Source organism: Olleya sp. UBA1516 (genome assembly GCF_002323495.1).
Taxonomy (GTDB): Bacteria; Bacteroidota; Bacteroidia; order Flavobacteriales; family Flavobacteriaceae; genus Olleya.
Window position 1 is genome coordinate 1 of record NZ_DCQO01000014.1, and the last position, 53,337, is coordinate 53,337.

Annotated in this window: 48 protein-coding genes and 1 tRNA gene; 10 read left to right on the forward strand and 39 right to left on the reverse strand. The window is 32.1% G+C overall.

Going from position 1 to position 53,337, the window contains the following annotated elements:
• Positions 1–5 precede the first annotated feature (5 nt).
• A tRNA-Asn gene (locus tag B2989_RS08640) sits at positions 6–79 on the forward strand.
• A gap of 177 nt (positions 80–256) precedes the next feature.
• On the opposite strand, the gene B2989_RS08645 is transcribed toward B2989_RS08640, so the two are convergent.
• The 11 genes from B2989_RS08645 to B2989_RS08695 all read right to left on the reverse strand — a co-directional run bounded on the left by B2989_RS08645 (position 257) and on the right by B2989_RS08695 (position 20,542).
• Positions 257–2,113 carry a family 43 glycosylhydrolase gene (locus B2989_RS08645; protein ID WP_292947361.1) on the reverse strand — a complete coding sequence of 619 codons (1,857 nt, stop codon included), beginning with the start codon at positions 2,111–2,113 and terminating at the stop codon, positions 257–259.
• A 20-nt stretch (positions 2,114–2,133) separates the two neighbouring features.
• Positions 2,134–4,242 (reverse strand): glycoside hydrolase family 97 protein, encoded by a 2,109-nt coding sequence (locus B2989_RS08650; RefSeq protein ID WP_292947365.1) that lies wholly within the window; start codon positions 4,240–4,242, stop codon positions 2,134–2,136.
• Between the two features lie 8 nt (positions 4,243–4,250).
• Positions 4,251–6,566 (reverse strand): beta-glucosidase BglX, encoded by a 2,316-nt coding sequence (bglX, locus tag B2989_RS08655; protein WP_292947368.1) that lies wholly within the window; start codon positions 6,564–6,566, stop codon positions 4,251–4,253.
• Positions 6,559–7,350, reverse strand: a complete 792-nt coding sequence (locus B2989_RS08660) for a prolyl oligopeptidase family serine peptidase (RefSeq protein WP_292947371.1) — start codon at positions 7,348–7,350, stop codon at positions 6,559–6,561. The genes bglX and B2989_RS08660 overlap by 8 nt, the downstream gene beginning before the upstream one ends.
• Positions 7,351–7,361: 11 nt before the next feature.
• The gene (locus tag B2989_RS08665) at positions 7,362–8,723 is read right to left on the reverse strand and encodes a glucoamylase family protein (RefSeq protein WP_292947374.1); all 1,362 of its coding nucleotides are present in this window, start codon (positions 8,721–8,723) and stop codon (positions 7,362–7,364) included.
• A gap of 2 nt (positions 8,724–8,725) precedes the next feature.
• Complete coding sequence (locus B2989_RS08670) at positions 8,726–10,093, reverse strand: glucoamylase family protein (protein WP_292947376.1); 1,368 nt, start codon at positions 10,091–10,093, stop codon at positions 8,726–8,728.
• Between the two features lie 98 nt (positions 10,094–10,191).
• A complete protein-coding gene (locus B2989_RS08675) occupies positions 10,192–11,901 on the reverse strand; it encodes a LamG domain-containing protein (protein WP_292947379.1) in 1,710 nt (569 codons plus the stop codon).
• Positions 11,902–11,919: 18 nt separating this feature from the next.
• The gene (locus B2989_RS08680; RefSeq protein ID WP_292947382.1) at positions 11,920–13,452 is read right to left on the reverse strand and encodes a RagB/SusD family nutrient uptake outer membrane protein; all 1,533 of its coding nucleotides are present in this window, start codon (positions 13,450–13,452) and stop codon (positions 11,920–11,922) included.
• Between the two features lie 11 nt (positions 13,453–13,463).
• The gene (locus B2989_RS08685; protein ID WP_292947385.1) at positions 13,464–16,499 is read right to left on the reverse strand and encodes a SusC/RagA family TonB-linked outer membrane protein; all 3,036 of its coding nucleotides are present in this window, start codon (positions 16,497–16,499) and stop codon (positions 13,464–13,466) included.
• Positions 16,500–16,721: 222 nt separating this feature from the next.
• Positions 16,722–19,496: a helix-turn-helix and ligand-binding sensor domain-containing protein gene (locus B2989_RS08690; protein ID WP_292947388.1), complete on the reverse strand. Its 2,775-nt coding sequence runs from the start codon at positions 19,494–19,496 to the stop codon at positions 16,722–16,724.
• Between the two features lie 98 nt (positions 19,497–19,594).
• Entirely contained in the window at positions 19,595–20,542 is a 948-nt protein-coding gene (locus B2989_RS08695; protein WP_292947391.1) for an NAD-dependent epimerase/dehydratase family protein, read from the reverse strand.
• A 161-nt stretch (positions 20,543–20,703) separates the two neighbouring features.
• Here B2989_RS08695 and B2989_RS08700 point away from each other — a divergent pair, with 161 nt between their 5' ends.
• From B2989_RS08700 to B2989_RS08715, 4 genes are all read left to right on the forward strand, one after another.
• Entirely contained in the window at positions 20,704–21,237 is a 534-nt protein-coding gene (locus B2989_RS08700; protein WP_292947394.1) for a hypothetical protein, read from the forward strand.
• A 1-nt stretch (position 21,238) separates the two neighbouring features.
• On the forward strand, positions 21,239–21,757 hold the full coding sequence (locus B2989_RS08705) for a nuclear transport factor 2 family protein (protein WP_292947397.1): 519 nt from the start codon (positions 21,239–21,241) through the stop codon (positions 21,755–21,757).
• Between the two features lie 95 nt (positions 21,758–21,852).
• Positions 21,853–25,314, forward strand: coding sequence for a T9SS type A sorting domain-containing protein (locus B2989_RS08710; protein ID WP_292947400.1), 3,462 nt, complete (start codon positions 21,853–21,855; stop codon positions 25,312–25,314).
• A gap of 103 nt (positions 25,315–25,417) precedes the next feature.
• Positions 25,418–27,514, forward strand: a complete 2,097-nt coding sequence (locus B2989_RS08715) for a M13 family metallopeptidase (protein ID WP_414692225.1) — start codon at positions 25,418–25,420, stop codon at positions 27,512–27,514.
• A gap of 66 nt (positions 27,515–27,580) precedes the next feature.
• On the opposite strand, the gene B2989_RS08720 is transcribed toward B2989_RS08715, so the two are convergent.
• The gene (locus B2989_RS08720; protein WP_145004491.1) at positions 27,581–28,273 is read right to left on the reverse strand and encodes a tetratricopeptide repeat protein; all 693 of its coding nucleotides are present in this window, start codon (positions 28,271–28,273) and stop codon (positions 27,581–27,583) included.
• Positions 28,274–28,476: 203 nt separating this feature from the next.
• Here B2989_RS08720 and B2989_RS08725 point away from each other — a divergent pair, with 203 nt between their 5' ends.
• Positions 28,477–28,941: a CBS domain-containing protein gene (locus B2989_RS08725; protein ID WP_145004488.1), complete on the forward strand. Its 465-nt coding sequence runs from the start codon at positions 28,477–28,479 to the stop codon at positions 28,939–28,941.
• 11 nt (positions 28,942–28,952) lie between these two features.
• On the opposite strand, the gene B2989_RS08730 is transcribed toward B2989_RS08725, so the two are convergent.
• Together B2989_RS08730 and B2989_RS08735 are read right to left on the reverse strand one after the other, a co-directional pair.
• Positions 28,953–29,300 carry a hypothetical protein gene (locus B2989_RS08730; RefSeq protein WP_292947414.1) on the reverse strand — a complete coding sequence of 116 codons (348 nt, stop codon included), beginning with the start codon at positions 29,298–29,300 and terminating at the stop codon, positions 28,953–28,955.
• A gap of 3 nt (positions 29,301–29,303) precedes the next feature.
• On the reverse strand, positions 29,304–29,834 hold the full coding sequence (locus tag B2989_RS08735; RefSeq protein WP_292947417.1) for a GNAT family N-acetyltransferase: 531 nt from the start codon (positions 29,832–29,834) through the stop codon (positions 29,304–29,306).
• Between the two features lie 230 nt (positions 29,835–30,064).
• On the opposite strand from B2989_RS08735, the gene B2989_RS08740 reads away from it, so the two are divergent.
• Positions 30,065–30,397 carry a single-stranded DNA-binding protein gene (locus B2989_RS08740; RefSeq protein WP_145004476.1) on the forward strand — a complete coding sequence of 111 codons (333 nt, stop codon included), beginning with the start codon at positions 30,065–30,067 and terminating at the stop codon, positions 30,395–30,397.
• 60 nt (positions 30,398–30,457) lie between these two features.
• Here the strand turns inward: B2989_RS08740 and B2989_RS08745 are convergent, their stop codons facing one another.
• The 12 genes from B2989_RS08745 to B2989_RS08800 form a co-directional block, all read right to left on the reverse strand.
• Complete coding sequence (locus B2989_RS08745) at positions 30,458–31,624, reverse strand: DUF748 domain-containing protein (RefSeq protein WP_292947422.1); 1,167 nt, start codon at positions 31,622–31,624, stop codon at positions 30,458–30,460.
• Between the two features lie 69 nt (positions 31,625–31,693).
• The gene (locus B2989_RS08750) at positions 31,694–31,834 is read right to left on the reverse strand and encodes a hypothetical protein (protein ID WP_186439219.1); all 141 of its coding nucleotides are present in this window, start codon (positions 31,832–31,834) and stop codon (positions 31,694–31,696) included.
• A gap of 11 nt (positions 31,835–31,845) precedes the next feature.
• A complete protein-coding gene (locus B2989_RS08755) occupies positions 31,846–32,058 on the reverse strand; it encodes a hypothetical protein (protein WP_145004470.1) in 213 nt (70 codons plus the stop codon).
• A gap of 37 nt (positions 32,059–32,095) precedes the next feature.
• Positions 32,096–32,554: a ferritin-like domain-containing protein gene (locus B2989_RS08760; protein ID WP_292947428.1), complete on the reverse strand. Its 459-nt coding sequence runs from the start codon at positions 32,552–32,554 to the stop codon at positions 32,096–32,098.
• A gap of 34 nt (positions 32,555–32,588) precedes the next feature.
• A complete protein-coding gene (locus B2989_RS08765; RefSeq protein ID WP_292947431.1) occupies positions 32,589–33,059 on the reverse strand; it encodes an outer membrane protein in 471 nt (156 codons plus the stop codon).
• A 51-nt stretch (positions 33,060–33,110) separates the two neighbouring features.
• Positions 33,111–33,263, reverse strand: a complete 153-nt coding sequence (locus B2989_RS08770; RefSeq protein WP_292947434.1) for a lmo0937 family membrane protein — start codon at positions 33,261–33,263, stop codon at positions 33,111–33,113.
• A 20-nt stretch (positions 33,264–33,283) separates the two neighbouring features.
• The gene (locus B2989_RS08775) at positions 33,284–33,745 is read right to left on the reverse strand and encodes a hypothetical protein (protein ID WP_292947437.1); all 462 of its coding nucleotides are present in this window, start codon (positions 33,743–33,745) and stop codon (positions 33,284–33,286) included.
• A gap of 11 nt (positions 33,746–33,756) precedes the next feature.
• Positions 33,757–34,335 carry a hypothetical protein gene (locus tag B2989_RS08780; protein ID WP_292947440.1) on the reverse strand — a complete coding sequence of 193 codons (579 nt, stop codon included), beginning with the start codon at positions 34,333–34,335 and terminating at the stop codon, positions 33,757–33,759.
• 259 nt (positions 34,336–34,594) lie between these two features.
• A complete protein-coding gene (locus tag B2989_RS08785; RefSeq protein WP_292947443.1) occupies positions 34,595–36,379 on the reverse strand; it encodes a CHASE3 domain-containing protein in 1,785 nt (594 codons plus the stop codon).
• 3 nt (positions 36,380–36,382) lie between these two features.
• The gene (locus B2989_RS08790; RefSeq protein WP_292947446.1) at positions 36,383–36,829 is read right to left on the reverse strand and encodes a response regulator; all 447 of its coding nucleotides are present in this window, start codon (positions 36,827–36,829) and stop codon (positions 36,383–36,385) included.
• A gap of 1 nt (position 36,830) precedes the next feature.
• Positions 36,831–37,400, reverse strand: a complete 570-nt coding sequence (locus B2989_RS08795) for a helix-turn-helix domain-containing protein (protein WP_292947449.1) — start codon at positions 37,398–37,400, stop codon at positions 36,831–36,833.
• A gap of 58 nt (positions 37,401–37,458) precedes the next feature.
• Positions 37,459–37,797, reverse strand: a complete 339-nt coding sequence (locus tag B2989_RS08800) for a hypothetical protein (protein ID WP_292947452.1) — start codon at positions 37,795–37,797, stop codon at positions 37,459–37,461.
• Positions 37,798–38,049: 252 nt separating this feature from the next.
• Between B2989_RS08800 and B2989_RS08805 the strand changes: the two genes are divergently transcribed.
• Positions 38,050–39,219 (forward strand): DUF3095 domain-containing protein, encoded by a 1,170-nt coding sequence (locus B2989_RS08805; protein WP_292947455.1) that lies wholly within the window; start codon positions 38,050–38,052, stop codon positions 39,217–39,219.
• Here B2989_RS08805 and B2989_RS08810 read toward each other — a convergent pair.
• Positions 39,212–39,670: a hypothetical protein gene (locus tag B2989_RS08810; RefSeq protein WP_292947458.1), complete on the reverse strand. Its 459-nt coding sequence runs from the start codon at positions 39,668–39,670 to the stop codon at positions 39,212–39,214. The two genes, B2989_RS08805 and B2989_RS08810, sit on opposite strands and share 8 nt — an antisense overlap.
• 81 nt (positions 39,671–39,751) lie before the next feature.
• Positions 39,752–40,717, reverse strand: coding sequence for an endonuclease (locus B2989_RS08815; RefSeq protein ID WP_292947461.1), 966 nt, complete (start codon positions 40,715–40,717; stop codon positions 39,752–39,754).
• A gap of 77 nt (positions 40,718–40,794) precedes the next feature.
• Between B2989_RS08815 and hflX the strand changes: the two genes are divergently transcribed.
• Together hflX and B2989_RS08825 are read left to right on the forward strand one after the other, a co-directional pair.
• Positions 40,795–42,024 carry a GTPase HflX gene (gene hflX / locus B2989_RS08820; RefSeq protein WP_292947464.1) on the forward strand — a complete coding sequence of 410 codons (1,230 nt, stop codon included), beginning with the start codon at positions 40,795–40,797 and terminating at the stop codon, positions 42,022–42,024.
• A gap of 321 nt (positions 42,025–42,345) precedes the next feature.
• Positions 42,346–44,607 carry a penicillin-binding protein 1A gene (locus tag B2989_RS08825; RefSeq protein WP_292947467.1) on the forward strand — a complete coding sequence of 754 codons (2,262 nt, stop codon included), beginning with the start codon at positions 42,346–42,348 and terminating at the stop codon, positions 44,605–44,607.
• An 11-nt stretch (positions 44,608–44,618) separates the two neighbouring features.
• Here B2989_RS08825 and B2989_RS08830 read toward each other — a convergent pair whose 3' ends face one another.
• From B2989_RS08830 to B2989_RS08880, 11 genes are all read right to left on the reverse strand, one after another.
• Positions 44,619–45,116 (reverse strand): DUF6265 family protein, encoded by a 498-nt coding sequence (locus B2989_RS08830; RefSeq protein WP_292947470.1) that lies wholly within the window; start codon positions 45,114–45,116, stop codon positions 44,619–44,621.
• 82 nt (positions 45,117–45,198) lie between these two features.
• On the reverse strand, positions 45,199–46,143 hold the full coding sequence (locus tag B2989_RS08835) for a DUF3078 domain-containing protein (RefSeq protein ID WP_145004429.1): 945 nt from the start codon (positions 46,141–46,143) through the stop codon (positions 45,199–45,201).
• Positions 46,144–46,259: 116 nt separating this feature from the next.
• Entirely contained in the window at positions 46,260–46,763 is a 504-nt protein-coding gene (locus B2989_RS08840; protein WP_292947475.1) for a DUF2480 family protein, read from the reverse strand.
• A gap of 18 nt (positions 46,764–46,781) precedes the next feature.
• The gene (locus B2989_RS08845; RefSeq protein WP_292947478.1) at positions 46,782–48,617 is read right to left on the reverse strand and encodes an ABC transporter ATP-binding protein; all 1,836 of its coding nucleotides are present in this window, start codon (positions 48,615–48,617) and stop codon (positions 46,782–46,784) included.
• Positions 48,618–48,629: 12 nt separating this feature from the next.
• Positions 48,630–48,956 carry an SUF system Fe-S cluster assembly protein gene (locus tag B2989_RS08850; protein ID WP_145004420.1) on the reverse strand — a complete coding sequence of 109 codons (327 nt, stop codon included), beginning with the start codon at positions 48,954–48,956 and terminating at the stop codon, positions 48,630–48,632.
• Between the two features lie 2 nt (positions 48,957–48,958).
• Entirely contained in the window at positions 48,959–49,384 is a 426-nt protein-coding gene (locus tag B2989_RS08855) for a SufE family protein (protein WP_145004417.1), read from the reverse strand.
• Positions 49,385–49,472: 88 nt separating this feature from the next.
• Complete coding sequence (locus B2989_RS08860; RefSeq protein ID WP_292947482.1) at positions 49,473–50,288, reverse strand: META domain-containing protein; 816 nt, start codon at positions 50,286–50,288, stop codon at positions 49,473–49,475.
• Between the two features lie 81 nt (positions 50,289–50,369).
• Complete coding sequence (locus B2989_RS08865; RefSeq protein ID WP_292947485.1) at positions 50,370–51,425, reverse strand: zinc metalloprotease; 1,056 nt, start codon at positions 51,423–51,425, stop codon at positions 50,370–50,372.
• A gap of 150 nt (positions 51,426–51,575) precedes the next feature.
• Complete coding sequence (locus B2989_RS08870) at positions 51,576–52,790, reverse strand: aminotransferase class V-fold PLP-dependent enzyme (RefSeq protein ID WP_292947488.1); 1,215 nt, start codon at positions 52,788–52,790, stop codon at positions 51,576–51,578.
• 13 nt (positions 52,791–52,803) lie between these two features.
• Entirely contained in the window at positions 52,804–53,118 is a 315-nt protein-coding gene (locus B2989_RS08875) for a hypothetical protein (RefSeq protein WP_292947491.1), read from the reverse strand.
• A gap of 5 nt (positions 53,119–53,123) precedes the next feature.
• The coding region (locus B2989_RS08880; protein ID WP_292947494.1) for a SufD family Fe-S cluster assembly protein at positions 53,124–53,337 on the reverse strand (214 nt) is incomplete at its 5' end.

A 53,337-nucleotide genomic window follows, 5' to 3' on the forward strand; every position in this document is an offset into this window, starting at 1 on the left:
AACACTCCTCCTTAGCTCAGTTGGTTAGAGCATCTGACTGTTAATCAGAGGGTCCTTAGTTCGAGCCTAAGAGGAGGAGCAAGTTATAAATCCGATACAGAAATGTATCGGATTTTTTTTGTTTATAGTGTTGATTTAGATTACTCTAGCACTATTGATTAAAGCTAATTAATAGAAGTGTTTAGAACGCTAAAGTAGAAGACATAAAAAAAGCCACTATAATTAGTGGCTTTTTTAACTATTTTTAAATGATAAACTATTCTGTAAATAAGATTTCACTTTTAGCCGAAATTCCATTTTCATTAAAAGCTTCTACTTGATAATAATAACTTTGGTCTGTTGTTAACGCTCTTAATTCATAATTAGGCGAGTCGTACATTAATGCAGAAAGGTTTAATTTATCTTTCGAGATTCCCCAATAAATAACATAACCAGTTGCGTTGTCTACCTTGTCCCAAGTTAAATTGGTGTTTCTGCGATCCGCTTGTCTTTCTACCTTAAAATTAGCTGGTGTTTGCGGTACAGCTTCAAAACCATTTCCAAAAACTCTAAATTCAGAGATTGATAAATAATTATTGCTACAGTAGACATGATTATATCTGACATACCTTGCATTCATAGGTTTGTTTAGTTCAATGTAACCATGAGGCATGTCACGAGTGTTTTTAGAGTAGTCTGAGATGGTTTGCCATGATTTACCATCAATTGACCCTTCAATAACAAATTGCTGTCTTAAATCGTCTGGTCTTCCATATATGTCGCTATTAAAATCTTGAAAATTTATTTGAATGGCTTTAATGCTCATTTTCTTTTCTAAATCAACTTGTACGTAAATAGAATCGTCATTGACCTCAGATACCCAATAAGACCTTATTTCTTCATCATTAATTTTAGAAATATCAAATTCTCTAATCTGACCTAACATATAACCACTATCACTTTCATCCACAACATTTATCTCTTTTGTCACTAATCCAGAATTGGTGGTTACTGGTTTATTGTAAGACAATAGCATCCAACCTGTAAAACGCTCTTTATGCTTGTCAACCTTTGTGTCAGGTAAAAAGTGTGGATAATCACCATAAGCAGTATTAACATACATTTGACCATTGTCTTCAAAACCTGCAGGATACATACCTATTCTGCGTTCAAATTTATAGTTGACAGAAATTGCCATAGTTGCATAATGCCAATACTGACCATTGTTATCCTTTACTGTGCTTCCGTGTCCAGAACCTTTTAAAAAACCACCTGGTTTATAAGATATTGGATTATAAGGTGCATACTCAAAAGGACCAAACGGACTTTTACTAGTTCTTACACCATCTGCATAAACATTCCATTGTGTACCAGGTGCACCATATTCTAGATAATAGGTATCATTATGTTTTACCATCCAAGGACCTTCTAAATAAGGCTCGATGTCTGATTTGTGGTCTTGTCCAAAACGTTCCCAACCATATTTATCAGGATGCAAATTAAATAAATCTTGTTGCTCTCCTTTTGGGACGTAATAGTTATCAGCATCAAGTTCAACCACACGAATTGGATAAAGGTTAGAGGACTCTTCGTATAAATAGACTTTACCATCGTCGTCCACAAACAAATCAGGATCTTGAATGCCTCCAGGCGGATTTAAAACCGCATATTTAGTTTTCCAATCGCCTAATTCTGGATTATCAGTTTCTATAATTGGACCTCTTCCAGAAGGATCTCCATAGACTATTATTTTACCGTCTTTTACAGCTGCTGCAGGAGCATTGCTACCTTTAAAATACCAGTTTTGAGGTGTTATAAAAGTCCAATTACTCATATCGTCACTCATCCAATACCCATGAGAGCGTGTGACAAACATGTAATACTTGCCTTTAAAATTTACTAAAGCAGGATCTGCACCAGAACGGTAAGACACTTTATTTTCTGCTCTGTAATGGGACATGTATGAATAATCTATGTCTACTGGATTACAATAGGTTTTGTAATCTCTTTTATTACCATTACTTGCGTTTGATGACTCTGTTGTTTGATTGTCTTTTTCTAATTTACAAGAAAAAATTACTGTTGCTATTAGTAAAAGCGAAAGGCTTCTTGTAATTATATTTGTTTTTTGCATAAATCGTTGTCTTATATGTATTAATCTATCAATTCAAAGCTAATTGCAGCTCCTCCACCAGGAGCCAGCTTTAACTTTAAGTCAGATTTGCTAGTGACTTCTTTAGTTATAATTTGATAGCTTTTAGGATTGTCTTTCCAATCTGCATCTTTACCGTCTAGATACAGGGTTGCTTTGTACTTTTTTCCGGCAGTTAAAAAATCTAAAGAGATACTTGTTTTTCTAGGGTCTTTATTAGTTATAGCGCCTAAAAACCAACGCTCTGTGTTTTTATCTTTTCGGACTACTGTTAGATATTCCCCTGGTTCTGCTTCTAAGTAAATAGAGTTTTGCCAATCCAATGGTACATCAACTATAAACTGAAATGCGTCAAGGTATTTTTGATAATTTTCAGGTAAGTCTGCTGCCATCTGTAAAGGCGAATACATAGTAACGTATAAGGCTAGTTGCTTTGCTATAGTGGTATGTACTTGTTCTGTTTTAGTGCTATCGTAAGCATTCATTTTAATTTCAAATATGCCAGGCGTGTAATCCATTGGTCCACCAAGTAAACGTGTAAAAGGTAAAATGGTTTCGTGATCTGGTGGATTACCATTACTCCATGCGTTAAATTCATTTCCTCTAGCAGCTTCGGCAGCAATATAATTGGGATAGGTCCTGCTGTATCCAGTAGGTCTAACACTTTCGTGGGAATTAATCATAATTTTAAAATCTGCAGCACGTTGTGCGACAAAATTAAAGTGATTAACCATTGTTTGTCCATCATGAAACTCGCCACGCGGAATTATTTTTCCAACATATCCTGTTTTAACTGCAGGATAACCATACGTTTGCATTAACGAGAATGCACGATCTAAGTAGCGTTCGTAATTTGCAACAGATCCAGAGGTTTCGTTATGCATTATCATTTTGACGCCTTTAGACTTAGCGTATTTTGAAATTGCTTCAATATCAAAATCAGGATATGGTGTTGTAAAATCAAAAACATCCTCTTTCCATTTGCCATACCAATCTTCCCAACCAGTATTCCAACCTTCTACTAAAACGCCATCAAAACCATATTTAGCAGCAAAATCAATATATTTTTTAGTGTTTTCTGTGGTGGCACCATGTTTTCCGGATGGAATCATTTCGCCAAAAGCAGTACCAGCATTTTGTGCATTTTGACTTCCAGCATAATCCCAAGTGGATAATCCTACGTGCATTTCCCACCAAATCCCAATATACTTCATAGGTTTAATCCAAGAGGTATCTTCAATTTTGTTAGGTTCGTTTAAATTTAATATCATTTTAGAACTTACAATTTCTCTAGCATCATCACTAACCATTAGTGTTCTCCATGGTGATACAGAAGGTGTTCTTAAATAGGCTTTGTCTCCTAATGCATTTGGGACTAGGTTAGAAGTAAATTGAAAATTATTTACATCAACATCCAAGTGCATTATTGGATAATTAACAACAGCTGCTTCAAAAATATTTATATATAAGCCATCACTAGATTTAAGCATTAATGGAGATTGTACACGATATTGACTAGTAATAGATTTTAATCCAACACCATTGTTTAAGTCTATTTTTGAATTATCAATGTCTGATATTTTAGTTTTATTATAGGCATATTCTTGACTATCATAATCTCCAGGAATCCAAAATGCTTCATGATTATTAGTTAGATTAAACTGTGTATTCTCGTTAGAAACAGTAAAATAATTTACAGTGTTGTCCAACGGAAACTCATATCTAAAAGCAACACCTTCATCATAAATTTTAAAAACAATATTTAGCTTATTATTGGTCTCTTTTTGGTTTAAATAAATTCTGGTTTGATTGTACGTATTTAAAATTGAGGATTGCTCTCCTAAAACCGGTTGCCAAGATTCAGAAAAAGAAAGGTTTTCAGTATTAACGACCTCAAAGTCATGTGTTAAATCCACTGCATCTTTAATGGATAAACCCATTGTGCTAGGTAAAACAACAGCTTTGTTTTTGTAAAAGACTTGATACGTAGGTTGGCCTTTTTTGTTAATATCAAAAGTTACTTTAATATTTTTTGAAGGCGAAAACATATTTTGAGCATGTAATCCAGTAAAGATTAAGCATATTAATAGAGTAACTATCGTTTTTTTCATTAATGAAATTATTTAGTTAATTTAAAAGAAGTCTTTAAGGATGCATCCGAATTTGTACCAACAAAAATCTCAAAGTCTCCAGGTTCTGCCACGAAGTCTAAATCGTAATTATAAAATTTTAAATCTTCAACAGAAATATCAAAACTTACTGTCTGAGTTTCTCCTTTTTTAATAAATGCTTTTTTGAAACCCTTCAACTCTTTTACAGGTCTTGTTACAGAGCCTACAACATCTTTAATATATAACTGTATGACTTCTTTTCCGTCATAATTCCCAGTGTTTGTTACGTCTACAGTTATGTTGATTTTTCCATCCATTGTGATAGTGGAATGGTTAATTTTTAAGTTATTATATTCAAACGTGGTATAGCTTAAACCATAACCAAAAGGATATAAAGGTTCGTTTCTGACATCTATATAATTACTTTTAAATTTTTCAAATTTACCTTCTTTATTTCCTAAAGGTCTTCCTGTATTTTTATGATTATAAAAAATAGGAATTTGACCAACGTTTCTTGGAAAGGTAGCTGTTAGTTTTCCTGATGGATTAACATCTCCAAATAAAACATCTGCTATTGATAAACCAGCCTCACTACCAGGAAACCATACATTTAATATAGCAGGAACGGTATCGTTTTCTTCGACTAAAACTAGTGGTCTACCAGTAAATAAAACTAAAACAACTGGTTTGCCTGTTTTTAATAAGGCATTTAGTAAATCTTTTTGAGCCTGCGGAATTTCTAAATTAGTACGACTACTGCTTTCTCCACTAAACTCGGCTGTTTCACCTAATGTTGCAACAATAACATCTGCTTTTTTAGCTATTGCCAACGCTTCGTCTAATAATTGTTTGTCTGATCTTCCATCACGCGGAATATCTTTCCCAAACATGGTAGCTCTTTTTTCAAGTTCTAAATCGTAATCTACGTTACTTCCTTTAGCGTATAAAATATTAGCTTTATCGGTAACTACCGATTTTAAACCGTCTAAAACTGTTTTAGATTTCTCTTGATCTGTTGCAACGCTCCAAGTACCAGCCATATTTACGCTTGTATTGGCCAATGGTCCAATTAAAGCAATTGTACTAGATTTTTTTATAGGTAATGTTTGGTTTTCATTTTTTAAAAGTACCATGGATTCTGCGCCTACTGTACGCGCAAAATTTCTATTTTCTTGAGTGAAAATTTCTGTTTTAGCTCTATTTACATCGCAATACTTGTATGGGTCATCAAATAATCCTAATTGATATTTAGCTGTTAAAATACGTTTAACAGCAATATCAATATCGTTGATAGATACTTTACCATCTTCTAAAGATTGTTTTAGTGTGTTTAAAAATCCTTCAGCAACCATATCCATATCAGAGCCAGCTTTTAAAGATTGAGCAGATACTTGTTGTAAGTCTCCAACACCATGGTAAACCATTTCTTCTATTCCTGTATAATCTGTTACGACAAAGCCATCAAATCCCCAATCATCTCTTAACAAATCTGTTAATAACCACTTGTTTCCGGTAGCAGGAACACCATCTACTTCGTTAAATGATGCCATTACAGATCCAACACCTTCATCAATTGCTGCTTTATATGGAGGAAGATATTCGTTGTACATTCTAATACGACTCATGTCCACAGTATTATAATCTCTTCCTGCTTCTGAGGCACCATAAAGCGCAAAATGTTTAACACAAGATAATAGTGTATTATTTGCAGTCAAATCGTTTTGCTGATAACCTCTTACCATCGCTCGTGCTACTTGACTTCCGTAATACGTGTCCTCTCCACTACCTTCAGATACTCTTCCCCAACGCGCATCTCTTGAGATGTCTACCATAGGAGAGAAGGTCCAGTTGATTCCATCTGCACTAGCTTCAGTAGCTGCAACTCTTGCTGTTTTCTCAATCATTTCCATGTCCCAACTTGCAGATAACCCTAACGGAATTGGAAATGTTGTTTTGTAACCGTGTATAACGTCCATTCCAAAAATTAAAGGGATACCTAGTCTGCTTTTTTCGACTGCTATTTTTTGAACTTCCCTAATTTTCTCTACAGTTTTTATATTGAAAAGACCTCCAACTTTACCTTCTTCAATATTTCTAGCAACATTTGAACTTTCAGAAGCTCCTGTAGTGATATCTCCAGATGAAGGTAGATTTAGTTGACCAAGTTTTTCTTCAATAGTCATTAAATTTAGGATAGAATCTACTTGTGCCTCAAAAGGGTTTTCTGATTCTTTTTTGGGATTCTTACTGTTAGTGTTACAAGATATAAAGGTTGCAGTAACCAATATAATAGTTGCTGTTTTAAAGTTAAATAGTTTATTCATTTTTTAATTTTGTATTAGAGAATAGCCATGATAATAATTCTGTTTCAGCAAAAGTTGAGTCCCAACTATTGTGATTGTCTTTAGCGTATAATGTAAAGTTTGGTGTGCCACCTGCTTCTAAAATAGCGTTAACCATTGTTAAAGATAGTTGCGGTTTTACAACATCATCCTTTGCGCCATGATAAATGGACATTGGTACTTTTTTGGCAAATAATTTTGCGGTATTTGGATTACCACCACCACAAATAGCGATAGCTGCTGCAAAAAGATCTGGTTGTCTGTAAAGAATTTCAAAGGTTCCCATGCCTCCCATTGATAGTCCGCCAACATATATCTTGTTTTTATTTACATAGGATTTTTGAGTCATATCTTCCATTAACTGCATCACTAAATTTAATGTGTTAGTAGGAGGAAGGTCTGAAGGAAACGTAATTGTTAACGGATAGGTTGTCCTGTCTATGTTTGCACTTGCCCAATAGTCGTTTTTTGGACACTGAGGAAAAATCACTATTGCAGGAAATGAGTCTCTAGCTTCTTGACTTAAAAACAACTTACCACCATGTGCTAGTTGTTTTGTGTTATCATTGCCACGCTCTCCTGCACCATGAAGAAACAAAACTACAGGGTATTGTTTGTCCTCTGAAAAATCTTTAGGTAACAATAACCTGTAATTTAAGGTATCATTATCTTTGATGTATGATTGTTCTGTAAAAGCTTCGGTTTGTGCATTAACCAATGTAGTAATGCTTACAAAAAGGATTAGTAATACTATTTTTAATTTCATTTTAAATGATTTTAATAGTTAAAGCCTAGCGTGTTTAGACCATTTTGAACGTCTTGATTTTGCATAAATAAGTTCCAAATTAGTCCAGTCCTGTAGTTTTCTATCATAATTATTTGCGGACCTTGATCTATCGCTAAATAAGCGTCTGCTACCCAATAATCATCTTTTGGGCTAAAGGCATCATAAAAACCTGCAGGTCCCAGTAAAATGTCACTTTTACTATAAAAAAATTGCATTGCTGCTAAAGATTTTTCTGGTGTATATGGTATGGAGCTAATGGCAGCAGTTGGAGATATTACTCCAATATCGTTTCCTGGTTGATGTGCTAAATATCCGATTGTACCATCATCATTACGTGAGTAGCTGGCTGTTAAACCCCAACAATCTGTGCCATATTTAAAATAATTTAAAGGATTGTCAACGCAATAAGCGTAGTTAATGTCTGTGTGATTTTTGTTTAAAGTCCAATAATTTGCATATTGATCTGATAAATTTGTTGGGTTTAATCCTAAATAGGAGTAATGAGCCCAAAATAAAGGTCCAGTGCCTGATCCTGCGTGATCTAAAACTGTAGGGATATTATATTGTGTGTCTGCAGTTACTATAGTTCCATTTGAAGCCCAGCCATCTGTATATACCGAATTTGATATGCTGTGTTCTGGTGAAGCTGCGCCAAGTATGAATGCAATTAGTGTTTCGTTATAGCCTTTTAGCTCTAGGTTTAAAGCAAATTGGTTTGTTGGACTCCAATGCCAATATAGCTTATTTTGACCTTGCGTGTACCAATCCCATTCTACACCTTTCCAAAGGGTATCTGCTTGGTTTGCTAAGGTTTGTTCTTGTGTTGATCCATTTTTAAAATATTCTTGGACACATATTAGTCCTTGTGCTAAAAATGCAGTTTCTACTAGGTCTCCACCATTATCCTCAGGACTAAAAGGGATGACTTGTCCTGAGTTACCATCAATCCAATGTGACCAAGCACCATGAAAACGATCTGCATTTTCAAAAAAGTCGAGTATGGTAGTTAATCTTTGTACGCCTTGGTCTCTTGTAATATAGCCTTTTTCAATACCAATAATAATCGCCATTAATCCAAAACCACTACCTCCTGTAGTAACTACATTTTGGTTTAATGAAGGGTTACTGGGATGATAACGTTCCTTAGCTGCTCCTGACGGTGAATTTGCAAAATCCCAGAAGTATTTAAAAGTTTTTTCTTGTACTAAATCCATCAAGGCTTGATCCGTTAAAGGCTCAATAACTGGAGTATTGTTGTTAGGAATATAAGGCTCTTGGTAACCTGGTCCATCATCTGATGCGCAAGAAAACAATAGGACTATTGTAATTAATATGAAGTGTATATTTTTCATTTTTAATTTATGTTTTTTAGACTAACATCCAATTTGGCAAGTCCGTTTTGTAAATCTTTGTTACCCATAAATAGTTTCCAAAATAAGCCTGTTCTATAGTTTTCTATCATTATAGGAATTGGTCCTTGATCAATTGCTAAATATCTTGGCAAATACCATTTGTGTTCTATACTAAAAGCATCATAAGGACCATATTTGCCTATTAAAGTATCTTGTTTTGTATACATATATCTAAGCATTTGCATACTTTGTTTAGGCGTATATGGAAATGAAGATAATGCAGCAGTTGGACTAATGACTCCTAAATCTGCTCCTGGTCTATGTCCTGAATATCCTTTCATGGAGTAACTAGAAGTTAGTCCCCAAAGACTGTCTCCATAGCCTTTAAATTTGTTAGGGTTTTTAACAGAATATTGATAATGTATCTTAGCATGATTTGTTGTTAATTGCCAATAGTCTGCATATTTATCCTTGATTATTTTAGGGTTTAAACCAAGGTAGGAATAGTGTGCCCAGAATAATGGCCCAATTGGTGAGTCATCATGTTCATAGTAATTTAAGACTAAAGGAATATCGTACATGCTGTCTGATGTTACAATGTCTCCTTTTTTAGCCCAACCATTATCATATACTGATTTTTTGACTGGATGTGTTGGCGAAGCAGCTGCTAGTACATACATAATCAAACATTCATTGTAGCCTCCAACGGGAAAATTCATTTCCCACTGATATTCTGGTGACCAATGCCAGTATAGTATATCTTCTCCGTTTTTTGTATACCAATCCCATTCTACATCTTTCCACAATTTGTCTATTCTGTTAACTAATTGTTGTTCTTTTTGGTTTCCGTTTTTAAAATATTCAGAAACCGTTAGAAGTCCTTGAATTAAAAACGAAGTTTCTACTAAATCACCACCATTATCTTTTTTGCTAAAGGGAATTACTTTTCCGGTTTCACCATTAAGCCAATGTGGCCAAGCACCATGAAATCGATCGGCTGTTTCTAAAAAAGTAACTGCTTTTATATATCTATCTAGTGCTTGTTCTCTTGTAATCCACTGTCTTTCTACACCAACTAAAATAGCCATTAATCCAAACCCACTTCCTCCAGTTGTTACTGTGTTAATTGGAGTAGTTGGATAGATGTTGTCCATATGAACTCTTTCTCTGGCTAAACCAGAATTTGGGTCTGAAGCTTCCCAAAAATAGTCAAACGTTTGTTTTTGTATGGTGTCTAATAATTGGTTATCTGTTAATTGTAATTGGACTGGTTTAAAATGGGATATAGGTGTTTCTTTTTTATTTTTACAGCTTGTTAACACTATGAAAATTAAAAAGATAAGGGAGAAGTTTTTAGGAAGGATTTTCATTGAGTTATGAGATTAATTGCCTCAGCTGTATTAAAAACATAATACAGCTAAAGCATAGGAGAACTAAATCAAAATAAAAAGGGTGCTATTAATAAATATTATAACATAGACTGTATTTCAGCCTGTGTAAGTGTTGTGTTATATATACGTAATTCGTCCATTAGACTACTATCAGATAGGTGTCCCCAATAATCAAAGGTTGGTCCACCAGCACCAATAACCATTTGTGTACAACCAGTCCAATCAATACTTGCTCCAAGAGCAGATGTTAGGGTTTCGGCTCCATTGATGTAAATTTTACTTTCAGTAGGAGATACTGTTAAGGCTATGTGTACCCATTCTCCAGCAGTAACATCTATTACGCCTCCATCATTCCAACTTTCAGCAGTACCTGTTCCTATATTAACTTTTATACGTTGTTCTGTCGCGTTACCTTCTCTAAATAATCTAAACCCTTGGTTTCTGTCATCAGCATCATCGCCAACGGTTAAAATTCCGGATCTATCAGGTGTTGCATTTACCTTATACCAAAAGGTTGTGCTAAACTGGTCGCTACCAAAAAGATTATTTGTAGGGAATGTTAAATATGAATCTGTTGTCGCTGTAAAAGCGTCGCTTCCAGAATAACTATCAGATGTTGACTGTGGTGTTCCTACTTCTGAAGCAGTTTGTAAGCTAATTAAATCGGTATTACTGCCATCAAAAGGCATGTAAAATGTTTCGCCATTATAGATTGGTGTATATGGATTAGTCACATTAATCATGTTTTGGATTTCTGTTTGTGTCATTGCTATGTTGAATAACCTTAACTCGTCCATTGCGCTATTATCCGATAAATGATCCCAATAACTAAATGTTGGACCTCCTGCACCTATGTTAATATCATTACATCCAGTCCAGTCTATAGGATTGGATAATGCTATAGTGTTTACTGGTACTCCGTTAAAATAAATAACACTCTCTGTTGCCGAAATTGTAAATGCAATATGGATCCACTCTCCAGCAGTAACATCTATTACGCCTCCATCATTCCAGCTGTCAGAAGCTCCTGTACCAATATTTATTTTGATACGTTGTTCTGTTGCACTACCTTCTCTAAATAATCTAAACCCTTGGTTTCTATCTATTTCATCATCTCCAATAGTTAAAATTCCAGATCTATCAGGAGTAGCATTAACTTTATACCAAAAGGCTCCAGTAAATTGGTTGCCTAAATTGGTTTGATCTAAAGGAAATGTTAGATAAGAATCTGTTGTTGCTTTATAAGAGTTTGTACCTAAAAAGCTATCTCCTGCAAATGAAGGATTACCTGTTTGTGCTGGATCTGTAATGGTTACCAGCTCAGTAAATGTTCCATCAAATGGCATGTAGAAAAACTCTCCATTAAATAAAGGCGAATAAGGAGGTTCTTTGCTAAAATTAACTAATGTACTAGTTATGTTTCCTGAGATATCTGTAGCGCTAACCTCTACAGTATGTTCACCACTTGTGATTCCGCTATGTGGTACACTTGCATTGAAATTGCGATAGTCTAAAAACGAATTAAAGGTTGCAATTTGATTACCATCTACTTTAACAGAGATGATTTGAATTTCGATATCATCCGAAACTTCAAACTGAATATCAATTGCGCTTTCAATTGCTATGTCTTGAATTGCTGTACCTTCTGTTGGAAAAATTACATTTACAGTTGGTGCTCCAGCATCTGGTCCAGGATTAACCTCTGTTAATGGGTCTATACCTTCGTAACAAGATGACATTAAGACTAATACAACTAGTGATACTATATATTTACTAATATTTTTCATGATTAAAGGATTTTAATATTATTCTAATGGAAGTAAGTCAAGTTGTGCTTGTGGGTAAGGTAAAAGCTCGTCTTGAGCGGTAAACGTCCTACCTTCGTAGCTTAGCTCATCATACTTATTAAGTCTAATCATATCAAAGTATCTGATTCCCCATTCCATACCTAATTCTGCAAATTTTTCATCCATTACATCATCTGTAGTTACTCCAGATAATGGACTCATTCCTACACGATTTCTAACCATGTTTACTGCTTGATCAGCTGTCATAATTGAGCCTGATGCACCATGAGTTAGTGCTTCTGCATACATTAATAATATTTCTGAATATCTTATAACGTTAAAGTTTTTACTAGACCCATAATCGTTTCTTCCAGGAGTTAACTGGTTAGATGGTAAGTAGTGTTTACCACTTGCAAACATTGCTCTAGTGTAGTCATTAAATACGTCTCCATCTGGAGTTGTGTTACTTATATAACTAGGTAAAGTTGAGTAGCTAGGATCTAACATAATCTCTGCAATACCACGTGGTGTAAAACATACGCTGGTCACAAGACGCGTTTCGTCATCTCTATCTATCATAAATTTAATATACTTTAAGCTAGGCTCATAAAAACCCCATCCACCAGAAGCAGTAGGCACTGCAGGTGTCCAACTAGAAGGTCCAAAAGGTGCATAAAGATGGTTGTTTGTGTTACCTGTATCAGTGTTATAATCTGAAAATTGTAATTCAAATAAACTTTCGTTGCTTAGTTTTCCTGGTTTTTTAAATAATTCATAAAAATCAGGAAATAAAGTAAACTTATTAGAGCTAATAATTTCTGCAGTAATATCCGCAACAGCTTGATAGTTTTCAAGTTCTAAATTTGCTAAAGCTTTAATGGCTAAGGCTGTGTATTTAGTAACTCCACCAGGAACATCTGTTCTTTCGTTTGGTCTCATGTCAGATAAAAAAGGGATGGCTTCATCCATAAGTTCTGATACGTAAAGCATAACGTCTTCTTTAGTATCTACACCATTATCTATGTCTGTCGACACGTTAGAGTTAGTTATAATAAAAATATCTCCCCAAAGACGTGACATTTGTAAGTGTTGAAAACCGCTTAATACTTTAGTTTCTGCGATATATTGGTCAGCTAAACTTATATTGTCTCCAGTAGCAAACTCTTTATATTTAAGTATTGTTTCTCCAGAGTTTACGATATCTGTAATATCTCCATAAAAGTTTTCCCAAACTTGATTGTACATCCAATAACCATTATCATAATTGTAAAGGTCAGCGTTAGTAAATCCGCCTTGAGCATCTCCGACACCACCAGCGTTTACGTCATCACCTCTTACGCCTATTAATAATGGATCTTCCCAACCTCTAGAATAGGTTTCAGAATAAGCACCAATTAATGGTAATATCATGTCTTCTGATGCAGTAAAATCTAAATCATCTGCAGACAATTGACCGTCATTTTCCTCTAACTTGTCACTACAAGATACTGTGGTGATAAATGCAACTAACAACAATGCTAGTGGCTTTAAAAGTTGTTTTAAATTTTTCATTTTTAGCATTTTTATATTTTAATATTAACACCAACAGTATAAACTGCTGGGATTGGATATGTTTGTCTGTCTACACCATTTGCAACTTCTGGATTAAATCCATTGTAGCTAAAAGATGTAAATGGACGATCTGCTGTAAAAGTTATTTTAGTTTCTGGTAAGTTTTTACCATCAATTAACTTAGAAGGGATAGTGTAGGCAAGTTGTATGTTTTGTACACGGAAATAAGATCCATTTTCAACAAAGAAAGAACTCATTTTTTGGTTCCAACCTTTTCTTCTACCTTCAGAAGATGGATAATCATTACTTGTGCCTTCTCCATGCCATCTGTTTATGGCAAAATCTGCATCGATGTTAGTGTCATTAGTAAATAATACTTCACCTCTTTTTCTGTTTAAAATTTCATTACCGCTTTGTCCAGCTATTGCAAAAGAAAAATCGAAGTTTTTGTAGCTTACTTGCATATTAGCACCATATGTAAAATCAGGTAAATATGACCCTAACACCACTCTGTCATCTGCATCAATTTTACCATCATTATTTTGGTCCTTATAAATAAAATCACCTGGTACTAATTGGTTACTGTTTTCTGAAAGCTCATACTGAGCTGTTGGATCTGCAGCTACTTGTGCTTCGTTTTGATAGACTCCGTCAATTTCCCATCCATAAAAAGCATTTACAGGCTCTCCAACCATTAATCTTTGTCTAAATTCTGCACTACCAGTATCATAATAGCCTTGGTCTGTGTTTATTTTTGTTACCTTATTGTCTAAAGTTCCAAAGTTTCCGCCTACCGAAAAGCTCCAGTTATCATTAATTGTTTGGCTCCAATTAGCAGCAATTTCTAGACCTTGGTTTCTCATTTCACCAGCATTAACCAATAAAGTGTTACTAACAATTGCTTGATCTACCGGAACGACTAGTTTTTTAGTGTCTCTGATAAAGTAATCTGCTTCTAATGTTAATTTGCTATTAAATAACCTTGCACTAATACCAAAATTAGTTTCTTCTAGTATTTCTCTTTCTAAATCTGTAAAGTTGCTAGAGCTTATAATTCCATTAGTTTGTGTGTCATCGATTGCAGTTGTTAATTGAGATACTGTTCTGGTACCAGCACTTCCACCTAATTGTCCATTAGCTAATTGTCCCCAACTTGCACGTAATTTAAGAAAATCTATAACATTACTATTTTGCATAAAATTTTCTTTAGAGACAACCCATCCAACACCAAATGCAGGTGTTGTTTCCCATATTTTTTTAGGAAATTTTGCATCACCTTCACGTCTTACTGTAGCATTTAACAAGTACTTATCTTTTAAGCTATACTCTAATCTTCCAAAATATGCTAAAGTGTAAAAGCGGTCTCCAATTTCGTTAACTTGACTAGCAAAAGAGGTTGGATCTGCAAAATTTAAATACCAAGAACTTTCTAAATCTATTCCTTGTACGTCGTTACCAGTAGCGCTAAAACTATTAGTTTGCTCATCACCATATGACGATCCAGCTAATAACTTAAAACTGTGGTCACCAAAGTTGTCTTTATAAGTAAGGGTGTTGTCCCAATACTGAGTAGAGTAGGTTAGATTTGCTCTTCTTATAGAAGACGTCTCTCTTTGTGAGTTTTGTGAAATAAAATATGGTAACCTTACATTACGCTCTGCTATTGTAGAGTAGTCGTGGCTATAAGATGTTTTAAAAGAAAGCTTGTCAGGAACAAGATCATACTCTGCATAAACACTAGCTAATATTTTTTTAATCTTTAATTGGTTGTTATTGTAGGTCATTGAAGGAAAAGGGTTTTGAGATCCTCTGTAGCCTAAAAGCGTAGCGTCTGAAAACGGAAATGGCGATGCGTCTGTATTTGCATAGTCATAAACTGGTAGAATTGGCACTGCAAAATAGGCTTGAAACCATGCGCCATTTTCTGGATTATATTTAGTAGCATTACTAAAAATAGAATTTACGCCAATTTTTAATCTGTCTGAAACTTTAAAATCAAGATTGGATTGAAGATTAAAACGCTCGTATTCGTTTTTCATATCTAAGATACCATCTTGAGAAAAATAACTTGCATTGACACCATAAGATGTAGACTCGCTTCCACCATTTATAGCAATATTATGACTTGTAATTGTCGCGTCTCGTAACACTTCGTTATACCAGTCTGTGTTTACATTTGGTACGTTAGGATTGATTCTGCTTCTACCAAATCTTTCAATTGCATTTTGTACAAATTGAATATCAGATTCTGATCCAGACTCGTAAGCCATAGTTACAAATTGTTCGGCATTAGCCATTTTTACCACATTTTGTGCATGTTGTATTCCTGTATATCCACTGTAAGTGATTTCTGGTTTTTTCTCAAATTTACCACCATTTGTTTCTATGATAATAACACCATTAACACCACGTCTTCCAAAAATAGCAATTGATGACGCATCTTTTAAAACAGATACACTTTGTATTTGGCTACTGTCTAGAAAGTCAATGTTGTCGTAAAACATTCCGTCAACGACAAATAGAGGTGTTCCACCTGCAGCGTAAGAGTTAACACCACGTATTCTAATAGAAGGCGAATCTCCTGGAGATCCGACGCTTGTTACCTGTACACCAGCAACCTTACCTTGTAAAGATTGCATTACATTACTGTTGGGTGTTTTTTGGATGTCTTCAGATTTTATTGTTGTGATAGCTCCTGTTACATCTGCTTTTTTTTGTGCACCATAACCAATAACAACAACCTCTTCTAAGGATTGTGCATCCACCTCTAAAGCGATATTTATAACGTTATTATTAGCAATAGTAACATTTTTAGTTTTAAAACCAATGTAACTAAACTCTACTATATTACCTTGAGAAAGTGTGATAGCATAGTTACCATCAAAATCAGTACTTGTTCCTTTAGCTGTACCCTTTACTATAACATTAACGTTTGGTAAGGGTAAACCATCTTCCGCACTTGTAACAACTCCTGTTACAGTTTTGTCTTGAGCTAAAATACTAATGCTCAATAAAAAGAAGAATAGAAAATTAAGTTTTAATTTCATGTATTTTTATTTTAGAATGTTAGTGAAGTAAAATTACTATCTATTTATCTTTAATTTTAAAATGCAAATACATTTTGATTACGTCAAGGTTAAGTTAATGTTAACAAAGCTAGTGCTGACGTATTATAAACCATGGTATTAATCAGTAAATAGTACACTAAAACGATATAGTGACGTAGTATTGACGTAGTAATTTATGTTATAATTTAGATAAAAATGCGTTTAAATGAAGCTGTTTAGATAGTCTGTAAGCGAGTCTTCTGAGCTTAAATTTAATTTTCGTTTTAAACGATATCTGTGTGTTTCAATTCCTCTGGTAGAAATATTCATTAAAGGAGCAATCTCTTTTGTTACTAAATTCATCTTAATATATGCGCATAATTTTAAGTCTTTGTGCGATAGTTTTGGATGTTTAATTTTTAATTGATTGAAGAATTTTTCATGCACCTGATTAAAGTTATATTCAAATATTTCCCATTCGTCTTTATGACCAATTGTGTGATCAATTTTTTTCTGAAGTCGTTTACTTACTTGTTTATTTTGGAACTGACCTTCGTTAATTTGAAGTTCTTTTTTTATTTCTAATAAAGCTTCATTTTTCTTAACCAATGCAATAGCTGTATTTGCTAATTGCTTGCTTTTTAATTTGATTTCGTTTTGAAGTGATTCATTTTTAAGTTTAATAATCTTACGATCATTTTCAATATTTTTTTCTTTTAAAATCTGTTGTTGCTCTTTTTTAAATTCTATTTCTAGTAGTTTTTGTTCTTTCTTCATTTTTCTTTTATGAAGTAAATACATTATACCTAAAGCTAAAATTAAGGCTAATGCGTATATTATAAAACCTGTACTAGACTTGTACCATGGTGGTAATACATGAAGATTTATTGTTTTTACAGGAGAGGTTTCGCCTGCTTTATTGGAAGTTCTGAATAATATTGAAAAGTCTCCATTTTTGATATTGGACAATACTAAGTTTTCATTATCTACTTTGTCCCATTTAGTAGGATTTGTGCTTAAACTGTATTCAAAAAAATGATTGTTAGAGTTTGGAGAGGCTATAGATATGCTTAGTTTTCCGTTATTTGGTAACTCTATTACCGAAGTGTCAATCTTTACTCTAACGTCGTTTACTTGTATTTTTTCGATTAGTGGTTTAACTGGTTTTTTAACGGTAAAATTTTGGTTTGCATTTAGTAATAAAAAGCCATTATTTAAGTTAAGCGCATAAATAGAGTCATTAATTTGTGATATGTTTTCATACCCAACAATTAGTCTGTCATCATAATAATCTCTAGTTAAAACCAATTTATCGTTGTTAGTGGCTTTAAGTTGAATGATGCCTTTGTGGTTTTTAAAAAATAAGTTATTAGTTAAGTCTTCTGACACGACATCAGATTGAGGACCTATTTTGTCGTTTAAAAATTTATATGGAATTATGCTGTCAGCCAATGGCTCATAGGTTTTCCATCCATCATTGGTTTTAAAGCAAATATTGTTTTTAATTTTATAGACTTTAATATTGTAGTCGGAAGCAGTTGCTTTTGTGTTATATTCCTTATAATCAATAATGGAATCAAAGGTGTTATTTAACTTTACTTTTATTAAACCTTTGTAAGCATGTGCAGCCCAAATATTATTTTTGTCTTCAAACTCTAAATATTTTATTGGGATTGTTGGTTGTCCTAAGTAGGATGCAGACCAGCTTTCTTCTGTTTTATTAAATTTTACTAATCCACCATAAGTACCTTGAACATAGCTGTTGTTGTCAGGTATTTTTTTGATTGTCCAACCTCCTGTAAAGTTTGATATTAACTGTATGGTGTTATTTTTTACTAAAAAAGTACCATCATTATGTCCACAAAACAACTGATTATCTATCACTTTAAGATCCCATACTTGTCCTTGAGACCCTTCAATAAATATTAATTGATGTTGATTGTTTAAATAATATAGACCTGTGTTGCTACCAATATAAATGGTGTCATTATACTTTATTACATCGTAAACTGCACCTAGTTTACCAGAAACATCATTATAGTATGTTATGTTGTTTTTTAAATTTATTTTGGACAATCCATTGTCTAAACAAACCCAAATATTAGCATCATTATCTGCTATTATATTTAAAACGGTGTTGTTAACTAGTCCATTTTCTTTATTAATATTAAATATGACTTGCCCTAAGTAGTCTGTAACATAAATTCCATTTTTTATAGTTCCAAACACCATATTTCCGTTTTTTAATTTTAAAAAACTATTAAGTTGATGTTTTTTTATTATATCATTAATAGGAAGCTTAGTTGGTTGTAGGTTGTTGTTTATTAACGTAAAGCTTCCTTTTAAAGCAGTTGTAATTAATAAACTATTTTGGTAGTTGGCTATTCCAATAATTTTAGCATCAACAAGATCATCGCTAAATAAAAAAGGCGTTAAGGTATTGTCTTTTAGTGTAAATATTCCGTTGGTTAATGTATTAACATAAACCGTATCGTTAGATACAGAACAAGAGATGATTGTATCAGTAGATTCAATTTTTGTAATGGTATTGTTTTCTAAAACATAGACGTTTAAAAAAGATCTAAATATTATTTTGTTATCGTGTTCTAGAATTTGCCAAAACTCCTCATTAAGTGATTTGTTTTGATTAATTAAATGCGACAACGAGTGATAAATTAGTTCTCCTTTGTTGTTATATTGCCAGTAGCCAAACTCTTCATACGAGCCAGTATATATCTTGTCTTTAACAACTAAAACAGAACGAATTGTAGTTTTGTTGGGTAAGGTGTTTAATTCCCAATTTAAACCATTATATACTAGTAAACCATTGTTATTTGCAACATAGACTTTTCCGTTTTCAGCTTTAGAAACGCCCCAGTTTTGGTTTCCTGCATCATATTGCGAAAAGGAAAAATTCTCAAAATAAGGAGTATATTGTGCTTGAGCAAGTTGACTTGCTATTAGTACAATAAATAACAGATGTATCCTTATTTTCATTATAATTAAACGTTTGTTTCGATAAAGTATAAATTTAATTAGAGACTCTTTTTTTAGGTATTTATTTAACTATCTACAAATTAGATTGATTAATACAGCTAAGACTTTTTATTTAAATTGCTTAGCATGTCTTTGGTTATTCCATCCAAATCAAATTGATGTTTCCAATCCCATTGTTCTCTAGCTTCAGTGTCATCAATACTACTTGGCCAAGAGTCTGCAATTTGTTGTCTAAAATCAGGCTTATAGCTGATTTTAAATTCTGGAATCTCTTTCTTTATAGACTCTGCAATCTCTTTTGGAGTAAAGCTAATTCCAGAAAGATTATAAGAAGATCTAATTTTTATTTTATCAGAATCTGCAGACATAATATTTACAGTAGCCTTAATAGCATCATCCATGTACATCATTGGAAGCGCTGTGTTTTCGGTTAAAAAACACTCGTAATTTTTATTTTTTAAAGCTTCATGATAGATTTCTACAGCATAATCTGTTGTTCCTCCACCAGGTAGCGTTTTCCAGCTAATTATTCCTGGGTAACGTAAGCTTCTTACATCTACATCATATTTTTCGTGATAATATTCACACCAACGTTCACCAACTTGCTTGGTGATTCCGTAAACAGTAGTTGGTTCCATGACAGTATATTGAGGAGTGTTTTCTGTTGGAGTAGTAGGTCCAAATACAGCAATACTAGAAGGCCAAAATACTTTTTTTATAGCTTTAGCTTTAGCTAAATTTAATACATGAAAAAGTGATTGCATGTTTAAATCCCAAGCTTTCATTGGATACTTTTCTCCTGTAGCACTTAATAAAGCTGCCATTAGGTAAATGGTATCAATATTATGTTTTTCACAACATATTTTAATGGATGCATAATCCATAGCATCGATAATCTCAAATGTACCAGAATTGACTAAATCTAGGTTATTGTAATTTAAATCACTTGCAATAACATTAGCATCACCATGTATAGCTCTAAGTTTGTAGGTTAATTCTGAACCTATTTGTCCTCCTGCTCCAATAATTAATATTTTTTCGCTCATTTTGTTGGATTATGTGTAAAATATGCGCTCAAAAGTAATAACATTTTAAAGATTTATTAATAAAAAAATTATAAAAGTGGTCAGAATAAACAATTTTAAGTTTTAATAATATTTAACTCTTTAATCTAATATATTTGTGTGTCAAACATTTAGTTTTAATCATGAGATTTATAAAATTATTAGTAATTACTGTATTGTTATTTACATCTTGTAAAAAGGAAAACACAGAAATAACAGCTGAAGAGGAATCAATGCAAAATACAGTTGTAACGGATTCGTTAAAATTAACTAAGAAAGATATTTCTAAAGTTAATTATAAAGACATAGGCTTAGATGCAAAGACTAATAAGGTTATTTCAAATTGGCAACCTTACTTGAATGTCGTTAATGGAATAGAAAAAATCAAACTTCCTGATTTTTCATTTTTTAATGCAGATACAGATTTGTTTGTTTCTAGCCTTAAAGATTTAGAAGAAACAATACCTGAAGGTATCAATACTGAGCCTATAAAAGCTAGAGTTTTGGTTTTAAAAACCATGCTTTTTAAGTTTCAAGAAATTGAAAGTTTAAATACAAGTTCAAAAAAAGATAAGTTATTGGCAATACAACAAGTGTTTGTTGCGCTTTCTAATTTAAACCTTCAGATAAACAAAAAGATAGAAAAAGATAGTCAAACTATTATAAAGCCTTATTAAAATGAAATACGTATTTTTTTGTCTAATAGGTCTTACCCTATTGTTTTCTTGTAAAGTAGCAGAAGTGCAAGTGGATGTTGTAAAGCAAAAAGAAGATATAAATTGCAGTTTGGAAGCTTGGCATAAAGCTGCTGCAGAAGCTAATTTTGATGCTTATTTTAATTTAATGACAACAGATGGCGTTTTTATAGGTACAGATGCAACCGAAAATTGGCAAAACAATCAATTCAAGGCATTTGCTAAACCTTATTTTGATAAAGGAAAAGCATGGAGTTTTACTACAATATCAAGAAATGTTTATGTGTATGAAAATCAAAAATTAGCGTGGTTTGATGAATTATTAGATACACAAATGGAAATTTGCAGAGGATCTGGAATTGTTGAAAAAGTTGGCGATGTGTGGAAAGTTAAACATTATGTCTTGTCAATAGCAATTCCAAATGATAATGTAAGTGAAGTGACAAATTTAAAAAAGGCATCAGATAGCATTTTAAAGTTAAAATTATTAAAAAACTACTAAATACTTAAAAAAGAATGTATTTTGTCGATGTTTTTTGTTAATACATCAGTAGTTAAATAAAAAACTTCTATTTTTGATTTTAAAATGTTAGAAAAATGAAAAAAATGTTACTCTTAGTTTTTGTGCTTTTTAGTACTTTAACTTTTGCTCAATTTAATCAAGATGCTCCATGGATGAGTAGTCTTAAGCAAACGTCAAGCGATAAATCAAAACCTGCAAAATTTCAGGATATAGTTGACGCCTTTAATACCTATTGGAAAACTAGAGATCCTAATCAAAAAGGGAGTGGTTATAAACCATTTAAAAGATGGGAAACGTATTGGTCAAATTATGTGAAACCAGACGGTACACTTCCAACATCTTTGGAGTTATGGAATACATATTTAGACGTTGTAAATTCAAAAAGCAACTTAAAAAGTAGCAATATAATGGTTGATGAGAGTGATTGGCAACCTGTTGGTCCTTTTACGCATTCTAATACTGGATCTTGGTCTTCTGGACAAGGTAGAATAAATGTTGTAGTGCAAGATCCAAATATACCTACAACAATTTATGCAGGAGCACCTGCTGGAGGTTTATGGAAATCTATTGATTCTGGTTTGTCGTGGATTACCACAACAGATGATTTACCTCAAATCGGAGTTTCGGGAATTGCTATTGATAGCAATAATAGTGATATTATTTATATCGCTACAGGAGATGATGACGCAGGAGATTCTTTTAGTGTAGGTGTCATGAAATCTATAGATGGTGGATTAACGTGGAATACTACAGGGTTAAATCCTGGAAACTCACCAAACTCTATGAATGATATTTATATCAATCCAACAAACTCTAATATGTTATGGGTAGCTACAAGTAATGGTGTTTATAAAACTATTGATGGAGGTGTAAATTGGAGCAATCTTAATACGTCTAGCGCTTCTAATGGCACTGTAGGATTAAATATTAAAGACATAAAAATTAAGCCAACAGATCCAAATACTTTATACGCAGTAACTAGCAACAGGTTTTATAAATCTGTTGATGGCGGAGAATCGTTTACATTGGTTACTGGAGGATTACCTTTTAATGGTATTTCTAGAATGGTTATAGATGTAACACCTGCAAATCCTGACGTGGTCTATGTTTTGCTGTCGGATAATAGCTATGGTTTTAGAGGTGTTTATAAATCATCAAATGCTGGTGTTAATTTTACTCAAGTAGCTTCATTGGCTAATAATGGTGATATTTTTGAATCTACGCAGTCTTGGTACGATCTTGCTTTTGCAGTTTCGGACACAGATGAAAACGAAATTTATACAGGAGTCCTAAATATTTGGAAAGGTAATGTTACCGGAAGTCAAACTAATTTCACAAAAATTAATAATTGGAATGCACCATTTTCATCCTCTTATTCTCATGCAGACATTCATTTTTTAAGATTTTTTAATGGTGACTTATATGCAGGAACAGATGGTGGTTTTTACAAATCTCAAAATAAAGGAATAAGTTTTACAGACTTAACAGCAGGAATGCAAATCAGTCAGTTTTATAGAGTAGCAGTATCAAAACAAAGCTCTAATAAAATGGTTGGTGGATTACAAGATAATGGTGGTCATGCTTTTAATAATGGACAGTGGCAAAATTATTATGGAGCAGATGGTATGGATACTGCAATTGATCCTGCAAACTCCAATAATTATTATGGATTTACGCAAAATGGAGGCGGATTATATATATCCTCAAATGCAGGTGGTGCAATAACAGGTAGTGTAGGTTCTCCTGCTGGAGAAGAGGGTAATTGGATTACACCTTTGGCTATGAGTGTTAATAGTGAGCTGTATTCTGGTTTTAATTCATTATATAAATTAGTAGGTAATAATTGGGTAGCAGTGTCGTCTTCGTTTGGTTCTAATATTGATGCTATAGAGATCGATCCAATAAATCCAGATAATATCTATGTTGTTATAAATGCTTCATTAAGAAAAAGTATTAATGGAGGAGTTTCTTTTACAAATGTTGCTTCTTTTAGTTCTAATATAACCTCTGTTGAAGTTAATAATTCTGATAACACGATAGTATACGTTACTACCTCAGGATTTTTCGGTCAAGTTTTAAAATCAGTTGATGGCGGAAACAATTTTACCGACATAACAAGTGGTTTACCAACAGTAACTAAAAATAGTATAAAACATCAAGGATTACATTCTAAAAACCCATTGTTTTTAGGCACAAGTTTAGGCGTTTATAGATATGATGATGATACTTTAACATGGGATTTATTTAACAACGATTTACCTAATGTTGCTGTAACTGATGTAGAAATTAATGTTTTAGATGATAAAATTACTGCAGCTACTTACGGTAGAGGTATATGGCAATCTAGTATTCCAACCGAATTGGCAGCTACAGATGTTAAATTGGTAGCGCTTAATGGTATTAGTGCAGCTGTAGATTGTAATGCTAATATTGTACCTCAAGTAGAAATTAAAAACAATGGGTTAAGTCCTATAACATCTGTAGATTTTAATTACTTAATCGATGGTGTTTCTAATGTTTATAATTGGACAGGTAATTTACTGTCGGAAACATCAACTTTAGTGGATTTACCAGTATTAAATTTACCTAAAGGAATTTATACATTTAAAGTATCATCAACTATTGCTGGTGATGCTTATGCAAGTAATAATGACTCTGAAGAAAAAGTTATTTATGTTAATGATAGTGGTGTAACACAAGTGGTAAATACATTTGAAACACCTGAAGAAGCACTATTAGTTATTGACGAAAGCGCAGCAACACAATATTGGCAACGAGGTGTTCCAACAGGAGCAGTCTTAAACAACCCGTCTTCAGATTTGTCTAATCAAGTATATGGTACAAACTTAGTAGGAGATTATGATAACAATGTAAAAAGTTATTTAGTGTCGCAATGCTTTGATTTAACAACTTTATTAAGTCCTGAGGTTAAATTTGATATGGCTTTTCAGCTTGAAGATGATTGGGATCTATTATATATGGAGTACTCCATTGATCAAGGATTAAACTGGACTGTTTTAGGTACAGCAACAGATCCAAATTGGTACAATAATGATACTGCACAAGGCGAAAATAATACGTGTTTTAACTGTATTGGGTCTCAATGGTCTGGAACAGATGCACAATCTGCTACAATGTCAGAGTATAGCTATGATTTAACAGCATTAAATGCAGAGACTAGTATTATGTTTAGGTTTGTATTTCAGTCTGATCAAGCTGTTCAGGAAGAAGGTGTTATCATTGATAATTTTGTGATCAGAGGAACCGATAATTTAAGTGTTGACCAGTTTGAAACTAACAATTTTATGGTGTATCCAAATCCATCAAAAGGCTTATTCAATATTAAAACTCTTTCTAATCAAAGTTTTGATGTTGCGGTTTATGACCTTACAGGGAAATTAATTTATAATAAATTAGAAGCTAAAACTAATAATAATTTGTATCAATTGGATTTAAGTAGCTTTTCAACAGGAGTTTATTTTTTAAATTTACAGACTAATGTTGGCAGAATAACTAAAAAGCTAATTGTTAATTAAAAGTTAATTTAAACTTAAAAAACGCGCCTTACTACCAGCTAGTAGGCGCGTTTTTTATACCTTAAACAATTATTATACGCGTAATATAAACACTATCAAAAAAATGAAAATCAACCTAAAAAAATCAACTGTAATTGGTATAGTTGGCTGCTTAACCATCATGGGATGTAAAGAAGATAAGCCAGCGGAACCAACTGCAAAATTAGAAGTCGTTCCAGGAATCAATTTAGATTACATGGACAAATCAACACAACCTAAAGAAGATTTCTTTAGATATGTAAACGGAAAATGGTTAGACAATAACGAGATTCCGGATGATCAAGCTACTTGGGGAAGTTTCCAAGAATTGCGTAAAAAAACAGATGCTGACGCTTTGGCAATTTTAAAAGCAGCAATGTCTGATAATAAAGATCTTGAAAACATTAAAGTATTACCAGGTTCTGACCAAGAAAAGGCTGTTTATTTTTACCAAACTATTATGGACACTATTGGTCGTAATAAGTTAGGTATTGAGCCAGTAAAACCATATTTAGCTAAAATTGAAGCTATAAAAAACATCGAAGACTTACAAGCTTACATGATCGAAATGGAGCCTCAAGGTGGAGGTGGTCTTTACGGATTTGGTGTAGGATCTGATCCTAAAGATAGTAACCGTAACGTTGCTTATTTAGGAGGAGGAAGTACAGGTTTACCAGACAGAGATTACTACATTAAGGATGATGCCGACTCAAAAGAAAAAAGAGAAAAGTATGTAGCACATATCACTAGAATGTTTCAATATTTGGGTGATGATGAAGCAACAGCTAAAACACAAGCAGAACAAATTTTAGCTTTCGAAACAAGATTAGAAGAAGCTAAAATGGATAAGGTAGATCGTCGTGACGCTCGTAAACGTTACAATCCAAGATCAATTGCAGAGGTTCAAAAAATGGTGCCTGCAGTTAATTGGAAAAACTTTATTTCTGGTATAGGTGTAAAACAATTAGATACCGTTATCATAGGTGATTTAGGTTACTTTAACAGATTACAAGAAGTATTGGCTGATGGTAATGTTAGCGACTGGAAAGCTTACTTAAAGTGGCAAACATTTAATAGTGCTGCAGGTTATTTAAGTACAGATATTGAAACTGCTAACTGGGAGTTTTACGGTAAAGAATTGAATGGATCAAAAGCACAACGTCCAAGGGAAGAACGTGCTTTAGGTGCGTTAAACGGTACCGTTGGAGAAGCTTTGGGTAAATTATATGTTGACAAAAAATTTCCAGCGGAAGCTAAAGTGAAAGCTAAAAAAATGATTGAAAATGTCATCTTAGCGTTTGAGAATCGTATAAATAAATTAGACTGGATGAGTCCAGAAACTAAACAAAAAGCAATCGAAAAACTTAAAGCAACTAAAGTTAAGATTGCTTATCCAGACAAATGGAAAGATTATTCCGAATTAAAGATTAATAGTGTAGAAGAAGGTGGATCTTATTTACAAAACTCTTTAAATGCTACTGCATGGAATTTTAAAGATGATATTCAAAAATTAGGAAAACCAGTTGATAAGTCAGAATGGTACATGGCTCCTCAAGTAGTAAATGCTTATTTTAATCCAGCTTACAACGAAATTGTTTTTCCAGCAGCTATTTTACAACCACCTTTCTATAATTATACTGCAGATGATGCTGTAAATTATGGAGGAATTGGAGCTGTAATTGGACATGAAATTTCACATAGTTTTGATGATTCAGGATCACGTTATGATAAAGATGGGAATCTTAACAATTGGTGGACAGATGAAGATTTAAAACAATTTGAAGGTTTAGGAAAAGCTTTAGCTGATCAATATTCAGGTATTGAAGTATTACCAGAAACCAATATTAATGGAGCTTTTACATTAGGTGAAAACATTGGAGACTTAGGTGGTGTTTTAGCTGCTTATGATGCTTTACAAATGAGTTTTGAACAAAATGGAAGACCAGAAGATATTGACGGTTTTACAGCAGAACAACGTTTCTTTATGTCTTGGGCAACCGTTTGGAGAACCAAAATGCGCGATGATGCATTAAAAACTAGAATTAAAACAGATCCACATTCTCCTGGGATGACAAGAGCTGTGCAACCTTTATTAAATATAGATGCTTTTTATGAGGCTTTTGATATTAAAGAAGGAGATAAAATGTTTATCGCACCAGAAGATCGTGTAAGAATTTGGTAGTATACTCTAATATAAAAAAAAGCCTTCCTTTAAACAGGAAGGCTTTTTTTATACACTAAAACTAATTTAGTTTTTAGGTTGGTTCTGCTGCGCTGTTAATGCGTTTTTTGCAATCAATGCCATATTAAATTCAGGCTCAATAGCTAAAGCTTTTTCTAATATTAATAAGGCAGCACTGATATTTGTGTCTTTATTTTTATTTAATAATACTAAAGCATCTAAGTAATATAAACCTGCTTTTAAAGATACAGCATAGGGTTGCTGTGTTTCGTAAAATGTTTTTCCTTGGGTGTCTTTTACAGTCGCTAAACCTAAATCAATATATTTTTTAGCTTCCGTAAGGTTGTTTAAGTTTAAATAAATTTCGGCAATCTCATAAGCTACAGGAGCGTTTGGAGATTTGTCATGCATAGTTTTAAAAAAAGGAATAGCTTTATTTAAATCACCTAAAGATTTTAACGCAACAGCTTTAACTTCTAAAGCGATATCAGAGTCTGTAGACTTTTGCTCAATACCAATAGTGTTTAGAGCTTGAGTGAATTTTCCTTCGTTTAAATACACATAAGCTAACGTGTCTTTTCTTGCTTCTGATGGCTTTAAAAGGTTAAGGTGTGTTAAGGCATTTATAATACCTTGTACATCACCTTGCGTCTTCATTTGTTTGTAATAGGCTTCATAATGTTTTGATAATGCGTCATTGGTTTGTGCATTTGCTGTTAGACCAAAGCATAAAATTACTAGATAAAGTATGTTTTTCATTTTAAATATTTTAATTGTTTCAAAACTATAATTTTTTTTTGAAGTATTTTTCTTAAATAACTAATTATTAATAGGTTGATTTTAGTAGTTGTGTAAGCCTAGTTTTATGTTAAGCTTATTCAATATTAGCTATTTAGTTTGTTAATGGTTTAGGTTAAAAGATTAAAATTCAGTAACTTTAAGTGAATAACAAATTTAAAATTATGGGAATTAAAAGTTTTGAAGGTCCAAGAAAAGGACAGCAGTTAGATACTAATCAATCGTTAAGAGTTAGTGATTATATGACTAGAGATTTGATAACTTTTAAATCCACGCAAAGTGTGGAAGACGTTATTGATACTTTAATTAAGTATAAAATTTCTGGAGGACCAGTAGTAAACGATAAAAATGAATTGATAGGTATAATATCTGAAGGCGATTGTATTAAGCAGATTAGCGATAGTCGTTATTATAATATGCCTACTGAAAATAATAGCGTAGAAAAGCATATGGTTAAAAATGTCGAAACCATTGATGGTAATTTAGATGTTTTTGATGCTGCAGCTAAATTTTTAGAGTCTAAGCGTAGACGTTTTCCAATAGTAGAAGACGGAAAATTAGTTGGACAAATTAGCCAAAAGGATATTTTAAAAGCAGCAATGCAATTAAAAGGTCATAACTGGAAATAGATTTAGTATGCTTATTGACGTTTTACTAAAGCATAAAAATCATTATCTAAAGGTAGGTAGCCTTGGTCGTAAACAAAGTAATATATAGTACCAGCTTTGGTTGTGTATGTGCTTGTAAAATAATTAAAATCAAAACCTTTAGCTTCTAATTTAGTTTTTGTGGTTTTGGTTTTTTGTTCTGGATTAAGACTTTCTAAAATGCGCCAATTTTTACGTAATCGATTATTAATGTTGCGGATTAAGTTTTTACCATCTTTATTAACCTTGTTGTTGTACGCATTCCTACAACCATCGCTACAAAATTTTTTATCTATGCGTCCAACTATTTTGTCTCCACATTCAGGACAGATTTTAGCCATAATTTATTTGTTTTCAATTTTATACCAACGTAAATTTAATTTTTCATGTTCAAAATAAAAATCATTAACGTAGTGTAATCCTATTTTTAAAAGTGCATTATGTGAGGCTTGGTTACCAGCTTCAGTGGTTGCATAAAGTTCGGGTAGTTTCATGACATTAAAGGCATAATTTACAGCAGCTTTACCAGACTCGGTAGCATATCCTTTTCCCCAATATCGTTCAATTAATCTATAGCCAACATCATAGTATTTTGTAAATCCATTCATGTTATACTCTGTGTTTAATCTAATACCAGACCAACCAATAAAATCACCTGCTGCTTTTTCAATAACAGCAAATCTACCAATGCCACGATCTGCATATTGCTGCTTAACACTGTCTAATATTTTTTTAGCTTCGGCTTTAGTTTTAATAGGTTTGTTTACTAAATACCTATGAACATTTGGATTAGAGTCTAGCTCAAACATACCTTCTAAATCAGTTGCTCTTAATTCACGCAGTAGTAATCTTTTGGTTTCAATGTTGACAATCATTAGATTTTAGTGTCTTTAAAGTTTTTTACTTGTATTTTTTAATTTGGCAAAACTTTATTTAATTGCTTGTTTATTAGTTAGCTAAGATACAGTTTTTCCGTTTACAAACGACAACAAACGTTTACAACCGACATTAAATGCGTAACTACCGAATAAAATTAGGGTGTTGTTTCATCTTTGCAGTGTCAAATGGAACTAATGAAGTTTGGCTTTTTTAAAAACCTTATCTTATGAATACGTTAAGAAACAAAGTACAGTTAATTGGAAACCTTGGTCAAGATCCAGAAATTATTAATTTAGAATCTGGTAAAAAGTTGGCAAGATTTACGTTAGCTACTAATGAAAGTTATAAAAACACAAAGGGCGAAAAAATTACTGATACGCAGTGGCACCAAATAGTCGCTTGGGGAAAAACTGCTGATATAATTGAAAAGTATGTAGTAAAAGGAAAAGAAGTTGCTATTGATGGTAAACTAACGACTAGAACTTGGGAAGATAAAGATGGTATGAAACGTTATACAACAGAAGTGGTTTGTAATGAACTTTTGATGTTAGGTAAGTAATTATAGTACTTATTTGTATAAAAAAAAGGAGGCTATTTAGCCTCCTTTTTAAATTTAAATTTATTTTTCTTCTTCACTATTTTTCTTCTCTTTCTCTTTTTGTTGTTCTTGTTTTTTTAATGCTCTTTTTTCTTTTCTAGTTAAATCTTGATCAGTAAAAGCGTCTTTAAATTCTATGTCATCATCAATTTCGCCTTTAAAGGCACTAATCCAACCATTTTTAAATATACCTCCTATTGTTGGTAATATTCCAGATTGTATATTACTTAAATCACCTTCCATTGGTATTTTGGTAGCTATAGTATCTGTACTTTGATTTTTTAAAACAAATTTAAAAAAGCCTACAAAACCTTCCCAAATAACACCAAGAACACCATCGTCTTTTCCTATTAATTTAGAGTCTTTTAAAAGCGGTTTCATATAACCTTTAAAATAACCGTCTGCTATTGCAATTTCGCTGTAAAGCCCAAATTTTCCTTCCTCAAAATCAATACCACTATAGTGTCTTGTAAATGGGTTTAGACTTGTAACATCTGCATCTTCCAAAGCAAAGGAAATATCCATGTCTGGTATTTCTTTTATAATATTAATATTACCATTTAATTTTACTTTACCTTCTCCAATTGAGGTTGCTGTAGCAGTAATAGGTGATGGTAGTATGCGATTATTTTCTTTAACGTTTCTTAAATTGTCTGCTTGAAGATTAATATTGTTAAATTGTAGGTCTATGTTAGGCTCTGTGTTAAGCTCTACGTAAGCTAATTTACCGTTATTAACCGTTAGGTGGTTAATATTAATAGGGACTAAGTCTGTTAGTGCTTTTGTCCAATCCTCCACGTCTGCATCATTAGCGGTATTGGTTTGGTCTTCTTTTACATATATTATTTCAGGACTATACATTACAATCTCACTCACAATGTGACCAGTGAATAATGATTTCCACTCGATGGAAATATCTGTTTTAGGAAATTTTAAATAAGGGACTTGCGTTTTAGCGCTTACTTTATTTAAATACATGCCATTAATTACATAGGCACCTCTAATTAAAGCGATATCAATATCTTCTACCTGACCATAATAACCAGGTATATCTGCTAGTACTTTATTGACGTTATTTTTTACTAGTATTGGTAAGTATAACCTAAATGCAATTAATATGACAAGGATAGTTATTGGTATTATATACCGTTTCTTTTTAATACCTCTTCCTTTATTTTGTGTTGTCATTTGCTATTAGTTTATAAAAAAGGCTCACGATTTGCGAGCCTTATATTTGTATTATTTGAATTATGAGATTTAGTCTACTGCATCTTCTACATCATCTGCTGCACTCTCAACAGCGTCTTCAACTTTTTCTCCTGTGGTCTCTTCTCTACATCCTGATAGCGTTATGGCTAAACAAAACATGACTAGAAAGGTATATGATAATTTTTTCATGGCTATATGTTTTATGATTTTTCTTTGGTTTTAATTTCGTCATCAGTAATTTTCACCTTTTTATCTTCGGTTTCCATCTTGATTTTATCGTCTTTGACTTTCATCTTTGCGTCGTCGTCTTTCATCTCCTGTATAACTTCTTCTTTTTCTGATTGCTCTCTACAAGCCATAAAAGAAGTGGTTAATACAGCTAAAGTCAATACTGTATAAATTAGTTTTTTCATAATTTTTGGTTTTAATGATGGGTTATATAAAGCTAGATTATCCTATGATATCTTCTAGTCTTTTTACTGTGGTTAAGGCAGATTTTACAGTTGTTAATTGTGATTGCACAATAGTTTTGATTTCTGTATCCGAATCAAAGTTTCCTAACTGATCTTCGTATTCTTTAACACTAGCTTTTTCACCTCTAATACATTCTTCCATTAAGGCTTCATCAGTATCTGTGGTTAGGGTAGATTTTACATTAATCCATCCTCTATGTAAATCTCCTTTGATTGTCCCAGAAGCTTTAGGCTCTGCATTATGTTTTCTAATTTGAAAATCTAATTCTGTTGCAAATGTATTACGTTGCAACGCTTTTTGTTGTAACCAATTTTTTAAAGGCTCGCTTTGCGCTTTGGTCATTACTTGTTTGTAACCAGCTTCTGCATCGTAATTTTTTTGTAATAATTCTTGTAATGAATTTACTAAGTCTTGATTATTTTTTGTCGTTTTCATAATGTTTTGTTTTTGTTGTGTTATTTAATTTTTTTTAGAATCTGTATCTTACTCCTAATGCGATATCAAAGTCTACATCATCGCTATAGTTGTCATCAAATCCTAGTTCTGGTCTAAAGTCTAATGATAGTTGTAAAGGGATATTAAAATTATACTCGATACCAATATCTCCTGCAACTAAAGCAAAAGTTCCGTCGTTGTTACCAGAGTCATAAGATCCAACTCCTGCACCAGCACCTACGTACCAATTAAAGCTTTCGTCCAGAGGCATTACCCATTGGTATAAACCTACTAACTTAAAAACATCTAAGTTGTCTGAGTCTCTCCAACCCAAGTCAAATTCCAGTCTATTATTATCGTTTAGGTGTCTTTGGTAAGAGATTTCTGCACCTAAGCCATCATTATCTCCTAATCTTAAACCTAAAGCATTTTTTGAAATGTCTTGAGCACTTACTGTAAAGGCTGTGATGGTTACTACTATTGCTGATAATATTAATTTTTTCATTCTATTATTGTTAGTTTATATATTAATTTTTATTGATTAATTAAGCTTTGGTTATACGCCTCGTCCACCAATTAGCCTTAGTAATATTGCAATTACTGCGATTACTAATAATATGTGTATTAATCCACTTGCACTATAGATAAAAAAGCCTAAAGCCCAACCTATTACAAGTATTACTGCTATGATATAAAGTAGTCCTCTCATGATATAAAATTTAGTTGTTATTATTTACTTGATTTGAATGATTCGATTATTTTTGATTTAGAAACCTCAGTCTCACCCATAAGTTGTACCATTTGGTGTGCTTGATCTAAAGATGTTGCTACTCCAGTTGCAAACCCACGATCAGTTACAACTCCCCAAGTATAAATACGGTCTGAGTTTTTGGCACTATTTAGATAAATACTAGAAATCTCTTTTTCTAAAATTTTTGAAGCCTGTGTTAACATAGCTATTTGGCTATTAGCGTCTTCTAAACTATCTGCTGTACCTGTAAATACGTCTGATGATGTTTTTACTGTCCATTGGTAAATTTTAGTTTTTGCAACCTTTTTCTTTTCTGGATCTTTATTTATAATTGGCGTATTGTTGTCAAATAATTGTGTGTCTAATACATCTAACTCTGCTGCGTTTACAGAAAATAGTGTTGATGTTATTATGGCTAGGGTAAGTATTAATTTTTTCATAGTTTTTTAAATTAGCTGTTAGTATTTAATACATTTAAAATATTTTTTGTCTTATTTAAGCTGTCATTTATTTTAGAATCAGCTTTAACAATTAATGTTTTAAAGTCTTTACTGTTTGATGTTTCTGATAGTTTATTTAATATAAATAATTGATTGTCAATTATAGATTTAAGTTTGTTTAGCACTTTAAACTTGTCTTTTTCTGTTAGGCTTACTGTAGTTTTGTTTAATGGTGACTCAGCGTAATTTGGTATTGATATTAATTTGTCTGTAGCCACTTCTTGTAAATCCTCTGCAAACTCTACATGTGTTTGCTCTATTTTTTTTGCTAAATCTATAATGCTGTCTTTATTTATTACTTCTTGTAAAGCTTTACTAAGGTTTATTACATCTTGATTGTCCTTAGATAGCATTAGTAATAATTTAGCTTCATTTTTGTTTTTATTAATTGCTTGATTTGTTAATTCTGATTTTTGATTTTCTGAATTTTTATTTTTTATTAATTCATCGCAAGAATTAAAGCTTATCCCAATCATGATTACAACAAACATAAATAGTACTGTAATCTTTCTGTTTTTAAAATATTTCATTTTTCATTTCTTCCATTTGATATTACAAAGATGCAACCGAGTTCAAAATTTTATGTTACATCATTTTTTGTTTTGTTTATAGAATTATCATTTTAAAATAATTTGGTCTATAATTACATTGCAAAGATGAGATATAACAAAGCATTTGGTGTTACATCATTTTAATGGATGGTTATATGATTTCAATTTTTAGCTAGAAATTTGACATAAAAAAAACCTTACGTTGGTAAGGTTTTAATATTATAAAGATTGTTTCTGGCTATTCCATGGGTAAGTATACTGTAAATACAGATCCTTTTTCTGGTTGTCCACTAGCAGTAATATATCCTTTGTGGTTTTCTATTATTTTTTTACAAATAGATAAGCCTATTCCAGTACCAGAATATTGATCCTTATTATGCAGTCTGCTAAATAGTACAAATATTTGCTCTGCATATTGATTGTCAAAACCTATCCCATTATCTGTAAATGTTATTTTATGGTAGTGAGAGTATTTAGGTTTTACAATACTGTCTTCTCCATCTGCTTCTACAATTTGATGCGTAATATTAATTTTTGGTATTTTACCATCTAATTTATATTTGATAGCATTACCTAATAGGTTTACAAATAATTGCTGAATTTGAAAAGGTATTACCTTTATTGAAGGGAATGTGTCTGAGGTTATAACAGCATTTTCAGCTGAAATAACTTCTGCTAAATCTTGTTTTGCAGCTTCTAATAGTAGGTTAATATTGGACTCTTCAAATACCTTGTCTGCTTTATTTGATCTTGAAAATTGCAATAAATCATCAATTAACAAGCGCATTCTAGTAGCAGCGTTTTGTATACGATCAATATATTTGTTTCCTTTTTCAGAAAGCTTATCTCTTTCTTCGTCTTCTAATCTAGATAAAAACGTTTGTATTTTTCTAAGTGGTTCTTGTAAATCATGACTAGCTACATAGTTAAAAGATGATAATTCTTTATTATTACGTTCTAACTCAGCATTACGTTCTTCTAATATTCTAAGATTATTAATTTCATCTGTAATATCTGCAGTAGTACCTAGCAATACTGTTTCGTCATCTTCATTTACAACAGACTTTCCGTAGGCTTTTAAATGTTTAATATTACCATTTTTGTGGACTACACGATAGTAAATGTAAGGTAGCTCTACATTTTCTTTCATCTCTTTGACTTGCATGTTTAGCTTTTCGATGTCATCGGGATGGACGTAAGTCAAAAAGTTTTCGTTGGTAGGCTCAAAAGATTGAGGTTGCTCACCTAATAATCGGTATAAATTGTCGGAATATGTAAATTCATCTTTTTTAACATTGTAAGTCCAGCTACCATGTTTACTAACAATTTCGGATTGATTAGTAGATTCTTTAAAAATCTCTAATTCTTCGTTAGTTGCTTTTAGGCGTTTTATATTTTTATAAATACTATTATACGCAAGATACATTAAGATTAATGAACATAGTAATAATGAAAATAATAGTAATGGAGTTGCCATTAAATCACTTTCATATTCGCTACGACGTTGTTTAAGTAAATTGTTTTGTAATTTTATAATGCCTTTAATATTGTCTCTAATAGAGTCCATTAAAGCTCTACCATTTCTAAAATTCTCAATAAAATTAGGGTCTTCAATATCTCCTTTTGGCAATGATCTGTAAGACGTTTGAAAGGCTAATAACCGTTTATTAATTAACGTGTTTACCTCAATTAGGCTTTCTTTAAGTATAGTGTCGTCTTTAGTTAAAACCTTTAGCTCTGCAAAGCTGTTATTTATTTTGCTTCTTCCAGAAATATAAGGTTCTAAAAAAACAGAGTCTTTGGTAATAATATAGCCACGCTGTCCAGTTTCTGCATCTTTAAGGTTTGATAAAATCTGTTCAAGCTCCACATTTACCTTGTAGGTGTGCGTGATTAACTCGGAAGATTTTGTTACTTCCGTAATACTTCTGTAGGTTAATGCACCAACAACCAAGATTACAAATGCACTTATGTAAAGCGTTGTTCTTAAAAACGAAATATTATTTGAAAGTGTTTTAATCATATATTAAAAACGAAGTAAAAAGTTGTCTTTATTCATGCTATTAGTATGGTATTGCCAATTAATTGTCACCACTTCTGACAACACTTTTTTTAATGTTTTAAAATCACTTGGCTTTTTTATATAAATATTTGCACCTTGTATAAACGTGTTTTCTATATCTTCTTCGGAAGCTGAGGTGGAATAGATTGCAATTGCAATGTCTTTAAACTTAGTATTTTGTTTGATTTCTTTCAAACATTCTAGTCCAGATTTTCTTGGCATGTTTAAATCTAAAAATAGGACATTAGGTAAGGTGGCATCATCACTATTTAAGTAATCCATTAAATAGACACCATCGTTAAATATTTTAACTCTAGTTGTTATTTTAATCTCGTCAAAAGCATCTGTAAAAAACAATCTGTCATCTTCATCATCATCTGCTAATGTTATATTTATATAATCCTCTTGCATACTATTCTTGGTTGTTTTGTTGGTTAAATTCTCTTCTTTTAGCAATTATCCTTTGGAATGCAGAAGGTGTAATTCCTGTTGTATTTTTAAACTGAGTACTTAAATGTGCAACGCTAGAATAGTTTAACCTAAAAGCAATTTCGGTTAAACTTAAATCTTGTTTAATTACAAGTTGTTTGGCGTATTCTATTTTTTGAAGAATTATAAAGTTTTCAATAGAAGTATAAGTTACTTCCGAGAATAAGTTAGATAAATAGCCATAACTATGACCTAAGGTATCTGCTAAATAAACTGAGCTTTTAACATTTACCACAGTGTCTTCATTAAAAACCATATCAATAATAGTATCCTTAATTTTTTGTACTAAAATGCTTTTCTGGTTTTCAACAATTTCTATTTGGTACTTATCTAAAGCAAATTGTAATGTGGCTTGTTTGTCGGTGGTTAGTTTTTCTAACACTTCGATTTCTCCAAATCCAACGTGCTTATATTTTATGTCATTGTCCTTTAAAGTTTGTTCTAAAACAATTTGACAAATGGCATTAAAATCGAATTTAAAAAACAAGGTCATATTAAAAATTTAGTTGCAAAATAAAGATAATACTTATTAATAAACTAATCTATGCAATTTACTTTTTAATAATAATGTTAGTGATTTTAGCAACATTAGGCACTGTATATTTAGTGGTGTTTGTGGTTGCTTTTTGGTCCAAAATAAAGCTGTGGTTGGCAGTACTAATAACTACATTTTGATTCGCGTTTGAAGCTACTTTAAAATGTGGTACTTTTATTTTTATGTCAAAATATTGGTCACCAATTTCTAAATCTAAAGTGTTGTTTTTAGTTGTTTTTGTATTTTTAACGGGTTCTAAATGACTTACAATTTCTACCTCATTATTAGTAGACATTATTAATAATGGTGTAATACAAATTATTGTAACTATTAAAAGGAGTTTATTAGGTTTCATATGTATTGGTTTAAAATAAATACTACTCTACTAACTATTTTTATAACCAACCAAGATCAGAATATGAAAATATTCTTAAAGAAGCTTTCAAGTAGTATTAATATTATAAGACAAAGGTAAATTAGGACTCTAGTTTAACTGTTACATAATTTTGCCAAGTTGTTATATGATTTCCAAAATGCATGATTTTTATATTCATTAATGGATTACCTTTGTTGGCTAAGTGTTATTTACAGAATACTTTACGTACACATGAAAGACGATATTAATTTTTATAAAAGTATTTTTAAAAACAAATTACCTTTAACCGAGCTTTTAAAGGATGAAAGTTTGTTTTCTAGTGTGCCTAAAAATTGGACTATTGTAGTAACAGATATAAAAAACTCCACAGAGGCAGTTGCTAATGGTTTGCATAACGATGTTAATTTATGTGCAACAGGAAGTATTATTACTGTTTTAAATACTATAAAAGGTATTGATAAAAAAATCCAAATTCCGTACTTTTTTGGAGGTGATGGTTCTACTTTTATTATTCCTGATGTTTTATTAACACCAGTTATGACTGCTTTAAATAATTATAGTCAGCATATAACTAATACCTTAAAATTAAATCTTAGAGTTGGACACCTTCAGGTAGAAGAGGTATATAATAACAAGGTTACATTAAGGATTACTAAATTAAGACATAACAAGTACCTTACAACACCTGTAGTTTTAGGTAACGGAATAAAATTTGCTGAAAATTATATTAAACAAAGCTTTGATAATACAGCAAACATTAAAGATAAAAACATTGCGTTAAATTTGGAAGGTATGGAGTGTAGATGGGACGAGATCTATCCAAATGAACAACATAAAAAAGTAATTTGCCTTCTTGTTAATTGCGATGACGAAAAAAAGCAAGCTGAGATTTATGGCACAATAATGAATGAGATTAACTACATTTTTGGTGATTTAGACAATCGAAATCCAATTACTACCTTAAAATTAAAATTGAACACTACGCTAGAAAAGATCCGTAAAGAGATGTACGTTAAAGTTGGTAAAAACCAATCACAGTATCTAATTAATAATTGGTTAATTACAGTGTTTGGTAAATACTACTTTAAGTTTTTTAAAGCTGGAAAATTATACATTTATCGCGTTAGTCAATTATCAGATACAATAATGTTAGACGGATCAATTAATACAGTAATATCAGGTAATGACAAGCAAATTAAGCGTTTGCAAATACTCTTGGATGATTTGGAGTCTAATAAAAAAATTATTTATGGTTTACATACTACACATGCATCCATAATGTCTTGTTATATTGAAGATAGAGAGGAAAAGCACATCCATTTTGTGGATGGTACAGAAGGTGGTTATACAAGCGCTGCAATAATGTTTAAAAATAAATTAAAGCAACTTAGATTTAGCTAAGTTTTAATTTAGAGATGTAAAACTCTTGTTTAGTTATTAAAAGTTCGTTTTTTAACGTGTTTAATAAAGTGTAAGCAGGTTTAGATAAGATACCTGATTTAATTTCCTTGTTAACTTCACTTAAAAAATAAGCGTTAAGTTTCAAACACTCATTAATAATAAGCTGACTATCGTTTTTATAAAACTTACGTTTTATTTTATACCATAACATATTAAGCTTTAACAATACATTAGGCTTGTTTGATTGTTGGATATTTACTGTGTTTAATATGGATAAAGACTGCTGTTTAAAAGCTTTTAGATAGCTAAGTTTATTATCTATCCAAGATTTAACCATTTCATTTTTGGTCTCAGATTTTAAATACTGATAGGATAATTCAATTGTAGTACTTACAGTAAGTAAGTGTTGTATTGCATTGCTACCAACCTCATATCTTATTATATTATCCATCTTGTAACGTTTATTTTTCTCAAAGTTAAATACATAGTGCATTTTTAACCTTACAAGATTTTTGCCAAACGTTACATAATTCTATTTTTTATTTAAAATCATGTATACCGGAAAATGATCACTATAACCACCTTTGTAGCGTTTGCCAACGTAAGTCCTATAAGGTGTGCCTTTATATTTACCATCCATTTGTTTTAAAAAGTCAGCATCATATATATCTGCTTTTACAAATCTTAAGGTATTAGATTGACGCTCTAAAAAGTTATGCGTTATTATAATTTGATCAAATAAATTCCATTCAAAGTTATGGCTCGTAGTCCCTCTGTCAATAGATAGTAAGGTTTCCATTGGATTAAATAAACCTTGATTAGCCACTAATTGTTCAATACTATTACTTGTAGGATCATCATTAAAATCTCCCATGATAATAATTTTGGCATCAGTTATATTTTCCTTTAAAGTACTAACAATGGCTTGAAGATTGGAAGATGCTGTAATACGTTTGTATTCCGTTTCTACATCTCCAGTACGTCTAGAAGGCCAATGGTTAACTAAAAAATGTACAGGCTCATCCAAAAATAATCCAGATACTAATAAAATATCTCTTGTATAATCTTGCGACCCATCAGTTTCGGTAAAACTAAACGTAAAGCTTTCAGAGTTTGTAACTTTAAATTTAGTCGTATCGTAAATAAAGGCAACGTCAATACCGCGTTCATCTTTACTATCGTAGTGTACAAATTGGTATGGATATTCCTTTAAATGTTTAGAGGTTATTAAATCCTTTAATACAGCTTCGTTTTCAATTTCGGCTAGACCAATAATTGCTGGATGAGAGTTGGTTTCTTTTCTGCCAATATTAGATATAGCATAACCAATTTTTCTTAATTTATTATTGTATCTTTTAATGGTCCAACGCTTTTCGGATGTTGGATTAAAATCAGTATCACGTGTTAAGTCATCTTTATAAATATCAAATAAATTTTCGATATTATAAAAAGCTATGGTCTGTTTATTTGCTTTTGATTTAAAAAAATTAAAATTCAATGTTGTAAATTTAGAGAGCTAAAAATAGCGATTTTATTATGGATACAATTATGTAACTTTGTAGTATAAATTATTATATGTTAGAAAAAAAAGATATAGAGCTTGAAAAAGCAGTATTAATTGGTGTCGTTACTAAAGAGCAAAACGAAGAGAAATCGAAAGAGTATCTTGACGAGCTTGAATTTTTGACGTTCACTGCAGGTGGAGAAGTTAAAAAACGCTTCACCCAAAAAATGGAAATGCCTAATCCAAAAACATACATTGGAACAGGTAAAATGGAAGAAGTTAGGTTATATATAGAAGATAATAATATAACCACAGCAATTTTTGATGACGAGTTATCCTCATCTCAAGAGCGTAATATAAGTAAGATTTTAAATGTAAAAGTTTTAGATCGTACCAATTTAATATTAGACATTTTTGCACAACGTGCACAAACAAGTTATGCCAGAACACAAGTCGAGTTGGCACAATGCGAGTACCTATTACCAAGACTTAGAGGTATGTGGACACACCTTGAGCGCCAAAAAGGTGGTATTGGTATGCGTGGACCTGGAGAAACCGAAATCGAAACAGATAGACGTATCGTACGTGACAGGATATCCTTATTAAAAGACAAAATTAAAACTATAGATAAGCAAATGTCTGTCCAACGTGGTAATCGTGGACAAATGGTACGCGTTGCACTAGTTGGATACACCAACGTTGGTAAATCTACTTTAATGAATACCGTTAGTAAGTCAGAGGTCTTTGCCGAAAATAAACTTTTTGCAACCCTAGACACTACCGTTAGAAAAGTAGTCATCCAAAACCTACCATTTTTATTAACAGATACCGTTGGATTTATACGCAAGTTACCAACCCAATTAGTAGACAGTTTTAAAAGTACATTGGATGAGGTTAGAGAAGCAGATTTACTATTGCACGTAGTCGATATCTCTCATCCAAATTTTGAAGACCATATCGAATCTGTAAATAAAGTTTTAGGCGAAATTAAAAGTGCAGACAAACCAATAATCATGGTCTTTAATAAGATTGATGCTTACCAAGCAAAACCTTTTGACGAGACCGATTTAATTGCCCAACGCACCGAAGAACATTACAGTCTTGCCGAGTGGAAAAAGACTTGGATGAATCGCGTAGGAGAGGACAACGCATTATTTATATCAGCATTAAACAAACGTAATCTAGAAGACTTTAAAAAGCGCGTTTATGATGAGGTTAGAGACATACACGTCACACGTTTTCCTTACAATCACTTCCTGTATCCAGATTATGATTACGATAATCTAGGCGAAGAAGAATAAAATATATCACTTAAACCCAAACCTCTCGTTTGGGTTTTTTTTCTCAAAATGGTTAACAAAGCTTTGGGCAATTTGCTTTTGGCAAAAAAAGCCAAAAGCAACCAGGCTTTACACTAAATCTTTTTTTCGTGCCTCAAAAAAGGATACCGTTTCAATCCTTATCGCAATAATCCGCAAAGTTTAGTCCGCTTTCCAATGTTATTTAACTTTTTAAAATAGCTAGTAAGTAATACCAGTAAAACAATTAAATAATAAAAAAACAGAATTATTTAAATAATTTTGTAAACAAATAAAACCAACACTTTAGCGTTATAACAGCTCATGATACAACAAAAACTACACGTGTTATTTAAAAATAAATGGGTTAAAAGGGCTTCAATAGCAATGGTTGCAGCTGTACTTTTTGCTGTCGTTTTTTACATTAGTATCTATTTGGGTGCATTTGGTAAACTACCAAATACCTCTCAATTAACAAATTTAAGACAAGCAGAAGCAACCCAAATATTAGATAAAGACAGTAAGTTAATAGGTAAATATTATATCTACGATAGGCAACCCTTAACCTATAATCAGTTTCCTAAACACCTTTTAGACGCACTAATAGCTACAGAAGATGTTAGATTTTATGATCACAACGGAGTCGATAATATAAGTCTAATGCGTGTTTTTTTTAAAACCATTTTATTTCAGGATCAATCCTCAGGAGGTGGTAGTACCATAACCTTACAACTAGCAAAAAACTTATTTGGAAGAGATAAACATATTGCTTTTAGCACAATAATAAACAAAGTAAAAGAAGCAATAGTCGCAAAACGAATAGAAAAAATATACTCTAAACAAGAAATCCTTACGCTATACCTAAACACAGTACCTTTTCCTGATAATACGTATGGTATAGAAAGCGCAGCACGTAAATTTTTTAATGTATCTGCAACACAATTATCGTTACCACAAGCAGCAACTTTAGTGGGTACACTAAAAGCAAATAATTATTACAACCCAAGACGAAATTTACAAAGCAGTACAACTAGACGTAATGTAGTCTTACAGCAAATGCTTAAGTATAATTATATAGATCAAAATCAATTTACACAAGCCAAACAAAAACCAGTCAAATTAGACTACCAATCCTTTAATCACGATTTAGGATTAGCACCTTATTTTAGGGCTCAGTTAAAAAAAGAATTAGCTATCACCTTACAAGGTTATAAAAAGCCAAATGGAGAGGCTTACGACTTGTATAAGGACGGTTTAGTGGTTTATACAACCTTAGACTCTCAAATGCAAAAATATGCAGAGCAAGCTATGCAAACACATTTAACCAAATTGCAGCAAGATTATGAAGTATCTTATGGTAAAAACGCACCTTGGACAACCAACAAGAAGTTAATTGACAAGGCTATAAAAGCATTACCAGCTTACAAAAAATTTAAAGCTTCTGGTTTAGATCATGCACAAATTATGGATTCATTGTCTATAAAGCATGAGGTAGAGTTGTTTGATTGGACAGAAACTAAAAGTCAAAATATATCTACAATAGATAGTTTGCAACACTACTTAAAATTTTTAAATACAGGTATGATTGCTTTAGACCCAAAGTCTGGTGCTATTAGGTCTTATATTGGAGGTATAGATTATCGCTTTTTTAAATATGATCATGTATCACAAAGTCAACGTCAAGTAGGATCTACATTTAAACCTTTTGTGTATACAGCAGCAATAGATAATGGTATGGAGCCTTGTACCTATTTTTCTCCAGAAGCAGTAACTTACACGGATTATAAAAACTGGACACCAACCAATTCTGGTGTTTCAGACGTAGATCCACATATTAATTATAATCTAGAAAAAGCGTTAAGTCAATCGCTAAACACAATTGCTGTTAAGGTTTTAAATCAAGTTGGTATTGATAAGGTTTTAAAACAAGCAAAAAAATTAGGCATAACTAGTACACTTCCAAACCAACCGTCTTTAGCCTTAGGTGTTGCTCAAATTAATATAAAAGAATTAGCAGGAGCATACGCTAGTTATGTTAACAATAGCCAATCTGTAAAACCATATTTTATTACTAAAATTGAAGATAAAAATGGTGTAGAAATTGTATCGTTTAAACCAGAAGTAAATCCCGATAAAGCTTATAACGATTATACTAGACAGGTTATGTTACAAATAATGCAAGCCACAGTTAATTCTGGGACTGCAGCTAGATTACGATCTACTTATGGACTTAGCAATAGTATAGCAGGTAAAACAGGGACAACTCAGGATAATAAGGATGGATGGTTTGTTGGTATTACACCAAACTTGGTAACAATAAATTGGGTTGGTAATGATAATTATAATATAGGTTTTAAAACCACAGGAATGGGACAAGGTGCAAACTCGGCATTGCCAATATTTGCGAAATTTTATCAAAAACTAAACGCAGATTTAAACTATAATTCAATTACAAAAAGTCGTTTTGAAGCACCTTCAAGCGATGTTTTGGAGGCATTGGATTGCGAAGAAGAAAAACGCGATGGGTTTTTTAAACGATTGTTTAGCAAAAAAGATAACGAGCGTCAATTCAATAAAGACAATTAGATTAGTTAGTTCTAGTTAGCTTTTTTGTAATAAAAATCCATAGTTCTAGGTTGATTATCAATTTGACCTTCTATCCAAGCATGAATAGAATCTCTAACAGGATTAGAATACGTTATTTTAGAAGGAAAGTCATGCTTATTATTGCTTACAGTAAACAGGCTGTCATTTAACTTTTGAAGCATGAATGTTACAGGTTTATCATCGTTTTGTTTATAGGCAACAACGGTAAATGCAATTGTAGTATCAATTTGTTGTAAAGTCACACGTTCTGCAAACACTGTGTCATTTTGCTTTAATGTATAGCTATGTGCTTTTAAAGTGCTATCGTTAATTTTGAACCAGTTTTCGTAAGATTGCTCTTGCTCTGTGATATTACTCCAACGTCCAACTAACCACTGTAGTTGTTCTATTTTATCAAAACTATTGCTTAAAGTTGTTTCAGTCTTTGGTGTTTTTTCTTTACAAGCAGTAAATATTAAAATTAGTCCTAATAGATATATAAGTTTCATTGGTAATTGGCTTGTAAACAGTAAGATACAAAAAAACGCGTTTCGATTAGAAACGCGTTTTTTAAATTATAGTGTTTGTAGATTATAAGTTGTAGCTTAAACCTAATAACCAATAAGATTGTAATTTGTTATCAACGTTTCCAAAAGTTGGAACCGCTTGTAATGGTAATGCTAAAGGATCATACTGACCTAACTCATAGTTTAAAGCTTCTTGTTTGTTGCTTCTTAAACCAAAGTCAAAACCAACACCAATCATTTTCCATAAGGTATAGCTAAAAGAGTTTGTCCAAGTTACGTTAGATAAATCTCCGCTTTTGTAGCTTTGGAAAGTAGATAAGTTAGATTTAAAACTTACAGCACCAATTTGTCTTGTGTAATCTGCAACTATTTTTGCACCTAATGACGATTGAAAAACTGCATCATTTTCTGCAAATACAAAGTTGTAGTTTAAAGGGTGTACAACAACAATTAGATTTTCTAAAGGAGTCCAAGTTCCACCGACTCCAACGTCTAAATATCCTGGATCGTTAAAATTGTCTAATAACGTAGTTCTGTATTCTGCTAAACCAGAAACAGCAAAGTTTTTAGTTATGTTTCTTCCGTATAATGAAGAGATGTTAAATACATCTGTCGTTGGGTTAAAACTGTCATCATCATTTGGATTGTCTTTATTATCTAATTTTACCCAGTTAAGGTTAGATGTTAAAGAGTTTCTCCAGAAAAATTTATCTTCAATTAAGTTAGCATATGCATTTAATGAGATTCCGATGTTTCCAGAAGCGTTGTTTGGTGTTCCTTGAGAATACCAATTGCTAAAGTTAGAAATACTTCCACCAATAGTTCCAAAAAGACCTTTTCTCCAACCTGGAAGTGCATCAATTTGAGCTTGTAAAGCATCAGCTTCACTTTGTAAAGCATCAGCTGCTGCTTGCTTTTCTGCTTTTTGAGTGTGTAACTCTTCTTTTGTTTGGGCATTCATAGAGACTAATCCTAAAAAGAATGCTCCTACTAATAATATTTTTTTCATAAATCTTAAGTTTTAAATAAAACGGTTGCAAATATACGCTTTAGTTATATTTTTTCTAAAATAGAAAAATTATGTAAACTATTAATTGTCAGTGTTTTAAATAATAAACAGAGTTATTAACGTTTGTATAAAGGAACAAAAGAACACGCCTCTCCATACATGATAGATTTAGCATATGGTTTAAGCTTGTTAGTTATCATAGCATAAGCGTTTATAGGCACTGGCTTGTTACTACAACCTTTAATTATTACAGGTTTATCTTGGTATATTGTACCATCAATAGCACTGATTATGTCCTGGTAAATGGAAGTCTCTAAATCCTCTAGTGTTCCAATATGGCACTTTTCGACAAAAGGTTCTAAATTTACGACCAATAACATAAAAGCCCAATCCGGAATGATAGCATCTGCACTACAAGTGATTGCTACGTATTGATTTTGGTACTGACTCCAATCGTGATTTTTGATATATTCTCTAAAATCTTTTTCTTTTAAAACCAATTCTTGGAACAACCAATCTTTAATATCTAATAAAACACGTTGTCCTTTTGGATAGTAATCTTCAAGGTCTAGTGTAATTAATTTACTATTTGCTACGCGATTAATAATTTCTTCAGCCATAATTTAAATATGTTATAATTATTGGTATCCTTCTGCTTGTAGTTTAAATAAGTCAGCATATAATGACTTGTTAGCCATTAGATCCTCATGTGTACCCATTTCTAGTACGCGACCTTCATCTAATACTAAAATTTTATTTGCTTGTCTTACTGTACTAAATCTATGAGATATTATAATACTAGTTTTGTCTTCGGTTAGACCTATAAATCTTTCAAAAACGTCACTTTCTGCTTTAGCATCTAATGCAGATGTTGGCTCGTCCAAAATCATCACTTTAGCATCTTTCATATAAGCTCTGGCTAATGCCACTTTTTGCCACTGTCCACCAGATAATTCTTGTCCTTTTGCAAAACGTTTACCAAGTTGTTGGTCGTATCCTTTTTTAAGTTCTGACACGACTTGATTGGCTAGACTTAGTTCGGCTGCGTTTTCAATTTTTTCTTGATTTTCAATTTGACTGATGTCTCCTATTGCAATGTTTTCTCTAACTGTAAACTCATACCTAAAAAAGTCTTGAAAAATCACACCAAAAAAAGCTTGATACTTTGCTTTATCAAAGCGATTAATATTAACACCATCTAAAAGTATTTGTCCAGAAGTGGGTTCGTAAAAACGTAATAATAATTTGGTTAATGTGGTTTTTCCTGCTCCATTTTGACCAACAAATGCTAGTTTTTCGCCAGCTTTAATTTTAAAGCTGATGCCTTTTAAAATTTCATTGTCGGATTCTGGGTAAGAAAATTTAACATTGACAAACTCAAACCCTTCCTTTATTTTTTCAGGAAGAGGCATATCCTCGTTATGTTTTGGTTGAATTGAAATATCTATAAATTCGAAATAATCTTTTAAATATAAAGCGCTTTCTGAAATACGTGTAAATTTAGAAAAGAAGTCCTGTAAATTTCTTGTTAGTCTATTAAAAGCACCTGATAAGAAGGTTAATTCTCCTAGAGTTATCACACCAGATATTACACGATATATTATAAAAACGTAAGCACCATAATAACTTAAAGTCCCTAGAACATTAAATACAAACCCTAAAGCAGATCGTTTAATGGCTAGTTTTTTGTTTAAATCATAATACTCTTGAGATAGGTTTTTAAAACGGTCTACAACAAAGTCTGTTAAACCAAACAACTTAATTTCTTTGGCTGTTTTGTCATTGGCTCCAATAAACCTTAGGTAGTCTAATTCTCTTCTTTCTGCTGTCCAACCTCTTGCTAAAGAGTATTGTTGTTGACTAAACCAGATTTCATTAATAAATGCTGGTATAATACTTAGGATAAGCAGAATTATTAAATAGGGTTCAAAATAGATTAGACCAGCAACTAAAGTCGCTATGGATATTAAGCTTTGTACTTCGCCAAGTGCGTTAGACATTAATCCAACACGACTTGTAGTTTGGGTTCTAGCACGTTCTAGTTTATCATAAAACTCTGAGTCTTCTAATAAGCTAATATCAATCTGATTGGTTTTTTTAATAATTCTTACGGAAGTGTCAATAGAGTAGGCGTCGCCTAATAAGCTATCTGTTAATTGTATCGCACGACTAACTAGGTCTGATAAGACAATTAACCCAAACTCAATACCAACATAAGTCCAAAGTTGGGTTAAATCTGTAATTTCTAATTTAGTTTGAAGTATAATTTCATCTATAATTATTTTACCAATCCATAAAATAATTACAGGTAATACTGCACCAATTAGTCTACAAAATGCCGAACTTAAAAATAATGTTTTATTGGTATTCCAGATTTCTTTAAAAAATCGCGGAATATATATTAAAGCACTAAAAGATTTTTTTAAACTGGTTTTGTTTTTTTCTTTTAACGATTTTGGTGCATGTCTAGCCATATTGATTTGGCATTAAAGCATACCAAGCTCTAGCTTAGCTTCTTCGCTCATTAAGTCTTGAGTCCAAGGTGGATCAAAAGTAATTTCTACTTCTGCATCTTTTACATCGTTTAAAGATTTTACTTTTTCTTCAACTTCTAAAGGAAGCGTTTCGGCAACAGGACAGTTAGGTGTTGTTAGTGTCATTAGGATTTTTACATCATAATCTTCGTTAACAAAAACATCATATATTAATCCTAGTTCGTAAATGTCAACTGGAATTTCTGGGTCATAAATTGTTTTTAAAACCTTTACTATTTTTTCTCCTAATTCTGCTGTATCTATAGTTGTATCACTCATAATTATTGTAGTTGCGTTTGATATGCTATGGCATATAATTTTATTTGTTTTATCATACTAACTAAACCATTGGCTCTAGTTGGCGATAAATGTTCTTTTAACCCTATTTGATCAATAAAATCTGTATTGGCATCCAATATATCTTTAGGATGTTGATTGGAGAATGTTCTAATCAATATGGCTATAATTCCTTTGGTAATAATAGCATCACTGTCTGCAGTAAATGCTATTTTATTATCATCCATTTCTGCATGTACCCAAACTTTACTTTGACAGCCTTTAATAATATTGTCTTCAGTTTTATATTCAGGTGCAATAAGCGGTAACGTTTTTCCTAAATCAATCATGTATTGATAACGTTCTTCCCAATCTTCAAACATTGAAAATTCGTCTACAATTTCGTCTTGTATTTCTTTTATCGTCTGCATTTATCAAAATAATTTAGAGTACAAAATTAATCAATATTCAGTGATTAGTTGCTAAATAACTCTTAAAGATAGATTTGAATTTATTGATCTATTTTTTGGTGTCAGGTTTAGCTATTTCTAATAGTTTAGACACTAAATCTGCAATTTCTTTAGGTGGATTTCCAGCATCAAAAGTAGGTGTGCTATATTGTTCTCCATTTAAAGTTATCGTTAAGTTAGATGAAGCAGCTCCATCGTATTGGTGTGCTGTACTTGGAGGCTCTAACGTGTTTAAAGATTTAATAGCTATAGCATCTGATAAGGATTTAATAGCATTCCAATCTTCTTTACTGCATGGTGTAACGTTTTCTTTTTCAGATCTACTAAATTGCGAGGAAACCGTATTTTGATCTATACTTATCATTGTATAAGTACCTCTTGAAAATGCAGTATACTTAAATGTTAGACTATTATCTTGCTTTTGACTTGTATTGTTTATTACAGGTGAAGCATTTAATAGGACAGTTTCTTTATTGAAAAGGGTAATGATATTGTCTTCTATTTTAAAGTTTGTAGTGTTTTCTAATACTTTTAAATAATTTTGCTCAGTTACATTAGCGTCTTCTTGACAGAATTTTTTTGTGGATGCTAAGTTGCCAAAGGATATATTGTCATTATTGATTTCATAGCTTCCAAAAAAATTATTGCATCCTGAAAAGCCTGAAACGCGTTTAGTTGTACTGTCAAATAATAGGGTTAACTCTTGGGCTACTATTGATTGATTGTCTAGAAGAGTGACTTTATAATCGCCATTTAATGTTTGAGTTGCTTTTTGCATATCTGGATTTAAATTGCTTGTTGAATCTTGAGTAGCACCACAACTATTAAGAAGTATAGAGAATAAAATTATAGTAAATGTTTTCATTATAAAAGTTTTTATTGTGTAACTTAATAATACAAAAAAGACGCCAAAGTTGGCGTCTTTTTAAATAAAAACAATAAAATATTAATTTCCAACTAAAGCAGCTCTTGATCCTCCAGATTGAAATATGGTTCTCATTCTTGATTTTTGACCTTCAGAAAACATATACATGCAAGCATCATCTACATAATCCATATAATTCATTGTCATGTCTGTAGATCTACAGTTTACTGTAGGGAAAGAAGGACAGCCATAATTTGGACCATCTGAAGAAGGTGTATCTGCAACAAAGTCATCTTGTTTACATCTTCCATCTCCCCAAATATGACGAAGGTTTAAGTAATGACCAACTTCGTGAGTTAATGTTCTACCTTGGTTATAAGGTGCTGCAGAACCTCCTGGTAAGCTAGAGTAAAGTACTACTACACCATCCGTAGCTGATGGTCCACCTGGAAACTGAGCATAACCTAAGATTCCACCACTAATATTACAAACCCAAATATTTAAGTGAGTTGATGGTGTTACAGGTGGATAAGCAGCTTTTACTGCATCATTTGTGCTCCAAGCAGAAGTAGAATTTGAGTGTCTAAATGTTCCTGCTAGCGTAAAGTTTATTTCAGAATCTGCTACTAATCCAGCAAAGTCAGAAGGGACTTGATTTATATCGTTATTTGATGCTCTAAAATCATTATTTAGAACATTAATTTGTGAGTTAATTTGTTGATCATTTACATTTTGCTGTGCATTACTATATACAACATGAACATAAACAGGAATATTAACAACACCTAAATTGTCTACCGGATCGCCTCCACCAGAGCCTCCACCATTTCCGTTACCATTTCCTCCTCCAGGTTTCCCTTTTGCACTGATTAGTGATCTAGTTTGATATTCAATATCATACATTTTTTTGTCTAAACCAGGGTTTTCGTTAAGTAGTCTGTTTAAATTAACCATTGAGTGACATACAGGTCTACCTTTAGCTTGTCTCGAAGCTTCGTCTACATCTGCATCAGTGTAAAGGTAAAAGTCAGACATGTCTATTTGTGTTTGATCTTGTGATAGGTTTTCTGATTTGTCATCACTACATGATGCAAATAGCATTGCAATAGCAGCCATGCATAAAAGTGTTTTCTTCATATATATTAATATTTTGTTAAACATTTGTGAAATATATAAATTTTTAGCTTTTTATTCTAAATATTATTACATTTTCGGTGAAATACATATGAATATAAAAACGCTCAATATTTCTATTGAGCGTTTTTAATATAATCTAGAGTTGTTATTTTATGAAAGCATCATTTTTGCTTTTTTAACTCCAGAAACTAAAGCATCAATTTCTTGTTTGGTATTATAAAATGCGAATGACGCCCTAATAGTACCAGGTATATTAAAAAAGGTCATTATTGGTTGCGCGCAATGGTGTCCTGTACGAACAGCGATTCCCATTTTATCTAGTAATGTGCCAACGTCATAAGGGTGAATACCTTCCAAGTTAAAAGATATCACAGAAGTTTTATTTTTTGAAGTACCATAAATTTTTAGACCTTCAATTTCTAACAATTTTTCTGTTCCATAATCTAATAGCTCTTTTTCATAAGAAGCTATTTTATCAAAACCAATAGCATTCATATAATCCAATGCTGCTCCAAAAGCAATACCACCACAAATGTTAGGTGTACCAGCTTCAAATTTATGAGGTAAGCCTGCATAAGTTGTTTTTTCAAAAGTAACTTGGTCAATCATTTCTCCACCACCTTGATAAGGTTCCATTTTATTAAGCCACTCTTCTTTTCCGTATAACATACCAACACCAGTTGGTCCACAAATTTTGTGGGCAGATGTTACATAAAAATCTACATCTAATGCTTGTACATCAGGTTTGATATGAGGACAAGCTTGTGCACCATCTATCAAAACTGCAGCGCCAAATTTATGTGCTTGGTCGATTATGGTTTTTACAGGATTTATGGTTCCTAAAGCGTTTGATATATGATTTACAAAAACAAGTTTTGTTTTTTCAGAAAGCAAAGCTGTATAAGCTTCCATATCCAGTTCACCTTCTAAAGTCATTGGTATTACCTTAAGTTTTGCTCCAGTTTTTTCGCAAAGCATTTGCCAAGGTACGATGTTGCTGTGGTGTTCTAAAGCCGAAACAATGAGCTCATCTCCTTTATCTATTAATTTTGTAAAACCATTAGCTACTAAATTTATAGCATGTGTTGTACCAGAAGTGAATATAATTTCTTGTGTTTTATTAGCATTAAAGTGTTTTTGTATTGTAAGTCTAGCAGCTTCATATTTATCTGTAGCTTCTTGGCTTAGCGCGTGTACGCCACGATGTATATTGGCATTGTAATTAGAATAGTAATCTACAATAACATCAATAACCTGTTGTGGCGTTTGCGATGTTGCCGCATTATCAAAATATACCAATGGTTTGCCATTTACTTGTCTTTTAAGTATTGGGAAATCTTTACGTATTAAATTGATATTTAACATAATTGAAAATAAATTAAAACTCTTTAGCTACAAGATTAAAAAGCTGTATAAAAAGATAAATACACATTGCTAATGTTATACCAAGTGATAAAGCCACGTGTATCAGCTTTATATTGCCTTTAGCCATGAAGTTAATTAAATTTTTGAATACAAATACAGATAAAACTAGCAACATATAAGTACATGACAGACCTACAAAAGTTAGTAATATACCATCAAAAAAACCACCTTTTGTAAAGTAAAATAGTGTGCCTGTTACAGCTGCTATTACCAAACAAATACTAATTAATTTAATAAAGGTTTTGTTTGAAGTGTTTAAAATATCCATATTTTTTACAAGTCAAAACCTATATTAACACCTAATTTATTTGCTATAATTTTAGTTATTCGTTGTTTTAATTCTGGAATTTTTACAGACTTTAAAACGTTGTTACTAAAAGCGTACATTAATAATCCTTTAGCTTCTTTTTCTGGAATACCTCTAGATTTCATATAAAATAAAGCACTTTCGTCTAATTGACCTATGGTACAACCATGAGAACATTTT

Excerpts from the sequence above, each read along its gene's own strand:
- B2989_RS08850 (WP_145004420.1), bottom strand. The coding sequence starts at position 48,956 with ATGAGTGATACAACTATAGATACAGCAGAATTAGGAGAAAAAATAGTA.
- B2989_RS08805 (WP_292947455.1), top strand. The coding sequence starts at position 38,050 with ATGAAAGACGATATTAATTTTTATAAAAGTATTTTTAAAAACAAATTA.
- B2989_RS08700 (WP_292947394.1), top strand. The coding sequence starts at position 20,704 with ATGAGATTTATAAAATTATTAGTAATTACTGTATTGTTATTTACATCT.
- B2989_RS08685 (WP_292947385.1), bottom strand. The coding sequence starts at position 16,499 with ATGAAATTAAAACTTAATTTTCTATTCTTCTTTTTATTGAGCATTAGT.
- B2989_RS08835 (WP_145004429.1), bottom strand. The coding sequence starts at position 46,143 with ATGAAAAAAATATTATTAGTAGGAGCATTCTTTTTAGGATTAGTCTCT.
- B2989_RS08735 (WP_292947417.1), bottom strand. The coding sequence starts at position 29,834 with ATGATTGTCAACATTGAAACCAAAAGATTACTACTGCGTGAATTAAGA.
- B2989_RS08695 (WP_292947391.1), bottom strand. The coding sequence starts at position 20,542 with ATGAGCGAAAAAATATTAATTATTGGAGCAGGAGGACAAATAGGTTCA.
- hflX (WP_292947464.1), top strand. The coding sequence starts at position 40,795 with ATGTTAGAAAAAAAAGATATAGAGCTTGAAAAAGCAGTATTAATTGGT.
- B2989_RS08845 (WP_292947478.1), bottom strand. The coding sequence starts at position 48,617 with ATGGCTAGACATGCACCAAAATCGTTAAAAGAAAAAAACAAAACCAGT.
- B2989_RS08645 (WP_292947361.1), bottom strand. The coding sequence starts at position 2,113 with ATGCAAAAAACAAATATAATTACAAGAAGCCTTTCGCTTTTACTAATA.
- B2989_RS08750 (WP_186439219.1), bottom strand. The coding sequence starts at position 31,834 with ATGAAAAAATTATCATATACCTTTCTAGTCATGTTTTGTTTAGCCATA.
- B2989_RS08760 (WP_292947428.1), bottom strand. The coding sequence starts at position 32,554 with ATGAAAACGACAAAAAATAATCAAGACTTAGTAAATTCATTACAAGAA.
- B2989_RS08875 (WP_292947491.1), bottom strand. The coding sequence starts at position 53,118 with ATGGATATTTTAAACACTTCAAACAAAACCTTTATTAAATTAATTAGT.
- B2989_RS08800 (WP_292947452.1), bottom strand. The coding sequence starts at position 37,797 with ATGAAACCTAATAAACTCCTTTTAATAGTTACAATAATTTGTATTACA.
- B2989_RS08795 (WP_292947449.1), bottom strand. The coding sequence starts at position 37,400 with ATGACCTTGTTTTTTAAATTCGATTTTAATGCCATTTGTCAAATTGTT.
- B2989_RS08855 (WP_145004417.1), bottom strand. The coding sequence starts at position 49,384 with ATGCAGACGATAAAAGAAATACAAGACGAAATTGTAGACGAATTTTCA.
- B2989_RS08810 (WP_292947458.1), bottom strand. The coding sequence starts at position 39,670 with ATGGATAATATAATAAGATATGAGGTTGGTAGCAATGCAATACAACAC.
- B2989_RS08725 (WP_145004488.1), top strand. The coding sequence starts at position 28,477 with ATGGGAATTAAAAGTTTTGAAGGTCCAAGAAAAGGACAGCAGTTAGAT.
- B2989_RS08710 (WP_292947400.1), top strand. The coding sequence starts at position 21,853 with ATGAAAAAAATGTTACTCTTAGTTTTTGTGCTTTTTAGTACTTTAACT.
- B2989_RS08865 (WP_292947485.1), bottom strand. The coding sequence starts at position 51,425 with ATGAAGAAAACACTTTTATGCATGGCTGCTATTGCAATGCTATTTGCA.
- B2989_RS08715 (WP_414692225.1), top strand. The coding sequence starts at position 25,418 with ATGAAAATCAACCTAAAAAAATCAACTGTAATTGGTATAGTTGGCTGC.
- B2989_RS08670 (WP_292947376.1), bottom strand. The coding sequence starts at position 10,093 with ATGAAAATCCTTCCTAAAAACTTCTCCCTTATCTTTTTAATTTTCATA.
- B2989_RS08705 (WP_292947397.1), top strand. The coding sequence starts at position 21,239 with ATGAAATACGTATTTTTTTGTCTAATAGGTCTTACCCTATTGTTTTCT.
- B2989_RS08720 (WP_145004491.1), bottom strand. The coding sequence starts at position 28,273 with ATGAAAAACATACTTTATCTAGTAATTTTATGCTTTGGTCTAACAGCA.
- B2989_RS08680 (WP_292947382.1), bottom strand. The coding sequence starts at position 13,452 with ATGAAAAATTTAAAACAACTTTTAAAGCCACTAGCATTGTTGTTAGTT.
- B2989_RS08745 (WP_292947422.1), bottom strand. The coding sequence starts at position 31,624 with ATGACAACACAAAATAAAGGAAGAGGTATTAAAAAGAAACGGTATATA.
- B2989_RS08780 (WP_292947440.1), bottom strand. The coding sequence starts at position 34,335 with ATGAAATATTTTAAAAACAGAAAGATTACAGTACTATTTATGTTTGTT.
- B2989_RS08830 (WP_292947470.1), bottom strand. The coding sequence starts at position 45,116 with ATGAAACTTATATATCTATTAGGACTAATTTTAATATTTACTGCTTGT.
- B2989_RS08790 (WP_292947446.1), bottom strand. The coding sequence starts at position 36,829 with ATGCAAGAGGATTATATAAATATAACATTAGCAGATGATGATGAAGAT.
- B2989_RS08785 (WP_292947443.1), bottom strand. The coding sequence starts at position 36,379 with ATGATTAAAACACTTTCAAATAATATTTCGTTTTTAAGAACAACGCTT.
- B2989_RS08755 (WP_145004470.1), bottom strand. The coding sequence starts at position 32,058 with ATGAAAAAACTAATTTATACAGTATTGACTTTAGCTGTATTAACCACT.
- B2989_RS08825 (WP_292947467.1), top strand. The coding sequence starts at position 42,346 with ATGATACAACAAAAACTACACGTGTTATTTAAAAATAAATGGGTTAAA.
- B2989_RS08675 (WP_292947379.1), bottom strand. The coding sequence starts at position 11,901 with ATGAAAAATATTAGTAAATATATAGTATCACTAGTTGTATTAGTCTTA.
- B2989_RS08840 (WP_292947475.1), bottom strand. The coding sequence starts at position 46,763 with ATGGCTGAAGAAATTATTAATCGCGTAGCAAATAGTAAATTAATTACA.
- B2989_RS08860 (WP_292947482.1), bottom strand. The coding sequence starts at position 50,288 with ATGAAAACATTTACTATAATTTTATTCTCTATACTTCTTAATAGTTGT.
- B2989_RS08690 (WP_292947388.1), bottom strand. The coding sequence starts at position 19,496 with ATGAAAATAAGGATACATCTGTTATTTATTGTACTAATAGCAAGTCAA.
- B2989_RS08665 (WP_292947374.1), bottom strand. The coding sequence starts at position 8,723 with ATGAAAAATATACACTTCATATTAATTACAATAGTCCTATTGTTTTCT.
- B2989_RS08770 (WP_292947434.1), bottom strand. The coding sequence starts at position 33,263 with ATGAGAGGACTACTTTATATCATAGCAGTAATACTTGTAATAGGTTGG.
- B2989_RS08650 (WP_292947365.1), bottom strand. The coding sequence starts at position 4,242 with ATGAAAAAAACGATAGTTACTCTATTAATATGCTTAATCTTTACTGGA.
- bglX (WP_292947368.1), bottom strand. The coding sequence starts at position 6,566 with ATGAATAAACTATTTAACTTTAAAACAGCAACTATTATATTGGTTACT.
- B2989_RS08870 (WP_292947488.1), bottom strand. The coding sequence starts at position 52,790 with ATGTTAAATATCAATTTAATACGTAAAGATTTCCCAATACTTAAAAGA.
- B2989_RS08740 (WP_145004476.1), top strand. The coding sequence starts at position 30,065 with ATGAATACGTTAAGAAACAAAGTACAGTTAATTGGAAACCTTGGTCAA.
- B2989_RS08660 (WP_292947371.1), bottom strand. The coding sequence starts at position 7,350 with ATGAAATTAAAAATAGTATTACTAATCCTTTTTGTAAGCATTACTACA.
- B2989_RS08765 (WP_292947431.1), bottom strand. The coding sequence starts at position 33,059 with ATGAAAAAATTAATATTATCAGCAATAGTAGTAACCATCACAGCCTTT.
- B2989_RS08775 (WP_292947437.1), bottom strand. The coding sequence starts at position 33,745 with ATGAAAAAATTAATACTTACCCTAGCCATAATAACATCAACACTATTT.
- B2989_RS08730 (WP_292947414.1), bottom strand. The coding sequence starts at position 29,300 with ATGGCTAAAATCTGTCCTGAATGTGGAGACAAAATAGTTGGACGCATA.